This window comes from Psychromonas sp. Urea-02u-13 (assembly GCF_002835995.1).
Classification (GTDB): Bacteria; Pseudomonadota; Gammaproteobacteria; order Enterobacterales; family Psychromonadaceae; genus Psychromonas.
In genome coordinates this window covers 1-57,671 of sequence record NZ_PJBZ01000038.1, presented here as the reverse complement: position 1 = coordinate 57,671, position 57,671 = coordinate 1, and the positions used below count along the sequence as shown (strand labels likewise).

At 39.1% G+C, this 57,671-nt stretch carries 48 protein-coding genes and 5 tRNA genes; 21 read left to right on the top strand and 32 right to left on the bottom strand.

The features are described from left to right. Nucleotides 1-116 precede the first annotated feature (116 nt). On the top strand, nucleotides 117-1,403 hold the full coding sequence (gene purD, locus CXF74_RS02155) for a phosphoribosylamine--glycine ligase (protein ID WP_101080754.1): 1,287 nt from the start codon (nucleotides 117-119) through the stop codon (nucleotides 1,401-1,403). A 131-nt stretch (nucleotides 1,404-1,534) separates the two neighbouring features. Here purD and CXF74_RS02150 read toward each other — a convergent pair whose 3' ends face one another. The 6 genes from CXF74_RS02150 to prmA form a co-directional block, all read right to left on the bottom strand. After that, nucleotides 1,535-2,554: a hybrid-cluster NAD(P)-dependent oxidoreductase gene (locus CXF74_RS02150; protein WP_101080753.1), complete on the bottom strand. Its 1,020-nt coding sequence runs from the start codon at nucleotides 2,552-2,554 to the stop codon at nucleotides 1,535-1,537. Between the two features lie 363 nt (nucleotides 2,555-2,917). Next, complete coding sequence (locus tag CXF74_RS02145; RefSeq protein ID WP_269800756.1) at nucleotides 2,918-3,211, bottom strand: HU family DNA-binding protein; 294 nt, start codon at nucleotides 3,209-3,211, stop codon at nucleotides 2,918-2,920. 139 nt (nucleotides 3,212-3,350) lie between these two features. Then, nucleotides 3,351-3,932, bottom strand: a complete 582-nt coding sequence (locus tag CXF74_RS02140) for a YjaG family protein (RefSeq protein WP_101080751.1) — start codon at nucleotides 3,930-3,932, stop codon at nucleotides 3,351-3,353. Between the two features lie 402 nt (nucleotides 3,933-4,334). Next, a complete protein-coding gene (gene fis, locus CXF74_RS02135) occupies nucleotides 4,335-4,634 on the bottom strand; it encodes a DNA-binding transcriptional regulator Fis (protein ID WP_101080750.1) in 300 nt (99 codons plus the stop codon). 13 nt (nucleotides 4,635-4,647) lie between these two features. After that, nucleotides 4,648-5,607, bottom strand: a complete 960-nt coding sequence (gene dusB, locus CXF74_RS02130; protein WP_101080749.1) for a tRNA dihydrouridine synthase DusB — start codon at nucleotides 5,605-5,607, stop codon at nucleotides 4,648-4,650. 152 nt (nucleotides 5,608-5,759) lie between these two features. Beyond that, complete coding sequence (gene prmA / locus CXF74_RS02125; RefSeq protein WP_101080748.1) at nucleotides 5,760-6,644, bottom strand: 50S ribosomal protein L11 methyltransferase; 885 nt, start codon at nucleotides 6,642-6,644, stop codon at nucleotides 5,760-5,762. Nucleotides 6,645-6,834: 190 nt separating this feature from the next. Here prmA and CXF74_RS02120 point away from each other — a divergent pair, with 190 nt between their 5' ends. Next, nucleotides 6,835-7,473, top strand: coding sequence for a response regulator (locus CXF74_RS02120; RefSeq protein WP_101080747.1), 639 nt, complete (start codon nucleotides 6,835-6,837; stop codon nucleotides 7,471-7,473). 45 nt (nucleotides 7,474-7,518) lie between these two features. Here the strand turns inward: CXF74_RS02120 and CXF74_RS02115 are convergent, their stop codons facing one another. The 3 genes from CXF74_RS02115 to acs form a co-directional block, all read right to left on the bottom strand. Beyond that, a complete protein-coding gene (locus CXF74_RS02115; RefSeq protein ID WP_198552749.1) occupies nucleotides 7,519-9,174 on the bottom strand; it encodes a hybrid sensor histidine kinase/response regulator in 1,656 nt (551 codons plus the stop codon). A 351-nt stretch (nucleotides 9,175-9,525) separates the two neighbouring features. Further along, nucleotides 9,526-9,975 (bottom strand): type II 3-dehydroquinate dehydratase, encoded by a 450-nt coding sequence (gene aroQ, locus CXF74_RS02110; RefSeq protein WP_101080745.1) that lies wholly within the window; start codon nucleotides 9,973-9,975, stop codon nucleotides 9,526-9,528. A 125-nt stretch (nucleotides 9,976-10,100) separates the two neighbouring features. Next, nucleotides 10,101-12,047 (bottom strand): acetate--CoA ligase, encoded by a 1,947-nt coding sequence (gene acs / locus CXF74_RS02105; RefSeq protein ID WP_101080744.1) that lies wholly within the window; start codon nucleotides 12,045-12,047, stop codon nucleotides 10,101-10,103. A gap of 407 nt (nucleotides 12,048-12,454) precedes the next feature. Here acs and CXF74_RS02100 point away from each other — a divergent pair, with 407 nt between their 5' ends. The 4 genes from CXF74_RS02100 to CXF74_RS02085 all read left to right on the top strand — a co-directional run bounded on the left by CXF74_RS02100 (nucleotide 12,455) and on the right by CXF74_RS02085 (nucleotide 16,057). Further along, complete coding sequence (locus tag CXF74_RS02100) at nucleotides 12,455-14,002, top strand: pilus assembly PilX N-terminal domain-containing protein (protein WP_101080743.1); 1,548 nt, start codon at nucleotides 12,455-12,457, stop codon at nucleotides 14,000-14,002. After that, nucleotides 14,002-14,727 carry a type IV pilus modification PilV family protein gene (locus CXF74_RS02095; protein WP_101080742.1) on the top strand — a complete coding sequence of 242 codons (726 nt, stop codon included), beginning with the start codon at nucleotides 14,002-14,004 and terminating at the stop codon, nucleotides 14,725-14,727. The genes CXF74_RS02100 and CXF74_RS02095 overlap by 1 nt, the downstream gene beginning before the upstream one ends. Nucleotides 14,728-14,798: 71 nt before the next feature. Beyond that, a complete protein-coding gene (locus CXF74_RS02090) occupies nucleotides 14,799-15,368 on the top strand; it encodes a hypothetical protein (RefSeq protein ID WP_101080741.1) in 570 nt (189 codons plus the stop codon). Continuing rightward, nucleotides 15,356-16,057, top strand: coding sequence for an NRDE family protein (locus CXF74_RS02085; RefSeq protein WP_101080740.1), 702 nt, complete (start codon nucleotides 15,356-15,358; stop codon nucleotides 16,055-16,057). Before CXF74_RS02090 ends, CXF74_RS02085 begins: the two co-directional genes overlap by 13 nt. Before the next feature lie 12 nt (nucleotides 16,058-16,069). Here CXF74_RS02085 and CXF74_RS02080 read toward each other — a convergent pair whose 3' ends face one another. The 3 genes from CXF74_RS02080 to nagB all read right to left on the bottom strand — a co-directional run bounded on the left by CXF74_RS02080 (nucleotide 16,070) and on the right by nagB (nucleotide 19,468). Continuing rightward, nucleotides 16,070-17,302, bottom strand: coding sequence for an ROK family protein (locus tag CXF74_RS02080; protein WP_101080739.1), 1,233 nt, complete (start codon nucleotides 17,300-17,302; stop codon nucleotides 16,070-16,072). A gap of 134 nt (nucleotides 17,303-17,436) precedes the next feature. Continuing rightward, on the bottom strand, nucleotides 17,437-18,570 hold the full coding sequence (gene nagA, locus CXF74_RS02075) for an N-acetylglucosamine-6-phosphate deacetylase (RefSeq protein ID WP_101080738.1): 1,134 nt from the start codon (nucleotides 18,568-18,570) through the stop codon (nucleotides 17,437-17,439). Between the two features lie 97 nt (nucleotides 18,571-18,667). After that, nucleotides 18,668-19,468 carry a glucosamine-6-phosphate deaminase gene (gene nagB / locus CXF74_RS02070; RefSeq protein ID WP_101080737.1) on the bottom strand — a complete coding sequence of 267 codons (801 nt, stop codon included), beginning with the start codon at nucleotides 19,466-19,468 and terminating at the stop codon, nucleotides 18,668-18,670. A gap of 260 nt (nucleotides 19,469-19,728) precedes the next feature. Here nagB and nagE point away from each other — a divergent pair, with 260 nt between their 5' ends. Beyond that, complete coding sequence (gene nagE / locus CXF74_RS02065; RefSeq protein ID WP_101080736.1) at nucleotides 19,729-21,189, top strand: N-acetylglucosamine-specific PTS transporter subunit IIBC; 1,461 nt, start codon at nucleotides 19,729-19,731, stop codon at nucleotides 21,187-21,189. A 164-nt stretch (nucleotides 21,190-21,353) separates the two neighbouring features. Next, on the top strand, nucleotides 21,354-23,009 hold the full coding sequence (gene glnS, locus CXF74_RS02060) for a glutamine--tRNA ligase (protein ID WP_101080735.1): 1,656 nt from the start codon (nucleotides 21,354-21,356) through the stop codon (nucleotides 23,007-23,009). Between the two features lie 130 nt (nucleotides 23,010-23,139). Here glnS and CXF74_RS02055 read toward each other — a convergent pair whose 3' ends face one another. From CXF74_RS02055 to CXF74_RS02040, 4 genes are all read right to left on the bottom strand, one after another. Beyond that, a complete protein-coding gene (locus CXF74_RS02055) occupies nucleotides 23,140-23,802 on the bottom strand; it encodes an exonuclease domain-containing protein (protein WP_101080780.1) in 663 nt (220 codons plus the stop codon). A 17-nt stretch (nucleotides 23,803-23,819) separates the two neighbouring features. Continuing rightward, the gene (locus tag CXF74_RS02050; protein ID WP_101080734.1) at nucleotides 23,820-25,664 is read right to left on the bottom strand and encodes a DUF294 nucleotidyltransferase-like domain-containing protein; all 1,845 of its coding nucleotides are present in this window, start codon (nucleotides 25,662-25,664) and stop codon (nucleotides 23,820-23,822) included. 79 nt (nucleotides 25,665-25,743) lie between these two features. Then, on the bottom strand, nucleotides 25,744-27,462 hold the full coding sequence (locus tag CXF74_RS02045; RefSeq protein WP_101080733.1) for a sodium:solute symporter family protein: 1,719 nt from the start codon (nucleotides 27,460-27,462) through the stop codon (nucleotides 25,744-25,746). Between the two features lie 15 nt (nucleotides 27,463-27,477). Then, nucleotides 27,478-27,741: a DUF4212 domain-containing protein gene (locus tag CXF74_RS02040; RefSeq protein WP_101080732.1), complete on the bottom strand. Its 264-nt coding sequence runs from the start codon at nucleotides 27,739-27,741 to the stop codon at nucleotides 27,478-27,480. A 366-nt stretch (nucleotides 27,742-28,107) separates the two neighbouring features. Between CXF74_RS02040 and CXF74_RS02035 the strand changes: the two genes are divergently transcribed. Beyond that, on the top strand, nucleotides 28,108-28,911 hold the full coding sequence (locus CXF74_RS02035; RefSeq protein WP_157822311.1) for a substrate-binding periplasmic protein: 804 nt from the start codon (nucleotides 28,108-28,110) through the stop codon (nucleotides 28,909-28,911). 107 nt (nucleotides 28,912-29,018) lie between these two features. After that, nucleotides 29,019-30,173 (top strand): PilT/PilU family type 4a pilus ATPase, encoded by a 1,155-nt coding sequence (locus CXF74_RS02030; RefSeq protein ID WP_101080730.1) that lies wholly within the window; start codon nucleotides 29,019-29,021, stop codon nucleotides 30,171-30,173. Nucleotides 30,174-30,828: 655 nt separating this feature from the next. Here the strand turns inward: CXF74_RS02030 and CXF74_RS02025 are convergent. The 6 genes from CXF74_RS02025 to dnaQ all read right to left on the bottom strand — a co-directional run bounded on the left by CXF74_RS02025 (nucleotide 30,829) and on the right by dnaQ (nucleotide 33,494). After that, nucleotides 30,829-30,905 (bottom strand) — tRNA-Asp (locus CXF74_RS02025). A gap of 62 nt (nucleotides 30,906-30,967) precedes the next feature. After that, nucleotides 30,968-31,044: transfer RNA gene (locus CXF74_RS02020), tRNA-Asp, on the bottom strand. Between the two features lie 75 nt (nucleotides 31,045-31,119). Next, a tRNA-Asp gene (locus CXF74_RS02015) sits at nucleotides 31,120-31,196 on the bottom strand. 66 nt (nucleotides 31,197-31,262) lie between these two features. Beyond that, nucleotides 31,263-31,339, bottom strand: a tRNA-Asp gene (locus CXF74_RS02010). Between the two features lie 182 nt (nucleotides 31,340-31,521). Continuing rightward, nucleotides 31,522-32,796, bottom strand: a complete 1,275-nt coding sequence (locus CXF74_RS02005; protein ID WP_101080729.1) for a hypothetical protein — start codon at nucleotides 32,794-32,796, stop codon at nucleotides 31,522-31,524. Then, a complete protein-coding gene (dnaQ, locus tag CXF74_RS02000) occupies nucleotides 32,781-33,494 on the bottom strand; it encodes a DNA polymerase III subunit epsilon (RefSeq protein ID WP_101080728.1) in 714 nt (237 codons plus the stop codon). The genes CXF74_RS02005 and dnaQ overlap by 16 nt, the downstream gene beginning before the upstream one ends. A gap of 179 nt (nucleotides 33,495-33,673) precedes the next feature. Between dnaQ and rnhA the strand changes: the two genes are divergently transcribed. Beyond that, the gene (gene rnhA, locus CXF74_RS01995; RefSeq protein WP_101080727.1) at nucleotides 33,674-34,135 is read left to right on the top strand and encodes a ribonuclease HI; all 462 of its coding nucleotides are present in this window, start codon (nucleotides 33,674-33,676) and stop codon (nucleotides 34,133-34,135) included. A 136-nt stretch (nucleotides 34,136-34,271) separates the two neighbouring features. Here the strand turns inward: rnhA and CXF74_RS01990 are convergent, their stop codons facing one another. After that, complete coding sequence (locus CXF74_RS01990; RefSeq protein ID WP_101080726.1) at nucleotides 34,272-34,994, bottom strand: class I SAM-dependent methyltransferase; 723 nt, start codon at nucleotides 34,992-34,994, stop codon at nucleotides 34,272-34,274. Nucleotides 34,995-35,028: 34 nt separating this feature from the next. Here CXF74_RS01990 and gloB point away from each other — a divergent pair, with 34 nt between their 5' ends. The 3 genes from gloB (at nucleotide 35,029) to CXF74_RS01975 (ending at nucleotide 39,438) form a co-directional block, all read left to right on the top strand. Next, a complete protein-coding gene (gene gloB, locus CXF74_RS01985) occupies nucleotides 35,029-35,799 on the top strand; it encodes a hydroxyacylglutathione hydrolase (RefSeq protein WP_101080725.1) in 771 nt (256 codons plus the stop codon). 60 nt (nucleotides 35,800-35,859) lie between these two features. After that, nucleotides 35,860-37,461, top strand: a complete 1,602-nt coding sequence (locus CXF74_RS01980; RefSeq protein ID WP_101080724.1) for a lytic transglycosylase — start codon at nucleotides 35,860-35,862, stop codon at nucleotides 37,459-37,461. A 75-nt stretch (nucleotides 37,462-37,536) separates the two neighbouring features. Then, nucleotides 37,537-39,438, top strand: a complete 1,902-nt coding sequence (locus CXF74_RS01975) for a GGDEF domain-containing protein (RefSeq protein ID WP_101080723.1) — start codon at nucleotides 37,537-37,539, stop codon at nucleotides 39,436-39,438. On the opposite strand, the gene metE is transcribed toward CXF74_RS01975, so the two are convergent. Then, nucleotides 39,435-41,744 carry a 5-methyltetrahydropteroyltriglutamate--homocysteine S-methyltransferase gene (gene metE / locus CXF74_RS01970; protein ID WP_101080722.1) on the bottom strand — a complete coding sequence of 770 codons (2,310 nt, stop codon included), beginning with the start codon at nucleotides 41,742-41,744 and terminating at the stop codon, nucleotides 39,435-39,437. The two genes, CXF74_RS01975 and metE, sit on opposite strands and share 4 nt — an antisense overlap. Nucleotides 41,745-41,845: 101 nt before the next feature. On the opposite strand from metE, the gene CXF74_RS01965 reads away from it, so the two are divergent. Continuing rightward, nucleotides 41,846-42,763 carry a LysR family transcriptional regulator gene (locus tag CXF74_RS01965; RefSeq protein ID WP_101080721.1) on the top strand — a complete coding sequence of 306 codons (918 nt, stop codon included), beginning with the start codon at nucleotides 41,846-41,848 and terminating at the stop codon, nucleotides 42,761-42,763. Here CXF74_RS01965 and CXF74_RS01960 read toward each other — a convergent pair. The 4 genes from CXF74_RS01960 to CXF74_RS01945 form a co-directional block, all read right to left on the bottom strand. Beyond that, nucleotides 42,741-44,777: a bifunctional diguanylate cyclase/phosphodiesterase gene (locus CXF74_RS01960; RefSeq protein WP_198552748.1), complete on the bottom strand. Its 2,037-nt coding sequence runs from the start codon at nucleotides 44,775-44,777 to the stop codon at nucleotides 42,741-42,743. The two genes, CXF74_RS01965 and CXF74_RS01960, sit on opposite strands and share 23 nt — an antisense overlap. 211 nt (nucleotides 44,778-44,988) lie before the next feature. Then, nucleotides 44,989-45,450: an EAL domain-containing protein gene (locus CXF74_RS01955; RefSeq protein ID WP_101080719.1), complete on the bottom strand. Its 462-nt coding sequence runs from the start codon at nucleotides 45,448-45,450 to the stop codon at nucleotides 44,989-44,991. Next, entirely contained in the window at nucleotides 45,411-45,524 is a 114-nt protein-coding gene (locus CXF74_RS23055) for a diguanylate cyclase domain-containing protein (RefSeq protein WP_198552747.1), read from the bottom strand. The genes CXF74_RS01955 and CXF74_RS23055 overlap by 40 nt, the downstream gene beginning before the upstream one ends. A gap of 37 nt (nucleotides 45,525-45,561) precedes the next feature. Next, nucleotides 45,562-46,458 carry a PDC sensor domain-containing protein gene (locus tag CXF74_RS01945; protein WP_157822310.1) on the bottom strand — a complete coding sequence of 299 codons (897 nt, stop codon included), beginning with the start codon at nucleotides 46,456-46,458 and terminating at the stop codon, nucleotides 45,562-45,564. A gap of 617 nt (nucleotides 46,459-47,075) precedes the next feature. On the opposite strand from CXF74_RS01945, the gene CXF74_RS01940 reads away from it, so the two are divergent. Together CXF74_RS01940 and fbaA are read left to right on the top strand one after the other, a co-directional pair. Further along, entirely contained in the window at nucleotides 47,076-48,248 is a 1,173-nt protein-coding gene (locus CXF74_RS01940) for a phosphoglycerate kinase (protein WP_101080717.1), read from the top strand. 127 nt (nucleotides 48,249-48,375) lie between these two features. Beyond that, nucleotides 48,376-49,452, top strand: coding sequence for a class II fructose-bisphosphate aldolase (fbaA, locus tag CXF74_RS01935; protein WP_101080716.1), 1,077 nt, complete (start codon nucleotides 48,376-48,378; stop codon nucleotides 49,450-49,452). A 79-nt stretch (nucleotides 49,453-49,531) separates the two neighbouring features. Here the strand turns inward: fbaA and CXF74_RS01930 are convergent, their stop codons facing one another. Continuing rightward, nucleotides 49,532-50,425 (bottom strand): fructose bisphosphate aldolase, encoded by an 894-nt coding sequence (locus tag CXF74_RS01930; protein ID WP_101080715.1) that lies wholly within the window; start codon nucleotides 50,423-50,425, stop codon nucleotides 49,532-49,534. 211 nt (nucleotides 50,426-50,636) lie between these two features. Here CXF74_RS01930 and CXF74_RS01925 point away from each other — a divergent pair, with 211 nt between their 5' ends. After that, complete coding sequence (locus CXF74_RS01925; RefSeq protein ID WP_101080714.1) at nucleotides 50,637-51,320, top strand: SIMPL domain-containing protein; 684 nt, start codon at nucleotides 50,637-50,639, stop codon at nucleotides 51,318-51,320. Nucleotides 51,321-51,527: 207 nt separating this feature from the next. Here CXF74_RS01925 and CXF74_RS01920 read toward each other — a convergent pair whose 3' ends face one another. Both CXF74_RS01920 and CXF74_RS01915 read right to left on the bottom strand, forming a co-directional pair. Then, nucleotides 51,528-52,358 (bottom strand): S-adenosylmethionine decarboxylase, encoded by an 831-nt coding sequence (locus tag CXF74_RS01920; protein ID WP_101080713.1) that lies wholly within the window; start codon nucleotides 52,356-52,358, stop codon nucleotides 51,528-51,530. A gap of 2 nt (nucleotides 52,359-52,360) precedes the next feature. Beyond that, on the bottom strand, nucleotides 52,361-53,026 hold the full coding sequence (locus CXF74_RS01915; RefSeq protein WP_157822309.1) for a potassium channel family protein: 666 nt from the start codon (nucleotides 53,024-53,026) through the stop codon (nucleotides 52,361-52,363). Between the two features lie 280 nt (nucleotides 53,027-53,306). On the opposite strand from CXF74_RS01915, the gene CXF74_RS01910 reads away from it, so the two are divergent. Genes CXF74_RS01910 through CXF74_RS01900 form a run of 3 tightly spaced genes read left to right on the top strand, consistent with a single transcriptional unit; the run spans nucleotide 53,307 to nucleotide 56,593 of the window. After that, nucleotides 53,307-54,428, top strand: a complete 1,122-nt coding sequence (locus CXF74_RS01910) for an AI-2E family transporter (RefSeq protein WP_157822308.1) — start codon at nucleotides 53,307-53,309, stop codon at nucleotides 54,426-54,428. Continuing rightward, on the top strand, nucleotides 54,421-55,557 hold the full coding sequence (locus CXF74_RS01905; protein ID WP_101080710.1) for an HlyD family secretion protein: 1,137 nt from the start codon (nucleotides 54,421-54,423) through the stop codon (nucleotides 55,555-55,557). Before CXF74_RS01910 ends, CXF74_RS01905 begins: the two co-directional genes overlap by 8 nt. After that, a complete protein-coding gene (locus tag CXF74_RS01900; RefSeq protein WP_232772411.1) occupies nucleotides 55,547-56,593 on the top strand; it encodes a DUF2955 domain-containing protein in 1,047 nt (348 codons plus the stop codon). Before CXF74_RS01905 ends, CXF74_RS01900 begins: the two co-directional genes overlap by 11 nt. A 904-nt stretch (nucleotides 56,594-57,497) precedes the next feature. Here the strand turns inward: CXF74_RS01900 and CXF74_RS01895 are convergent. Further along, a tRNA-Phe gene (locus tag CXF74_RS01895) sits at nucleotides 57,498-57,573 on the bottom strand. Nucleotides 57,574-57,671 lie beyond the last annotated feature (98 nt).

Genomic DNA, 57,671 nt, shown 5'->3' with positions numbered 1-57,671 from the left:
TAAGCCATTTTAATTTAGTTCAAGAAGAAAGCGCGGAGTTTAGTCGTCTAAATGAGCACTTTCGACGCAGAAATTAATTATAAATGGCGACGAGCAGAGTTGCGTAAGGACATAAAATGAATGTATTGATTATTGGTAGTGGTGGTCGTGAGCATGCTTTGGCATGGAAAGTGGCACAAAACGAACAAGTAGAAAATATCTTTGTTGCACCTGGTAATGCCGGTAGTGCACTAGAGGCTAAAGTAACTAACGTAAATATCTGTGTTGAAGACATTGATGCATTAGTGGCTTTCGCAAAAGAAAATAACGTTGAGCTAACGATTGTTGGTCCTGAAGCACCGCTTGTTATTGGTGTGGTTGATGCATTCCAAGAAGCGGGTCTTGCTTGTTTTGGTCCTACTAAAGCGGCTGCACAGTTAGAAGGCTCTAAAGCTTTCACTAAAGATTTCTTAGACCGTCATGATATTCCAACAGCTTGGTACCAAAACTTCACTGAAGTTGAGCCTGCATTGGCTTACGTTCGTGAAAAAGGCGCACCTATTGTCATCAAGGCTGATGGTCTTGCTGCTGGTAAAGGCGTTATTGTAGCGATGACGTTACAAGAAGCTGAAGATGCAATTCAAGATATGTTGGCTGGCAACGCATTTGGCGAAGCGGGACATCGTGTTGTTATTGAAGAGTTCCTAGACGGTGAAGAAGCATCATTTATCGTAATGGTTGATGGTAAAAATATCGTAGCAATGGCAACAAGCCAAGATCACAAACGTGTTGGTGACGGCGATACAGGTCCAAACACGGGCGGTATGGGTGCTTATTCTCCTGCGCCTGTTGTGACTCCTGAAATGCATGATCGCATCATGGAATTAGTTATCAACCCAACCGTTGAAGGTATGGCTGCTGAAGGTAATACTTACACTGGTTTCCTTTACGCGGGTCTTATGATCATGGCTGACGGAACACCGAAAGTTATCGAGTATAACTGTCGTTTTGGTGACCCTGAAACACAACCAATCATGTTACGCATGAAGTCTGACATCGTTACTTTATGTCTTGCTGGTGTGAATGGCGAGCTTGAAGGCATGGTTGCTGAGTTTGATCCTCGTGCTGCCATTGGTGTTGTTTTGGCTGCTGGCGGTTACCCTGCTGATTACAAGAAAGGCTTGGTTATCTCTGATATCCCTGCTGAATCTGAAGGTCTGAAAGTATTCCACGGCGGTACTGCTGTCGTTGACGGTAAAGTCGTGACAAGCGGTGGTCGTGTTCTTTGTGCAACGGCACTAGGTAATACAGTGACTGAAGCGCAACAGAAAGCGTACGCGCTAACTAAACAGATTAGTTGGGATGGCATGTTCCATCGTAACGATATCGCTTACCGTGCTATTGCACGTGAAGCAGAGAAGTAGCTTTTAAGAAGCTGTCAGTTAGTAGCTGTCAGCTATCAGTTAGGTACTAAGAATAAAAAAGCCGACATACGAAGTATGTCGGCTTTTTTATTACCTGCTGATAACTGACAGCTGACGGCTAATAGCTCTCTTTACAGTTCTACAATTAAATCAGAGTTGGCTTTGGTACTGCAACTTAATACATAACCTAGTTCAATTTGCTCCGCTGTCAGCGCTTCACTGCTGCTACTCACTACATCGCCAGAGACTTTACACTTACACGCGCCACAGATACCTGATTTACACGAATAAGGCACTTTAATACCAGCTCCTTGCATAGCATCCAATAGGGTTTGCTGATCGTTTGCCATAAACTGCTTATCAAGCGCAGGAAATGTAATTTGATGGTTAATATCGGAAAAAACAGGCTCTCCTGCTTTTGCTTCAGGGACAAAGCTTTCTTTGTGGAAATATTCCATATTAAAGTCAGTTGCGGAGACAATCTCTTCTACTGATTTCATATATAACGAAGGACCACAAATAAAGATGGTTTGCTCGTTAGTATCAGGCACTAATTGAGTGAATAGGGGGCTATCTAAGCGACCTTCAAAATGCTCAGCGTTGTCGCTCTTTTCTAGAATAAGCGTTAAGCGGAAGTTATCATGTTTTATCGCTAATTCTGTTAATAGCGAAGCCATGATCACATCGTCACTTATACGTGCGCTATGAATGAAATGAATATTCACATCTAAGTTTTTATCTAAACTATCTTGAGCAATCGCTAAACAAGGCGTAATACCACTACCCGCACTCATCAATAATAGGTTTTTAGTGGTTTTATTAGCTTCTTGCGTAAATTGACCAGCAGGTGCCATTGCAGGAAGCGCATGGCCAGCTTTTAGGTTATCAAGCAAGTAATTAGACACTTTACCGCCTGGCACGCGTTTGATAGCCACTGTCACGCTGTTTGGTTTTTCAGGAGAAGAGCAAATAGAGTAAGCGCGGTATAACAAATTGTTGTAATGATTGATCTCAAACGTTAAAAATTGACCTGCTTGGAATTCAAAAGGGGTTTGTTCGAGGTGTTCAAATTCAAAGGTGCTGGCATCAGTGGTTTGGTCAATACGTTTAATACAACGTAGGCGTTCAAATTGATTGTTATTCGTAGGCATACTGCTCTCTCGTTCTATGCGGACATTTAGAGCAATATACCCGTTATCATTCAAGATGCAAAGCTCAGCAAGTATTGAGGTGAAGAGATTCTAGGCAGGAAGTGGAAGATCTAACTGGTTCAATCAACGCTTTCTAACAACGAAGATGTTTGCCTCAAAACTTGCCCTACGGGTCGTTAGCTCGTAAACCAATTCAGCGTTACAAAATTCGATAAGGGCTAGCAATTTTCATCATGTTGCGCCTTGCCTTGGTATACGAGCTAGCGACTGAGCAAAGCATATTGATTGATGACGGGTATGAGTAACAAAAAAAAAGGTGAAACCGAAGTTTCACCTTTTTATTGTTCTTTATTATTAACGAAATTAAACGTTAACTGATTCTTTCAGTGCTTTACCAGCAACAAAAGCGGGTACATTTGCCGCTTTAATTTGAATGTCTGCACCCGTTTGTGGGTTGCGACCTGTACGTGCAGCACGGTGATTTACTTTGAAAGTACCAAAACCGATTAGCTGTACTGGTTCGCCATCTTTAAGGCTATCAGTGATGCTTGAAAGAATTTGCTCTAAAGCCGCTTTTGCTTGTACTTTAGACAGTTCTGATTTTTCTGCGATTTCTGCAACAAGTTGAGTTTTGTTCATTTCTCGATTTCCATTTATATAAGTGTGGGTTGAATGTAACTTACCGAATCAATGTATTTCAAGTGCACTTGTTAAGTAAAGTCTTATGAGCGTAAAAGTATGATTTATCACTTTTAAATGTTCTTATTGTGTTAAAAATCACATAAAAGTTGTTAAATCAATCAGTCAGCGCAATGCCTAGGTTAGTGACTCCGTGGCTTCGTACAAAGGCGCGGATGGATTTTATTAATTCTGGGCTGCGTGCATTGTCTAACATTCGTAGTAGTTCTGTTTGAAATTCAAGCTGTTCAATAAATAATGGTTCAGCAATTAATGCCTCATCATCTATCTCAGTATCACTTTGTAATTCAATAAAACTCGCAATGGTTGAGAAGCTGGTTTGGCTTGCGTCGAGTGCTTCTTCATTTGATTTGATTAAAAAAGTGTTAAAAGCACAGCTTAAAATCACGCAATGATCGATAGCAGGATAAACACCATAAAAATCATGATCACGCATGTCAGGAATTATTTCATCGAACTGCTCTTGCTGTGTAGTGAAATTGATTTTTGCGCCTTTAACGGTCATTTTTTCCCAGAAAAGTTCATTGAGTTTATCAATGTCATCCCCTAAATCACTTTCAATCGCATCACAAAAAAGATGGAAATGTAAAACGGTATGCTCACTGAGCGCCATACAAAAAACACTTTGTTGCCAGCTTAATAAGTTCTTTAGTTGCTCGTTAATCGGTAGTGACAGCATAGTTTTCCTAATCGTTGAAAGTAATTACCTGAAAGAAGGGCAAGCATATATTGAATCAACAAAAAAGCCACCGGAAGGTGCCTTTAAATAGGATGATTCGATACTTTGTAACGAGGAATTATAAAGAACTAAGAGGTAATAATCAGGGTTAAGGCATTTATTGCGCGATCAATGCATAAAAAGGTGACGCTTGTGCATGACGAGCAGTTTATCGTAATCATAAAAGTGACAGAAATTTTTCAGTGTCTATTTCGATTACGGTAAGTAAGTTACGTTGAAGGGGGGTTATGCCGATTGGTATTATTTGAGGCGATTTTAGCCACTAAGTGTAAAGTTATTGATAAAATCAAGGCATAAAAAAAGCGACTAAAAAGTCGCTTTTTTAAATTGCTATTAGGTTAATTAACCCATGCCATATTTTTTCAATTTCTTACGTAGCGTACCACGGTTAATACCTAACATAGTTGCAGCACGAGTTTGGTTACCACGTGTGTACTGCATAATGATATCTAACATTGGTGCTTCAACTTCAGATAATACTAACTCGTATAATTCAGTCGTATCTTGACCGTTTAATTGCGCCACGTAACCTGAAACAGCTTGACGCACTGAATCACGAAGTGGTTTTTGAGTTATTTGCCCGGTAGCCGGAATACTAGTTGTCGTTGTAAGTGCTTCTTGAGGAATATTTTGTTCAAACATGGCTATTAACTCTTTAATTATTCAAATAAATTTCTAATGACTTTAACTGCTCGGTAGCGCAGTCAATGGCATTAAATTGTCGTTTAAAGCAACCTAATTGGTCTTGCGATTGTAAATACCAGCCTACATGCTTCCTAGCAATACGGGGTCCCATCACTTCGCCATAAAACCCATGCAATGCTTGCACGTGATTAAGTAGAATTGAGGTAACTTCCTGTTTTCCCAATGGTGTTCTATGTTCACCAGTGGTTAAGTAGTGGTTTATATCGTTGAATATCCAAGGTGCACCTTGTGCGCCTCGTCCAATCATAATGGCGTCTGCGCCAGTGTAGTCGAGCACATATTTGGCTTTTTCAACACTGGTGATATCACCATTCGCAATCACAGGTATAGTTACATTTTCTTTAATTATTTTTATTGTGTCGTACTCTGCTTCACCTTTATAAAGGCATTGGCGAGTTCGACCATGTACTGCAAGTGCTTGGATACCAGCATTTTGGGCAATTTGTGCTATTTCTAGACCGTTTCTACTTTCCGGGTCCCAGCCAGTGCGAATCTTCAAAGTAACAGGTATATCAACCGCATCTACGACACTTTCTAAAATTGCTTTCACAAGATCAGGGTGAGGCAGTAAAGCTGAGCCTGCTTTTTTCTTATTCACTTTTTTAGCGGGACAACCCATATTGATATCAACAATCTGCGCGCCTTGCTGTACACATAACTGTGCAGCAACGGCCATTGCAATTGGCTCTGCGCCTGCAATTTGCACGGAGCGAATACCCGATTCGCCATGGTAATCCATTCTTAATCTAGATTTTTTACTATTCCATACACGTGGATTAGATGACAGCATTTCAGAAACAGCCAGTCCAGCACCTTGGCTTCGACAAAGTTCACGAAAGGGGCGATCGGTCACCCCAGCCATTGGTGCTAAAATAATTTTGTTCTTTAATTGATGTTGTCCAATGTGCATATAAAACAGCCAATCTCTCTAACTCAAGGCGGCGTAGTGTACGCATTTTTGCAAACAGAATAAAGGTTAATAATTGACCATAGCGCAATTATTTTGCTTGCAAATCGCCCAATATTCAGATTGATCTCATTTTTGATGGCTTATTGTCTGTTTTATGAGCGCTTTTGGCCCGATAGACGTGCCCACTCTTCTTTTATTTCTGCTTTGTCCATCTCAAACCACTGACCGTAAGTTTCAAGTAACTCAGCCGCTTGTTGTTCTAGAATGCCTGAAAGAGCAAGTTTACCCGTTGGTTTGATCAATGCTTCGATACTTGTAGACAATTCACGTAGTGGTCCAGCAAGAATATTTGCCACTAAAACGTCCGCTAAAATGCCTTCTGGCATGTCGGCTGGTAAGTAAAGTTCAAGTTGGTCTGATACGTTATTACGTTGTGCGTTATCACGACTTGCAGTAATTGCTTGTGGATCGATATCAATACCGATAACACGTTTTGCACCGAGTTTAAGAGCTGCAATAGCTAAAATACCTGAGCCACAACCAAAGTCGATAATGACTTTATCTTGTAAGTCTTGCCCATCAAGCCATGCTAGGCAAAGTGCTGTTGTTGGGTGTGTACCTGTACCAAAAGCTAGGCCAGGATCAAGCATCACGTTAACTGCATTTTCATCAGGTACTGGCTTCCAGCTTGGGCAAATCCATAAACGTTTGCCAAACTGCATTGGGTGGAAGTTATCCATCCATTCACGTTCCCAATCTTTATCTTCTAATTGCTCAATTTTATAAGCAAAATCATCAGCTAATAGAGGGCTTTTTTTAAGCACTTCAATGATAGATGTCATATCGGCATCAGCTTCATAAAGACCGGTAATATCTGTATCACCCCAAAGTCGTGTTTCACCTGGTAGTGGTTCAAAAACAGGGGTGTCTTGTGCATCGGTAAAGGTTGCTGAAAGCGCATCGTTATTCATTAGTAATTCACCAATATCTTCTGCGTTAGCTGATGTTGCATTTAATTTAAGTTGTATCCAAGGCATAGTTTGCATCCTGTTTATTGAGTTTTGGGGGAGAATACAGGGGAAGTGAATAATATTCCAATGCAGTAAGGCGTTACTGAGTGGGATTAACTAGACAAAATACAAACATATTGCCGTTAATCAGTACAAGTTGATTGTAAATTCTACAAATTATTATAAAATCACGCGATATTTAACCACGAGTTCGCCAATGAATAAAATTGTGATTATCGACGATCACCAGCTATTTTTACATGGGTTAAAATTAACCCTCGAAAATAGTGAGAATGAGGTGTTAGTTTTTGATAACCCTATGATTGCTTTGATGCAGATCGAGCAGTTGCAACCAGATCTCATTCTGATGGATCTCTGCATGCCCGAGATGGACGGCATTTGTATGATTGATGAACTGGCCAAACGACAAATTTTATCACCGGTGATTGTGCTGTCTGCCTGCGAAGACTATAAAGAGGTTGTGACTGCCTTACAAAAAGGTGCGATGGGGTTTATTCCTAAATCTTATTCGCCACAGGACATGTTAATTGGTTTAGAAGCGGTATTGATGGGAGATGTTTTTATTCCAACAGAAATAAAAGCACAATTAGAACTGTTAATATTAGAAGAGAAAAAGAATAAAGAGCTGTATCACTTATCAGATCGCCAAACGGAAATTTTATCGCTGATACATAGCGGAAAAACGAATCGAGAAATTGCACTGTTATTATCGATTTCTCCTGATACGGTTAAGTTTCATCAAAAGGGCATCTATCAGGTGCTAGAAGTCTCGGGTGTTAATAGTCGTGCTAAAGCCATCGAAAAAGCAATACAAGTTGGCTTGTTAACCGCTTAACCTCTCTTCCTTTTTCAACTGACTACGCAGTTAGTGCAATAAGCCTTATTTAGGCGCTAATAGTTGTCGTAGTAATAATCGTAATGCTGCCGGCTTTATGGGTTTGTGTAATATTTTATAACTTCTGAATTCCCCCTCTTTCAGCTTATCAGGATCCACCTCACCGGTTAATAATACCGAAGGAATGCCTTGTTTCTGTTGCGCTATTTTTATGAGGTCAATACCATTTTTCGCACCGGGCAATCGGTAGTCTGAAATAATAAGGGCAAAGTTTCCGGTGGTTAATGCCTCTATTGCTTGCTCACTATTTTCCGCACAATCTACACTATATCCCCAGTTCTCTAATAACATGGAGAGTGCCGTCAGAATACTCGCATCATCATCAATCAATAAAATGTGCTCACTGTTTTCCTTGGTTAAACACACGGGAGCATAAACTTCAGGCGTTTCTATTCCTTTCGCTATTTTAAGCGAGAAGCAACAACCATTATCAGAGGTTTTTACCTGAATTTGAGTATTTAAAAGTAAAGCTTTTCGCTGTGATAGCGCGAGCCCTAATCCTAGCCCTTTGGCTTTATTATGATGAGGATTTTTAGGGTAATACAATTCATCGAATAGAGAATCAAGGTGATCAGCATTGATGCGTGGGCCTTTATTCCAAATTTGAATGTTTATGCCGGACTGTAATTGGCGAGCGCTTAATAACACAGTGGTACCTGGTGTTTGTAAACCATGTAAGAAAGCATTACTTAATAAATTGTCGATGACATCGCTGAGTAGTTTGCTGTCTGTATAAAGAACGGCTTTGGTTAAGCGAACCTTTAGACGCATATTTTTTTCAGTTGCTTGATCGTTGTATTTTTTGATGACTGTAAACAGAGAAGTCTTTAGCGGTGTGTTTTTTACATTCGCTTGTTGGCTTTTAGAATCAAGTGTGGCGAGTTCAAGTAGTGAAGATAACCAACGATCTAATTGTTTTGAGGCGCCTAATAGATTTTCGACAAGCAGTGATTGTTGATCGTCCTGAACTTGTTTTTCAAGTAAATGGCTATAGAGCGATAAGCTACTTAAAGGCTGTCTGATATCATGAATGATACTTTTTAAATAAAGTGAATGTTGTTTACTGAGTGTTGGTCCTCGATTGGCTTTCATTACGCTATTTTTTGAGGTGTAAGTATTGTTCTTTATATGCGAGTAAATAGTTAAAAAACCAAGTGTAAAGAGGAATGTTAAATTCAAAATAAATACCAGCGTACTGGTATCACCCACAACGGCTGTAAAACTATAACTAATGATGGCAATCGCGTTATTCGCGATCAGTAATTGAAAGTTATAAGAGAGCAGATAGGCGTAAAAAAGCGGTAATAACAGAGTGAAATAGAGAAAGCTATTCTGTGATGTTTCTGTTTCGAAGTGGCTATTAATAGTGATAAATAATGTGGTAAAGAGCGTGACTATTGGTATTAATAAAATGCTTTGTTGATCTTTCTTAGCGAGCAAACAATGAATAAGATAAGCACACAAAAAGATAGCAATAAGCGGTAATGAAATAGGTAAGTTAAAGGCGGCTGGAGGCGTGAAAACACTATAGCTTTGCAGTGTGCCTACCGCATAGAAAAGCAGGAAAGCGCTAAGGATAACGATGTTATAAAGGCGTAGTGACTGCCATCTTTTAAATAGAAACTCTTTGTTAGTCTGCATAGTACTCATAAGATTAAATTGGATATAACTTATTGATCATAATAACACTTTAGCTAATAACCTTAGCAAAAAAAAACCAAAAAAAAGCCTAACAAAGTTAGGCTTGCCTGTAATATGTCTCTTATTATTACAAATTTTTATAACAATCAAATCCATTTGTTGGGCATCAAAAGTGGGTTTACTACTATGCCTTAATTCCTTAATTCCTTAAGACAAGTTAAGAATGCCCTACCTTGATTGTTTACGTAACTACCTACCCGGGTAGTTTTTTGTTCCTCGAGGAGTAAACAATACATACAAGCGTATTTGTGTGAACAAAGTCACGTTTAATAACAGGCGATATTTAATTTCTTAGGCTATCGCTAATTGATCGCGAACAGACTGCAAAGCAAAAGAATAACCTTTAGCGCCTAATCCACAAATCACACCACGCGCAACATCAGACAGATAAGAGTGATGACGGAAACTTTCCCGTGCATGTACGTTTGAGAGATGCACTTCGATGAAAGGGATATTAACGCCAAGCAGTGCATCTCTTATCGCAACACTCGTATGGGTGAATGCTGCAGGGTTAATGATAATAAAATCAATATGATTAAACGCGTCATGAATTTTTTCTATTAACTCATATTCACGGTTACTTTGCAGATGGGTAAGCTCAATATCTAGCGCGTTCGCTTCTAGCGTCAGTCTATTAATAATATCGCTTAAAGTTTGTGTTCCGTAGACCTCGGGTTCACGTTGTCCGAGTAGGTTTAAATTGGGGCCATTTAAGACTAAAACATTTATTTTCTTGGGCATAAAAAAAAGACTCCTAAATCAATATATTTAGGAGTCTAACTGCTTGGCAATTAACTGGCTAGTATTCTCTGTTTATCAAAGAAACAAGGCGAGAGGCATCTCTCACTTCCAGTTAGTAGGGCTATTTATAGCTCTGCATTTTCTTTGATTAGCTGATCAACAACACTTGGATCAGCTAATGTGGATGTATCACCAAGCTGATCACTTTCGCCAGTCGCGATTTTACGTAAAATACGACGCATAATCTTACCTGAACGTGTTTTTGGTAACCCCTCTGCCCAATGCAAGATATCAGGTGTTGCGATTGGCCCAATCTCTTTACGAACCCACTGCTTCACTTCAGCATAAAGTTCAGGAGAAGAATATTCTCCGTCATTCAAGGTTACATAAGCATAAATACCTTGGCCTTTAATTTCATGCGGCACACCAACAACGGCTGCTTCTGCAATTTTAGGATGAGATACTAATGCACTTTCGATTTCAGCGGTACCCATACGATGACCAGAAACATTCAATACGTCATCAACACGACCGGTGATCCAGAAATAACCATCTTCATCGCGACGTGCGCCATCACCTGTTGTGTACATGTTTTTAAAGGTTGAGAAGTAAGTTTGCTCAAAACGATCATGGTTATTAAATAACGTACGCATTTGTCCTGGCCAGCTATCAAGAATAACTAAGTTACCTTCAACCGCGCCTTCTAAAATAACACCTTCATTATCAACTAATGCAGGTTGTACGCCAAAGAATGGGCGTGTTGCTGAACCGGGTTTAAGATCAGTTGCACCTGGGAGCGGTGTAATTAAAATACCACCTGTTTCTGTTTGCCACCACGTATCAACGATAGGGCAAGATTTATTACCAATCTTGTCGTAATACCATTCCCATGCTTCAGGGTTAATGGGCTCACCCACTGATCCTAAAAGACGTAATGACTTACGTGAAGTCCCTTTAATCGCGTCATCACCTTTAGCCATTAATGCTCGAATCGCAGTGGGTGCCGTATAAAGTAAAGTAACATTGTGTTTATCAACAACTTCACTCATACGAGCTGTTGTTGGGTAGTTTGGAACACCTTCAAATAACAGTGTTGTAGCACCATTTGCGAGTGGTCCGTATACCAAGTAACTGTGACCGGTGATCCAGCCTACATCAGCAGTACACCAGTAAATGTCACCCTCTTGGTAATCAAATACATATTTGAATGTCATTGTTGCGTAAACAAGGTAACCACCGGTTGTGTGTAAAACACCTTTTGGCGTACCTGTTGAACCTGATGTGTAAAGAATAAATAGAGGATCTTCTGCGTTCATTGCCGTTGGTGCACATTCTTCAGATTGGGGTTCAGTGATCGTTTCCCAATCTAAATCGCGCTGTTCATGCCAAGCGACATCGCCACCCGTGTTTTTAAATACAATTACTTTCTCAACGCAATCAGTGCCTTTTTTCTCTAGGGCTTCATCAACATTTGCTTTAAGAGGGACTACGCGACCACCACGGCGACCTTGGTCGGCAGTGATAACGATTTTTGATTTACTATCAATAATACGACCTGCAATCGCTTCTGGTGAAAAGCCACCAAATACAATTGAATGTACTGCGCCAATACGTGTACAAGCCAGCATTGCGACGGCAGCTTCTGGTGTCATTGGCATGTATAAGCAAACTACATCGCCTTTTTGTACGCCTTGTGCTTTTAATGCATTTGAGAACTTACAAACACGTTTATGTAGTTCGTTATAAGTGATGCTTTGGTCTTGGTCTGGTGAGTCGCCTTCCCAAAGAATAGCGACTTGGTCGCCTTTCGTTGCAAGGTGGCGATCAATACAGTTAGCAGAAACGTTAAGTTCGCCATCTTCAAACCATTTAATATCGATATTACCAGGCGCATAAGAGGTGTTTTTTACTTTAGTATAAGGTTTTATCCAATCTAAAATTTTACCTTTTTCACCCCAAAATGCGTCAGGATCACTTATGGATGATGCATAGTCTGCTAGATATTGCTCATTAGTTAGTAGGCTTTTTTCAGCTAATTCAGCTGATACAGGGTAAACGTGATTTCCACTCATTCTTAACTCCACATAATTAAAGAGACAAGCATTTGGTTTGCACATAAATACTTGAAATTGTCTGATATTTAGACGGACATTCTAAAACAGCAACAAAAAATAAATTGTGAGGTGGCTTGAGCTTGTTAAACAAATGTTAACCAGTTGAGTATGTAAAATTGTTTTTGGGATCAATATCAATAAAAACAGGGAGCTATAAACCGCCTTGGAAAGATCATTGTTTTATCTTATGTTGGTTAGTTTACTTTTAGGTTTTCTTTTCTAAACTTAGTGATGGATATTAGTCTTTTACGCGCTTTGAAAGTGAAAATTTAGATTTTTAACAGTGATTTTTAGACTAAAATTCTTCAGTAAATTCTGTTTTTTAAGTGTATTTACATACTTAAATGACTTTCCCGGAGTCTATTATGTTACCTAATACCTGCAATAAATTACCTTTTAAAAAACTAAAAACACAGCAAGGTTTTGCGGTGTTAACCTCTGCTATTTTACTTAGCGTCGCAGGTATTGTATTTACGGCTAATATGGCGTCCTCTCAATTAGTTGATAATCAGATCATTGGTAATTATTACCGTAATAATGAAGCCTTCGCAAATGCAGAGTCAGGCATGAATTTTGTACTGAGCATTTTAGATGATCCTGCTTTGGCTAAAAAATTACATGAAGACTTATATAACTCTAATAATGGGGAGGTGATATATCCCTCTACTGCGAATCACTACTCTGTCACTGTGAGTGGCTCTGCAAGTGGTGTTTCGATTGAATCTATAGGTAAGTCAATGGACGAGAGTGCTACGCGGGTTATAGCGTTAGATGTTGAGACATATGTAAACTTCACAATTCCTGAGTCGCCGATTGGTGTAAATGGGAAAATAAATTTTTATAAATTCAATAGTGGTAATAGCGGTTGTAATGGACTGGATCCGCAAGACTGCCTCGCGGATGGAAATATTGCAGAGACAATTATTGAGAGTAACCCTGGTATTTTGGGTAAAGCGACTGATGAGTGTTCGGGTATGGATACTAGCGCTACTACATATAATCAAAATAGTTTTGATATGAGTGGCAGTTCAGATGATAGTGATAATGCAGTCTTAGATAATGAAGGTATCTGGGAGTCAAGTGTGAAACCAGGCTCTACTATTTTTGGGATTCCAGTCAATAATTCAGTTATTGAAACACCAACATCTTTATTTGAAGCAACTTACGGAATTGAGTTTAGCGAAGAAAATATTGTAAAAATTAAAGAATACTCAGCAGAGGTTGGTGAATCTGGAGTGATATTAATAGATGGTGAGCGTTGCGATGAAGAATTACAGGATGTAGGGGAACAGGATGATGTTATTTTCATTACTGGTGATTGTGAAATTAGCAACTCCTATGCCGAACAAAGTGTTAGTTCAGAAAATAAAATATTAACGATTGGCTCTACAAAACACCCTAAATTAGTATTTGTTGAAGGTGGTAGTTTCGTCACTGCTCCCAATACGGGGGCGAAAGTGATGGGGATGTTGCACCTACTCCCAAGTGTTTTAGTGGATACAAATGTAGATGGCGTAGATATTTTAACAGATTTCAATGGCACCGTTATTGATGGTTTAGAGGGGGTCTATTTTAATGAAGATGAACAGCTTGTGAAACTTGTGGATGGTGTAGAGGAGTTTGTCGGGATAGATGGTGATTTTTCCCGTGACACGGTATTAAAAAGTGATCTGGTCACGGTTAATTTGAGTGGAGTAACGGTCGATGGCGCGTTATTAAGTGAATATAAATGTACTTATAGTGGTAGAACAACTGAAAGCCAAGATGAAAGTAGTACGGGGCAACAAGATACAAAAGAGCATTTTTCTGCTAATTATGACAAATTACTTCTAGGGGCGTTATATTCTGAAATGAATCAAGACTCCATTGGTAATGGTTATCGCCTAATATCTGGTACATGGAGGGACTTTTAATGCTAATAAAATATAACCATTTAGGTTTTTCGCTCGTTGAAATATTAGTTTCTCTATTTGTTGTGAGCATTGCCGCTGTTAATATATCCGGCTTGCAAAAGTTAGTGGGAGATCAAAATCGTGATAATTTTTCTCATACGGCAGTTGTTGAGTTAGCAACGGAAAAGTTTGCTGAGGTAATGGAATTACAAACGATTGCTGAGGTTGATAAACTCGATGATACAAACACCCCTGAGGCTATTACTATCGGGAATACTTCTTTTGGGTTGCTGTGGAGTGTTGAACCAGTTACTGGCGGAGGTGATGATATTCGTACGGTTGAGTTGAGTATTACTTGGAGTGATGCAATTGGAGCTGATCAGACCTTTATGTATTCTGAGCAAATCTCTCTTGCTATGTTACTGGATGCTTACGGGGAAAATACAGGTGACGGTTTTGAGAACACCATCGATAATTTATTAAAAACAAATAAAGTAGGGTATTTTGAAGCAAATATGGGTTATAAAAACGATGCCTATGTTATTTATAACAGTCAGATTTTTCATTCAACAGCAGTGCATTCGGTAGGTAATGGGGGAGATGATGCAAGATCTATTGACCCTCCGATTTTTTATGCAAATGGTTCTGGTCAACAATCTGGGGAGCGTATTTCTACCGTTTCCGATGGTTGGGAAAATCTCGGTCGCATCGATAATGCTGAATTAGCTTCTCTATTCACAGATTAGATAAAAGAGTAAAGTGCTTTGTATTGATATGTTATGGTTATTAACACTATGAATACAAAGAGTCCCTTTCTATGATTAAGAGCCAAATAAATATATTAGCGCAAGCCAAAGTTTATCTGCAAACCGTTACTCCTTTATTATATTCTCAAATTGTAAGCCCACTGTTTATTAGCTCCGCTGGCGCGCATATCCGTCATATCTTGGACCACTATCTAGCAATTATTGATGGCTTAAAAGTAGGTTGTATCGATTATGATAAACGTAGCCGTGGTGGGGTAGTTGAAAGTGAAACTTCTGCTGCTCTGTCGTTAATCTCTGAAATAGAGTCCTTCCTCAATTCGCTTTCTCCACAACAGTTGCAACAAACAATAAAGCTTTCAACAGAAGTTTGTGTTGTAAAAAAACAGATTGAAGTGGTTGAGACTACACTCGCAAGAGAGCTTATTTTTGTAGGGGCTCATGCAATACATCACTTTGCAATGATTCAGCAAATATCTAAAGCACAACAAATTTCCACGCCGGATAAATTTGGTATTGCACCAGCAACCGCGACGTTTCTGCGTAGCAATGAAAATTTAAAGACTAATAAAATTGAGAATATAAGTAACAAAAAAATAAGTGATAAAAAATGTGTACGTTAACCTACCGTTTAACTAAAACAGGTTATGAGTTGTTCTTTAATCGAGATGAACAGCGTAGTCGGGCTCAAGCATTACCTCCTCAAATTAACCGAAATCTTAATGCAATTTATCCTATTGATCCTGCTGGTAAAGGTACTTGGCTGGCAGTACATAAGAGTGGATTATCCCTCGCATTACTTAATTATTACCAAGCGGAAAAAAAGACGTCTACCGACCACTTTAATAGTCGAGGTGAAATAATACTGACGTTATTGAAAAAACCAGACAAGGTAATTGAAGTATTAAGGGGCATGATATTAAATTGTTATCAAGCATTTCAGTTATGTGTTTTTGCACCTGATTTAACGCTTGAAAATAACAAGCTACATTGTTTCCAATGGAATGGTGAGTGTTTAACTGAGCTTGTGCAAACATTACCGATTACTTCATCGGGTGTGGATTATGATCAAGTTTATCTGGCGCGGAAAATAGCATTCAACAAAATAGTTACTTCTGTAAACCCTACTGCGAAGCAACTATTAAGTTACCACCAGTCACAGCAACAGGAAGGTAAGTTGTCGGTAAAAATGTCGCGTGTAGATGCAAAAACGGTTAGTTTTAGTCGTATTAGTATCGCTAAAGAAATTGAATTTGAGTATGTTGACTACTTGGATAATCAACAAAGCTTCTCGGTACTCTCTCGGGTTTAAGCAATAGTGGCTTTAAATTTTAATGCGCATCTTCTGCAGAAGATCACCTTCGTAAATTGCTTGTTTGATTAAAGAAAATGAAGCGATAGTTGAGTCTGCATGTAATTCTGAAGTAGAAATAACGACTCTTTTTTGAAAGTCTGGTAAAGATTGGTGCACGATACATTGTTGAATGGCATTAAATAGTGTGTTTTGTGCGGCTGTTATTTTTCCTGCGATGACTATTTTTTCAGGGTTAAGCATATTGATCAGTATCGCGATAGTTTTACCTAAGTAGCTTGCTGCTTTTGCGACTACTTGCTCGCACAGAGGATCACCTGTGGCTGCCGCTTGATAGATACTGTCTATGGTTAATATTTCGCTGTCAAGAGAGGTACTTGCTCCTTGTGCGATTGCCTGTTGCACTTTTTCAACAATAACCGTATCGCCAACTTCCGTTTCAAGGCATCCAAAGTTACCACAATGGCATTGTTTGCCTATCGGATTAACTTGAATATGGCCAATTTCCCCGATATTGCAGTTAACACCTAATAACACTTTTCCTTGAATGATAATGCCTGAACCTACACCATGATGAATACTGATCACAATCGAGTCTTGGTTTTCTTGTGTCGTACCAAAGTAGTGTTCAGCTAATGCTAATGCGCGGGTATGGTTACCGATAAAAGTGGGGATATTGAATTTTTCTTCTAAAATATCCACCAGTGCGACATTGTTGAGCTTATTCAGGGCGGTATAAATTACCTTCCCTTGTTTAGGGTCGATCAATCCAGAAAGCGTAACAGAGAGGGCTGATACCTGATTACCTTGCTGTTGTTCATCATCGATTAATGTTTGAATTTCTGTCTGTAATAAAGTGATGAGCTGAGCGCCGGTTTTATCTTCAACATTAATACGTCTATCAACGGACTTGTGGCCCGTTAAATTGTAGATACTGAGAGAAAGAAGCTTACGACCTATTTTGATCGCGATAACGTTGATGTTTTTAGCGTTGGGTGCAAGAGAGATAGCGCAACGGCCACCTGTCGATGCTTGGCGTTCGGTTTCCGTGACAATGCCGCTTTCGATGAGATAACGTGTTATTTTAGTCACACTCGCAGGAGCAAGCTTGCTCACTTTTGCTATTTTTACACGAGAAATGGGCGCATGTTGCTCGATGACTTTGTAAATGATGGCGCAATTAACCTGTTTAATCAGATCGATATTAGCAACACTTGAAGTGGGTTTTGAATTTAATTGTTGCATATAATACCTATGTTGAGGTTTTAATTATTGGCCAAAGAATTTAATTGATTCAGCCCACCTATGAAGGCTCGTAGGTGGGCTGAATCATCGTCATACTAATGTAATGAACACTTATTTAGTATCGTTCATTATAATTATGATGCTTTATAAACACCATTAACAACCGTTGCGTTTACTTTGTAATCGTTGTTAAAGATAGCAAGGTTAGCAATTTTACCTGCTTCGATGCTACCAAGTTTGTCTTCTACTGAGATTGCTTTTGCAGGGTACAGCGTTGCCATGCGAATAGCTTCTTCTAGTTCGATGCCTACAAATTTAACTGTTTGTTCAACAGATTCGATCATCGTTACTGCAGAACCGCCTAATGTGCCGTCTGCACCAAAGCATTTACCGTCTTTGTAATAAACCGTGGTGCCAACAAAATCAAACGACTCAATATTTGCGCCAGCGGGTGCTGTTGCATCAGTCACTAAAAATAGTTTTTCACCCATGATCTTTTTAGAAATGCGTACATTTTCGTAAGCAACATGGAAACCATCAACAATCACACCAGCGTAAATATTAGTATCATAGATAGCGCCAACAACACCAGGTTCACGACCTGTAATTGCGCTCATTGCGTTAAATAGATGAGTGGCACAGCTTGCACCGTTATCAATAGCAACTTTTGCTTGTGCATACGTGGCATTGGTATGACCCAATGAAACAACAATATTGCTCTCGCTTAATTGTCTAACTACTTCAGCAGGACTGTTTTCTGGAGCAAGTGTTAGCATGCTAACAATGTCGCTGTTTTTACAGATAAGGTCAATCATGTCTGCGTCAGGTTTACGAATAAACTCAGGGCGGTGAATACCTTTTTTCTCAATACAGAGGTAAGGACCTTCTAAATGCAGACCTAATACTTCATTCGGTGTTTTATCAATGTAGCTACGTGCGACTTTTAAAACACGTTTAATGCCTTCATCAGCATCAGTAATAAAAGTAGGTAGGTAACTTGTTGTACCCGATTTTAGATTGGCAGCTTGCATTATTTCAAGTGTTTCTTGGGTTTCTGCGCCATTTAGCATTACGCCACCACAACCATTAAGTTGCAAGTCGATAAAACCAGGGCTTAGGTTTGCGCCATTTAAATCAATTTTTTCAATGCTTGAATCAAGCTCTGTATTGCTAACGATGTTTTTGATTAAGTCGTTTTCAATAATAACGGCGTGGTCTGTTAATACAGACTGTGTTGTGTAGATTGTGCAATTGGTTAATGCGTACATGGGAACCCCTAAGAGAAATAAAGGGGACGGGGTTTTAACCCCGCGATTGTCAAGCAATTTGCAAGGCTAAAGCCTTGTCCCCGTTAGTTGGTAGCCTTTATAGGTTACCGATGTTGTCAGCTTCTAGCTCAGTGAAGTACTTAAGTGTTTTCACTTTAAGCTCCATTGTTGCGCCTTCATCACAAGCGATAATCGCTTTAGGGTGAAGTTGTAGTGCTGAAACCGTCCACATGTGATTTACAGAACCTTCAACAGCCGCTTGAAGCGCTAATGCTTTGTTATGGCCAGTTACAAGAATAAGAATTTCTTGTGCGTCAAGCAATGTACCAACACCAATCGTTAATGCTACTTTTGGTACTTGGTTGATATCGTTATCGAAGAAACGAGAGTTAGCGATACGTGTATCTGGCGTTAATGTTTTGATACGTGTACGAGAAGCTAATGATGAAGCTGGTTCATTAAATGCGATATGACCATCAGTGCCAATGCCACCCATAAATAGGTTAATTTGACCGTAGCTTTTAATTTTATCTTCGTAACGTTGGCATTCAGCTTCTAGATCAGCAGCAAGACCATCTAATAGGTTGATGTTTTTTGCTTGGATATCAATATGTCTGAAAAAGTTACTGTGCATAAAGTTGTAGTAGCTTTCTGGATGTGATGGTTCGATACCTACATATTCATCCATATTGAAGGTAACTACGTTAGCAAAACTTACTTCGCCAGCTTTATGTAATTCAATCAAACGCTTGTAAGTAGATAGTGGCGTTCCACCTGTTGGTAGGCCTAAAACAAATGGGCGTTCCGCTGTAGGTGCAAATTTGTTAATTACATTAACAATGTAACGAGCTGACCAAAGGCCAACATCAGGTGCCGAGTTAAGAGGGATTAAACGCATTTTCTTCTCCAAAGTTTGAGTTAACTATATAGTTAATGCGTAGCGTAAATTAAGTTTGTTTAACTTACCACCACATTTGCAATAAAAACGCCATTATAGTTGATTATTATCACAAAAGAGCTTGTTTTGATTTGCGTAGGGTAAGAAAGTCTTTAGAGTCATCAATAGATTTTTTAACCGCATGCTCTTTAGGACTGTTAAATAAATCCATAATAAAAATTTAAAATCACCCGAATAATCAAACTTTAGGAGAGTTAATAGTGAATATTCTTGGTTACATGCAAAAAGTAGGTAGAGCCTTAATGGTTCCTGTTGCTGTTTTACCAGCAGCTGCAATTTTAATGGGTATTGGTTACTGGATCGATCCAAATGGCTGGGGTGGTGGTTCACCGATGGCTGCATTTTTAATTAAAGCAGGTGCTGCTGTAATTGATAACATGTCTGTATTGTTTGCAGTAGGTGTTGCTTACGGTATGTCTAAAGATAAAGACGGTGCAGCTGCACTTTCTGGCTTAGTGGGTTTCTTAGTAGTTACTACACTTCTTTCTCCTGGTGCTGTTGCGCAAATTCAGGGCATTCCAGCCGCTGATGTGCCATTCGCATTCAACAAAATTAACAACCAATTCGTTGGTATCTTAGTAGGTATTATTTCTGCTGAGCTATACAACAAGTTCTCTGGTGTTGAATTACATAAAGCGCTAGCGTTCTTCTCTGGTCGTCGTTTAGTACCAATCGTTGTTTCAGTTGTAATGATTGTTGTTTCGTTTGTACTAATGGCAGTATGGCCTGTTATCTTCTCTGGTCTACAGCATTTCGGTGAAACGATTGCAGGACTTGGTGAAGTTGGTGCTGGTATCTACGCATTCTTTAACCGTCTATTAATTCCTGTTGGTCTTCACCATGCACTTAACTCTGTGTTCTGGTTTGACGTTGCTGGTATTAACGATATTCCAAACTTCCTAAGTGGTCAGTCTGGTATCGATGCAGGTACGGCTATCATTGGTAAAACTGGTATGTATCAAGCTGGTTTCTTCCCAATCATGATGTTTGGTCTTCCTGGTGCTGCACTTGCTATTTACAGCGCTGCAAAAGTTGAAAACAAAGAAAAAGTAGCATCTATCATGCTTGCTGCTTCTTTATCTTCATTCTTTACAGGTGTTACAGAACCTCTTGAATTCTCATTCATGTTCGCTGCTCCTTTGCTTTACGTAATTCACGCATTGCTAACAGGTGTTTCAGTATACTTCGCTGCAAGCATGGAATGGATGGCTGGTTTTGGTTTCTCAGCTGGTCTTGTGGATATGGTTCTTTCTTCACAAAATCCTCTTGCTAAACAATGGTACATGCTAATTGTTCAAGGTATTGCATTCTTCGCAATCTACTACTTCATATTCCTAGCGCTAATTAAAGGCATGGATCTTAAGACTCCTGGTCGTGAAGAAGAAGAAGCTGATGCTCCGAAAGTAGCTGCTGGCAAAGAAGATGCTAACGAATTAGCTAATCAATATGTTGCTGCACTTGGTGGCATTGATAACCTTGAAGTAATTGACGCTTGTATTACACGTCTACGTCTTACATTAAAAGACCGTAGCGTAGTAAGCGAAGCTGAACTTAAAGGTCTTGGTGCGATGGGTGTTGTTAAGCTTGGCGAAAATAACCTACAGGTTATCATCGGTCCACAAGCAGAAAGCATTGCTAACCGCATGAAAGCTGTAAAATAATCTCATTATCTTGACAGCTAATCGCTGTTAATCGATAACGTTATAAAGACACTCTTCGGAGTGTCTTTTTTTTTGCCCTCTATTTGCCTTTTCTCTTGAGCTTAGTTACAGAATATAAGATGATTGCTCTCTGTTTTTTTATAAGTTAATTTTAGAGGTAGACAATGACTCAGGTAGACACTAGCCCAAGCAATTTTATTCGTAATATTCTCGATGAAGATCTACAAACGGGCAAACATCAGTCTATCCAGACACGCTTTCCGCCTGAGCCAAATGGCTATTTACATATAGGTCATGCAAAATCTATCTGCCTAAATTTTGGTATTGCTAACGATTATGCAAATGCAGCTTGTAACTTACGTTTTGATGATACAAACCCGGTTAAAGAAGATGTTGATTTTGTTCATGCAATTCAAAAAGACGTGTCTTGGTTAGGTTTTAAATGGCAAGGTGAAGTCCGTTATTCTTCAAACTACTTTGATCAATTATACGCGTTTGCTGTTGAACTAATTGAAACTGGCAAAGCTTATGTCTGTGAATTAAATGCAGAGCAAACACGTGAATATCGCGGTAATTTAACCTCTCCGGGTAAAGATAGCCCATTCAGAAATCGCTCAATTGCTGACAATCTAGATTTGTTTACACGTATGCGTGCGGGGGAGTTTGAAGAAGGTTCGATGATGCTTCGCGCTAAAATCGATATGGCATCGCCTAATATGAAGATGCGTGATCCGGTTATTTACCGTATTCGTTTTGCACACCATCATCAAACAGCTGATAAATGGTGCATCTACCCAATGTACGACTTTACGCACTGTATTTCGGATGCGATTGAAGGCATAACACACAGCTTATGTACCTTAGAATTTGAAGATCATCGTCCACTGTACAACTGGGTATTAGAAAACATCAGTATTGAAGCGAAGCCGCGTCAAATTGAGTTTTCTCGTTTAAACCTGCAATACACACTAACGTCTAAGCGTAAGTTGAAAGCATTAATCGATGAAAATATCGTAACTGGTTGGGATGACCCACGTATGCCTACGATTTCTGGGATGCGTCGCCGTGGTTACCCTGCTGCGTCATTACGTGAATTCTCAAAACGTATTGGTGTCACTAAACAAGAAAATACAGTTGAACTTGCTTCATTAGAAGCTTGTGTACGTGAAGATCTTGAAGCAAATGGACCTCGCGCAATGGCGGTATTAGATCCGATTAAAGTGATCATTACTAACTACGATGAAGACAAAAGTGAGCAACTGATTGCACCGTGTCATCCTAAAGATGAAAGCATGGGCACACGTACGTTACCTTTCTCTCGCGAGTTATACATTGACCGTGCTGACTTTAAAGAAGTCGGTAATAAGCAATACAAGCGCCTTAAATTGAACAAAGAAGTACGTTTACGTAATGCTTATGTTATTCGTGCTGATGATTTTAAAACTGATGAAGCGGGTAATATTACAGAAGTTCACTGTACTTATGATGCAGACACCTTAGGTAAAAATCCTGAAGATGGCCGTAAAGTAAAAGGTGTTATTCATTGGGTTGATGCAAAAATCAATAAACCTGCTGAGTTCCGTATTTATGACCGTCTATTTTTAGTGGATAACCCAGCTGCTGAAGAAAACATTCACACTGCGTTAAACCCTGAATCATTAGTGGTACAGAAAGGTTTTGTTGAAATAAACTTAGTTGAAGCGGTTGCTGAAAAAGCGTATCAGTTTGAGCGTGAAGGGTATTTCTGCACAGACAGTAAAGATTCAACGGTAGATAACTTAGTATTCAACCGTACTGCCGCATTACGCGCGACTTTTTAATTACGCATTTAGCAATGTGTATTGCTAGGGCATAATTGTCTGTTTAAACGCCAATCTATCACTTATAGATTGGCGTTTTTTTAGCTGTTATATCTGCAATTATTACCTTTTCTATTTACGCCTTTATTTACTAGCGTAATAACTCTGATACTTTAATCTTATTTAATCCCCCCATTTTACTCACTTGCGCAAGTAATAACTCTGCACAGGCTAATGCATCAATAAGTGCATTGTGGCCTTCGTAATAGGGCAGGTTGTAGCGTCTACGGCAGTTAGTTAATCTTAGTTCGCCTTCTTTTATCATGAGTTGTTTGCGTAATAATCGTTGGTGCTCAATATGCAGGGTATCAATGGCAAATAAGCGACACTTTTTAAAATTTTCTTTTAACAAGGCCTGCTCTAGAAAACTGAGATCTAATGGCGCATGGTGTGCGACTAACAAGCTACCCGTGGCTTCTCTAAATAACCACTCTAATGCATCACTTAATGACAGCGCTTGCGCTAGGTCGTTGTCTACAACGCCATGTATCGTGGCACTTTGCCCGACACTGCCGGCAATTTTTATTAGTTTATGTTGGCCTTTACTGAGTTCTATCCGACCCTTGATAACCGGGATAATACCAATACTAATGATTTGATCTTTTTTGGCATCCAGCCCTGTCATTTCAAGGTCTAAAGCGAGCAGGGGCGCTTCACTAATCGGTAGGGCTAATAATCCTAAACAAGCTTGCTGGTAGGCGCGCAAGCGCTTATCTGGGCATCGATAAGATTGATAACCTAAAGAAGCCCTCATAAAATATTGGCGTAACACTAAAACTGCCTTAAGAATTTAAGCTTTATACCCGCTTGGCTATCATGCACAACTTTAAATGCATCTTTTAAATGGTGCCTTGCTAATGGGCTGAGGTTGTTGGGTAATAGATAGTTTGATAAATCACTGCCTTGCTCATATTGAAGGCCCTGATTCATAAGGCGTTTATGCGCGATAAACTCACTCGCATCGATTAAGTTATGCATATCTTGCTGGTTAAGGCCTGTATTACCGATGAGGGCGATTAAGCGTTGTTGGCTATTAACGGCTTTAATGCCGTTTGCTAATGCATAAATACGTGCAATATCATTAATCAGTGCCAGTCCTTTGTGCTTAAGATCAATGCCTTTCACTTCGCTTCCATCTCGTTCTATCACAAAGTTTTTAAAGAAACCTAATGGTGCGACACGTTGCACTGCATTCCGTGTTAAAGCTGCGATAAAAATATCATTGTTTTTTGTTTGTTGTAATACGCCATTTTGTAATTGTTCAAAGAGGGCTGTTTGCCCATAAATAGGGCGCATATCAAAAAATATGCTGGCATTAAGCAATGCACGTGGTTGTGGCATGCTTATCCAGTCGCGAAAGTAGGTTTGCCATTGAGCAAGTGAGCATCGCCATTTAGGGGTTGTCGCCATGATGTCACCAGGGCAATAAGGGAAGCCACATTTATCGAGACCCGCGCAGACTATTGTTGCGAGTTTTTTAAAATAAAGTTCACTACTTTCATCTGTTTCTTGTTCAAGCAGTAAGGCGTTATCTTGGTCAGCGCCTGCGGCTTGGTCTTGGCGTGCTTGTGAGCCAAAGGCTAACCAGCAAAATTGCATTGGCGCCTCACCGAGTTGCTCCTGAGCAATAAAAATTAAACGTTTTGTTAATGCGTCGGTCACTAAGGTGAGTATGCGCCCAATTTCTTGCGCTTTGGCTTCGCCTGCAATCAGGTTTTGCAATAAAGAGGGCAGTTGTTTACTGACGTTAACAATATTTTCTATGCTGTTTTGACGGTCTATTTGTCCGATTAATAGTAGAGGCTGTGAACTTTGACTGCGCATGATGTCGGTACTGGTTAGCATCGATATCGGTAAGTTATTCTCAACCACGGGTAAGTGGTGAATGTTTTTTTCACTCATTAATAACATGGCTTCGAAGACAAGTGCGTTTTTAGGAATGGTGACCGGATTGGTGGTCATAACCTGTTTTATTAAGGTATCACCGGTTAAGCCTTTCGCGAGAACACGATTGCGTAAATCTCTGTCGGTTAAAATGCCTGTTAGCTGGTTATTATCAATAATGATTAACGATGAAACGCGTTTTTCGGACATTAAACTGGCTGCGTTTTGGATCGATGAGTCGCTATTAATGCTAATCATTTTTTCTGAAATGAGCGAATGAATACGACTGCTATTAATCTTACTACTTTTAATTTCGCCTTGATGGCGTAAACGTTTAGCAAAAGCTTGATTAAAGAAATGATCAAATACTTGGCTTGAAGCGCGCAGATGATTAAAGATTTTTAAAGGCAGTTGATAGATTAATCCGTCTTCTAAAATGTGTACTTTATTAACCACTTTTTCACCTGATAACATGCCACTAAAGCCAAAAAACTGGCCATCACTGATACGGTCAATCAAGGCGCCTTTCTCGGTGGTTACTTCAAAGGCCCCACTGCGCACGATATAGAGTTGTGGTTGGTTATTATCAACATGCACTAATAGCTCATTTTTACTGTAATAAACCACAGATAATGCGCTACAGCATTGGTTAATAAGTCGGTCGGTTAATTGGTCGAAGGGGGGAAGTGTTTTGATGAAATTACTAACGGGTTGAAGTTCGGTTGTGTCCATTACAAGGTAACCTATAGAATTGTCTATGAAAGAGCGAACAACTACTTTGAGAGTAGTTGTTCGCTATAACAGTTAGCGATTAATGATCTTGTGCTTCACCCGCTCCTTTAGGGAAACGGATAGACTCGACCATATCAACAACCGATTGAGGTGTTGCTGCGGTAACTTTACACACAGCGGCTGCTACGGCAAAGTTAATACACATACCTAGCATACCGATACCTTCAGGCGAAATACCGAATAACCAGTTGTCAGCGTTATTAGCGCTTGGGTTTATAAACTTGAAGTAAGCAATATAAACAGTGGTAAATAATAGACCAGCAAGCATACCTGCGATTGCGCCTTCTTTATTCATTTTCTTAGAGAAAATACCCATCGTAATTGCAGGGAATAATGAAGAAGCTGCTAAACCAAAGGCTATTGCGACCACGGCTGCCACAAAACCCGGTGGATTAATACCAAAGTAACCGGCCATGACAACACCTGCGCCTGATGCGATACGTGCATACATTAACTCCTTTTTATCGGAGATATTTGGCATAAGGTTCTTTTTCAGTAAATCATGTGAAACGGATGTTGAAATAACTAACAATAAACCTGCGGAAGTAGATAACGCTGCAGCTAAACCACCGGCTGCCATTAACGCAATAACCCATGCTGGTAAATTAGCCATCTCTGGTGTTGCTAATACGATGATATCTCGGTCGATTTTCATCTCATTTTCAGCACCTTTAGTGTACTGCATTTTGCCATCGCTATTTTTATCTTCCCATTGAATCAAGCCTGTTTTTTCCCAGCTATTAACCCAGTTAGGTGCTTGCTCATGTGGAATGCCTTTACCATCTGCACCATTGATAGATTCAATCATATTCACACGAGAGAAAGCAGCAAGTGCTGGAATAGTTGTGTACATAATTGCGATAAACAGTAATGTCCAACCAGCAGAACTACGTGACGCTTTCACACTTGGCACAGTGAAGAAACGAACAATTACGTGGGGTAAACCGGCAGTACCAAACATCAACGCACCACAGATAAAGAACACATCAATCATGCTCTTAGCACCTTCAGTATATTGCGCAAAACCGAGTTCTGTAGAAAGTCCATCTAGCTTATCAAGTAGATAAACACCGGAGCTATTACCCGTTGCATCTAATACTTCAGCACCAAACCCAAGTTGCGGGAACACATGACCAGTCATCATCACAGAAAGGAAGATAGCCGGTACCATGAAAGCAAAAATCATCACGACGTATTGCGCTACTTGTGTATAAGTAATACCTTTCATGCCACCTAAAACAGCGTAGAAAAATACCACACACATACCGATATAAACGCCCGTATCTACTTCTACTTCAAGGAAACGAGAGAATACAACACCTACTCCACGCATCTGACCAGCAATATAAGTAAAGCTGATAAAGATGGCACAAATGACGGCCACAGTACGCGCAGTTTGCGAGTAATAGCGATCACCAATGAAATCTGGCACTGTAAATTTACCAAACTTACGTAGGTAAGGCACCATCAACAGAGCAAGTAGTACGTAACCACCTGTCCAGCCCATCAGGTAAACACTACCGTCATAACCAACAAAGGAAACGATCCCAGCCAGTGATATAAATGAAGCCGCAGACATCCAGTCAGCCGCTGTTGCCATACCGTTTAAAATTGGTGGAACACCACCGCCAGCTACGTAAAATTCTTTTGTTGAGCCTGCACGTGTTTTGATTGCGATACCGATATATACCGCAAAGGTAATACCAATAACCAGATAAGTTAATGTTTGAACATCCATTTTTATTACTTCCTATTATTCGTCAACGCCATATTTTTCATCAAGTTTATTTGCTTTGTGTACGTACACAGCAATCAGCACTAAAAACACGTATATCGCGCCTTGCTGAGCAAACCAGAATCCTAGTTTAAAACCCATAAACTGTATTTCGTTTAAATAATCAACGAATAAGATGCCACATCCAAATGAAACGACCGCCCAAATACTTAATAGGGATATAACGAGTTTTATATTCTCGTCCCAATATTTTTTAGCTGTATCTTTACTTTCAAAACTCATTTTATTTCCCTTTTAATCAGTTATGTATCACTTCACATCAATATTTTGTCCATATCTGAAAAGACGCTGTTAATACTATGTTAAATCCGTTTAATTGTTAGCCATTTAGCGAGGGTTTGATCATGTTTTCATGATGTTTATTTGTGATAGAAGTCGTAAATATTAATCTATGCTTAATTTATGTGATGCAGATAGCTTTGGTTTTTTCTATTTAAAGTGACACAATTTTTATTATGCAGATAAATTTAGGGCTAGATACTATATTTAAGATAATAAAGGGGAGAGGGAAATGAATTTATTTAGAATATCTTTGATCATGTTATTAGCTGTGTTTTCAACTGTGAGTAACAGTCAGCCTATTGTTGTGTGGGATCAGTTATAACGCATCCCAATTCGATGGTGCCTGAGCTATTAAAGCGGGCTTTGCAGGTAACCAGTGACGAATATGGTGAATACCAACTTATCCCCTCAGAAGCAATGGAACAGGGAAGGGTCATCAAGCAATTACAATCAAAAAGGATTGATATTGCCGTTTTTGCACCTAATGAAAAAAGAGAAAAACTCGCGATTCCAATTCGCATCCCCGTCACCGGGTCATTGCTGAGTTATCGGATTTGCCTTATTCAGGCCGATAGCCAAGATAAATTTAACCATATTTATAGTTTAGAGGACTTGAGAAGCAGTAAGTTAAAAATTGGGCTGCACCAGAATTGGCCTGATACTGAGATTATGGAAGCCAATGGCTTGAAATTATGGAAGGCAAAAAAATACAGTTTATTGTTCGATTTACTGGCCGCTGGGCGTTTTGATTGTTTTTCTCGTGGTGCCAATGAAGTGGTGAAAGAGTTTTATACTCACGGATATAAAGGCTTAGTGATAGAAAATAGTCTTATTATTTATTATCCGTTACCACTCTATTATTTTGTTAATCAGGATAAACCTGAACTTGCTGAGCGTATCAGTAAAGGGCTCGCTATTTTGCAAAATAATGACGAATATGAAGCGATGTTTAGCAGTAATTTTGGGAAAACATTACGGTTTCTGAATATGCATAATAGAACTATTGTTGAGCTGAATAATCCATTATTGAGTGAGTCGACAAAGATTAAAATGCAGGCGGATAAAATTTATTATGATGAGCTAATACGTAAAGTCGCTATTCAGCCGTAATATCTTTAAAGCGTAATTAAAAATATGATTAAAGTGATAAAAATCACTGTGTTGGGCAAGTGTGTTGATGTCATACTTTAGCTTAATTTGAATTAAGGGAGTTAACGATGGAATTTGAACAGATGCTGAATATCTTGTCGAGTAAAGATGGTTCTGATCTTTATTTAGCGACAGGCGCGCCACCTTCAGCGAAGTTTGAAGGTAGCTTAAAAACCTTAAGTGATGATGTTTTACAGCCGGGTGAGGTGGCTATCATCGCTAATTCAATTATGGATAGTGAGCAAAAGGCCACATTTGAGCATGAATTAGAAATGAATCTCGCTATCTCTATCTCGAACGTAGGTCGCTTTCGTGTCAATATATTCAAGCAACGTAATGAAGTTTCCATTGTTGCACGTAATATTAAAGTAGAAATTCCTAAGTTTTCTGATTTGCGTTTACCTGAGATTCTAAAAGATGTGATCATGACAAAACGTGGTTTAGTCTTATTTATTGGTGCAACAGGCTCGGGTAAATCAACCTCATTGGCTGCATTAATTGATTACCGTAACGAAAATGCATCGGGTCATATTATTACCATTGAAGATCCCGTTGAATTTGTACATAAACATAAAAAAAGTATTATTAATCAACGCGAAGTAGGGGTTGATACCCGTAGTTTTCACGCTGCTTTAAAAAATACACTTCGCCAGGCGCCAGACGTTATTCTGATTGGTGAAATACGTGACCGAGAAACCATGGATCATGCGTTAGCATTTGCAGAAACAGGGCATTTAGCTATCTCAACTTTACATGCCAATAATGCCAACCAAGCCTTAGACCGTATTATTAACTTTTTCCCTGAGGAGCGTCGTCCGCAATTATTAAACGATCTGGGTAATAATCTTAAATCCTTCATTTCTCAGCGTTTAGTGCCTACCTTAGATGGTAAGCGTTGTGCCGCTATCGAAGTGATGATGGGCACATTAACCGTGCGCGACATGATTAAGAAAGGTGATTTTGGTTTGTTAAAAGATGTCATGGAGAAATCTAAGTCATTAGGTATGCAGACTTTTGATGGAGCATTGTTTGAACTTGCCATTGAAGGGCGTATTAGTGAAGAGGAAGCGACAAAAAACTCGGATTCACCGACTAATATTGCACTTAAGTTTAAATTGCATAAAGGTGGCGTTGCAGAACAAATGGAAGAAAATGCTAAAAAAGAGGGAGGCGGTTTAACGCTTGAACCTAAAATGAGTTTTGATGATTTAGATTTTTCTTAATAAATTATAATAAATTCGGTTAGCATTAATGAGTAGGGCGGTATTTATACCGTCTTTTTTATGTCTGAAATTTATATGAGTATTAATTTTAGAGGGGGTAAAGGCATTGTTAATTTGGAAGGGATAATTAAATTTTAGAGTCGATGATTTATGTGCAATTAATTGACTGAGAATTACTTATAAGTATTTTATTGTTTAGATAGGGCAGTTAATAGATAGGAGATTAATGTTTTTCTGAGGTGGTTTTGTAGCGCTATAACTTTCTATGCAGAATTTATCGAATTCTAAAAACAGAAAAACCGCAATTAAGCGGTTATTTTCATGTTTACTATTTCACACTGTTGGCGGACATTAGCGTGGGACTCGAATATTTCGAGTATAACTGTATAACACTGCTTTGAGTATGTAAGTATTTTTTCTATGGTGGGAATTTATCGAATTCTAAAAACAGAAAAACCACAATTAAGTGGTTATTTTCTTATTTACTCTTTCACACTGTTGGTGGACATTAGCGTGGGACTCGAATATTTCGAGTATAACTGTATAACACTGCTTTGAGTATGTAAGTGTTTTTCTACGGTGAGGATTTGTCGAATTACAAAAACAGAAAAACCGCAATTAAGCGGTTATTTTCATGTTTACTATTTCACACTGTTGGCGGAGTGGACGGGACTCGAACCCGCGACCCCCGGCGTGACAGGCCGGTATTCTAACCAACTGAACTACCACTCCTTAGAGTGTGTAACAGTTTAATCTTTTTTAATGGAGATAAACCATTTTCATCCACAGTACGTTGGCGGAGTGGACGGGACTCGAACCCGCGACCCCCGGCGTGACAGGCCGGTATTCTAACCAACTGAACTACCACTCCATAACGAAGTACTGATTCAGAACTCTCATTTTACCTTTACATGTCGGCATGAAAAACCGTTTTGTTTATATATGTTGGCGGAGTGGACGGGACTCGAACCCGCGACCCCCGGCGTGACAGGCCGGTATTCTAACCAACTGAACTACCACTCCAGCTTGGACATATAAACTATTCAACATTCGATTTAACAGAATCTACTCAACAACTATCAAAGATAGTGGCGGAGTGGACGGGACTCGAACCCGCGACCCCCGGCGTGACAGGCCGGTATTCTAACCAACTGAACTACCACTCCAATTATCTTAAACCTAGGTCTAAAGTAACTGATATTCAGTTAAATCAACAACACGTTTTGCTGTGTCTCTGTTGAGGCGCTGATAATACGTAGTTGCCATTGCTGAGTCAACACTGAAGAGCAAAAAAATGCATTATTATTGCTTTAATTTAGCAAACGTCTAATTTGCGTTCAGGTCTTGCTTATTTACTATCCGTTAGGTCAATCGGCATAGGTTGCAACTCATCTAAACTAAGCTCTCCACTGTCTCCATCATCACTATTTATTTGTTTTTGCTTTCTTTTGAAAAGAAAAAACGCAATTCCAGCAATAAATAATAAAAGTGAGATCGAAATTGCAATGATGATCCATAAATTATCAAACAGTGAAGGTGAATCTAAACTTTCTAATGTTGTCTCTTCAATTAATGTTTGCTCTGTTTGTGTTGCTAGCGCTTCACTTGCCGTTTGTTCTGGCATTTCGAATTTTGGTGTTAATTCAAAGACGCTCTCTCGCAGTTGCAATTCTACTTCTCGTCCAGTGCGAGTCGTCGCATAGGCTTTTCCTGAAAAAGTATAAATATCGTAACCAAGCTTAAAGGGCGCATTAAACTCCCCTGACTCTGAAACAGTATCAAGACTATGCATAAGTACCTGTTGCACAACTTTATTATTGGTATCTTTAAGCACGCCATTAATGCTGACTGAGCTAGGGTCTATTTCACTACCGTCAACCGTAAACGTAATGTTTGCTTGGTCACTACCGGTCTCGAGCGCTTTTATTTTATATTTTAGGGGAGAAAGAAAAACCACCGCATCTTTATTGACATTACGAATGAAAATGTCGTTCTTAGTGCGAATATGCAATAAGTAACGGCCTGGCTGTAAATCCACGTATAAACGCGCGGTTAACTTGCCATCAAAGGGGAGCTCATCGTAATGTTTCCCATCATCTTGATATAGCGCCATTTTATTGCTCGCGCCACCGAGTAAAGAAATGGATAACTTAGCCCCTTTAATATAGTTGGGATTGATCATCAGCTTTTTATCTGAATAGAGTGCCGCATGAGTGGTAATGTATTCTTGTGCATAAAGCTTGAGTGGTAAACGATTAACGGATAACTGTACTTCGCTGATAATTTTTATGCGATTGTTATCATCAAGCTCAGCAATGGCTTGCCATGGCCCTGCCATTGGGTTTTGTATGGTAACAATATCTTGTTTTTTATTGCTCACCCAAGCAACACTTTCCGGATGACGTTGCTGATAAAGCTTACTGCCATCGGGTTTTACTAATACGACTTGTTGATAACCTTTTTTATGATGAAAGATAAAGGTCGCTTGTTCTGTTTTGGGATCAATGCGAAAACGATTATCTAAAAGAGGGATATCATTGGGCGCATAAATAGTGTGCGCCACAGAAGTAAGGGAAAAGAGTATTACAATAGAAGCAAATAACGTTTTTATGAAGATGGCCACAAATTATCCTTTATTAGTTTTAAACGCTCAGTATGTGCAAGTTCCTCCGCATCGGTCGCGCGGATAACGGTAAAGGGCGTGAGTGTTGTCCGCGCTATTCTTCCCGTTGATTCTGTACCTGATTCGTTACTTGTTAGATTTAGCTTAGCTTGCCCGCCACTCATTAGCAGGTAAACATCTGCTAAAATTTCTGCATCGAGAAGTGCGCCATGTAAAACACGATGTTTAGTATTGATGCCAAAACGATCAGATAACGCATCAAGATTGTTTCGTTTTCCCGGAAACATCTTCTTAGCCAGTACTAAGGTATCGGTCACTGTCGAAATATCTTCAGTGGGTTGCGTCTTTTTATTTAAAAAACGAAACTCTTGATCCATAAACCCGACATCGAAGGGTGCATTATGGATGACTAGATCAGCACCACGAATAAAATCTATAAACTCATCGGCTATTTGTTCAAAAGTCGGTTTATCTTGCAAAAACTCATCGGTAATACCATGAACGGCTATCGCTTCGGGATCACTATATTGCCCAGGGTTAACGTAAACGTGGAAGTGTCGTCCTGTTAAGCGACGATTGATAACTTCAACACAACCAATTTCGATAATTCGGTGGCCTAAATAAATAGTGCCATCTTTATTCATACCCGTTGTTTCAGTATCTAAAACAACTTGTCTGATCTCTTTGCTTGTGTTCATAGGGTTCTCTAATTATAGTTTGCAGAAATGTCACACTCAGTTCATCGTCTTTACGCTTTTTTTTGTTTTTATAAAGCATTTAGTGTCTGTTTTTATATCGAAATAGGCACTTTAATTGATACTGAGTTGTTGTAAATAAATTAAGTCTAACAAAATGTGCGCAAGGTTATGAGGCTACAATGAAAAAAATAGAAATTTATACGGATGGGTCGTGTTTAGGCAACCCTGGACCAGGCGGTTACGGTACGGTGCTTATTTTTAATAAACATCGTAAAGAGATGGCTGAAGGATATAAACGTACCACTAATAATCGCATGGAAATGCTCGCTTGTATTAAAGGGTTAGAACAATTAACCGAACCTTGCGAAGTTGATTTAACGACAGATAGCCAGTATGTACGCCAAGGTATCACACAGTGGATACATAACTGGAAGAAACGTGGTTGGAAAACAGCGGCTAAAGCACCAGTTAAAAATGTGGATCTGTGGAAAGCATTAGATGCCGCGCAAGAAAAACATACAGTGCAATGGCATTGGGTAAAAGGACATTCAGGGCATCCTGAAAATGAACGTTGTGATGATTTAGCACGCGAAGCCGCTGAAGCAAAACCGACACAAGAAGATACAGGTTATGACGGTTAAAAGAAGCTGTCTGCTTTTAGCTATCAGCTTTCAGTAAAGTCAAAATCAAACACGAAAAACGATAGTTTTGCATTCTAGCGGTGTATTTTTCGTGTTCTCTGTATAACGAAGTGGTTTTATGATCGTATTTTGTTATTTATTGTCTATGATGGCGGGTAGCAAGAGGCTGGCGATTAATCATCGGTTTACTGAATTTAAAAGGTGATTTAATGGTGGTCATCGGAATGCTTTGTTTTTTAGCCACGATAAAATAGGTGCTACAAAGGTAAGGCAAATAACGTTGGCCAATGCTTTCAACAAAATTTGAGAACTTACTATTAAATTGGCAAGAGAGAAAATCGAAATGTTGTTTTTGCTGTACTTCAAATCCCAGCAGGTGCAACCAATCAATCACTCGATTTGGTAAAAACAAACGCGCCGTGTGTGGGTTTTTAGGGGTTAGCAAGGATCGTAAACCAAATAAGCTAATGGGATTGTAACCGCTAATAATTAACGTCCCATCTCGTGTTAAAACACGATCTAATTCACGTAATAGTTGGTGCGGATCACTCGAAAAATCGAGTTCATGCGCTAAAATACAAAGATCAATAGAAGAGTCTTGCACGGGTAATAGATGCAAGTCTGCAAACAAACCAATATCTTCACCGCTCGCTGCGCAGTTTATCTGATGAATAATCGGTGATTTTGCGGTACTTAATTGGCTGCTAAGCTGGCCTAATTTTAATAAGTGATAGCCAAAGCAACGTGTGATCGTGTGATCAATACGCTGTTGGGTGTGTTTTAACAAACATTGCCCGTGCGGAAGTTGCGACCATGATTCAATGGGCGTTAAAATTCGCGACGTTTTAGCTATCTTCATATGTATTCACTTATTCACTATTTAGAGAATTATCATGGTTAATTTAATAACAATTCCATCATTTAACGATAACTATATTTGGCTTATCAAAGATAGTCAAAGCCAACACTGTATTGTGGTTGATCCCGGTGATGCGACGCCGGTGCTTGAAATGCTTGAATCACAAGATTTAATCCTTGATGCGATTGTTATTACACATAAGCATTATGATCATATTGATGGTGTTATGCCTCTTTTATCAGCCCTTAATAAAGAGATTAAAATTTATAGTAAAAATAAGCTTTTCCCGCAATCTATCGAAGTATTAGAAGGGCAAACGCTTCATTTTTTTAAAGGTAGGTTTTCATTAAAAGTAATGGAAGTAGCAGGGCATACACTAGATCATGTTGTTTATTATAATGAACAAATGCTTTTCTGTGGTGATACATTATTTTCAGGTGGATGTGGGCGTGTATTTGAAGGTACTCATCAACAGATGTTTGATGCCCTTTCTCTGCTAGCGAACTTACCTGACGAGACTAAGGTCTACTGCGCACATGAGTACACTGAAAATAATTTAGCGTTTGCTTATGCGCTTGAACCTAAAAACAGCGCGCTGTTAGCTTATATGCAACAGGTTGCTAAGAAACGTCAACTTGGATTACCGACCATTCCGAGTAATATTGGTCTCGAAAAAACAATTAATCCTTTTTTACGTTGTGAGGAAGCGGTGCTAGTTGATCACTTACAAAATAGATTAGCAATGCCTCTTAACGCAGGTGTTGATACCTTTAGTGCGCTACGAACCTACAAAGATAACTTTTAAAGAGGAAATATTCGCTTCTTTTTGCTAAAATATGTGACCGGTTTTTTTAGAGTGTTTTTTATGAAGTTATTTTTTCCTTTTTTATTATTATTTTTAGTCTCTGCATGTCAGATAACACCTACAGAAGAGCTGAGTGAATCAGAAACAACATCTGTTGCAGAGCAAGAAGCCATTGAAATGTTGTCAGAAGACGATGAGGAAGGTTTATCTAATCTGGTTAAAGATAAAACAATCACCGAAGGGCAACCTGAAGAAGCTGTTACTGAGCTGAAACATAAAAACATTTGGCTTAAATTGGCAGAAGGCTTTGAATTTGAAGTGCCCGATAATAGTCGAGTCGCAAAGCAACGTGACTATTATCTACGTCATCCTAAATATCTAAAACAAGTCTCTAAACGCGCAGAACCTTTTTTATACCTTATTGTTGAACAAATAGAAGCGAAAGGCCTACCGCTTGAATTGGCTTTATTACCTGTTGTTGAAAGTACCTTTGACCCCTTTGCCTATTCACCTGCAAGCGCCTCTGGATTATGGCAATTTATGCCAGTCACAGGTGAACGTTTCGGTTTACAACAAGATTGGTGGTATGACGGTCGCCGTGATGTTTATGCCTCGACAACGGCCGCACTGCGTTACATGGAAATATTGCACAATTATTTAGGTGATGATTGGTTATATGCTTTTGCTGCTTACAACTCGGGTGAAGGGCGTGTTAAGCGCGCTGTTCAAAAGAATAAAAAACAAAATAAACCGGTAGATTATTGGAATTTGTCACTGCCGACTGAAACTGAAAACTACGTTCCTAAGTTATTAGCGCTTGTTGATGTTTTACGTAATCATAAGAAGTACGGTGTTGAATTGCCGTTCATAGAGAATGAGCAAGTACTTACTTATGTTGATACAGGATCGCAGTTAGACTTAGCCTATGCTGCACAATTAGCTGAGTTAACGGTTGCAGAAATTCAGCTGTTGAATCCGGCGTTTAATCACTGGGCAACCTCCCCTGATGGACCACACAAACTGCTTATTCCTACGGTTGTTGCCAAAGAATTTGTCGAAAAATTGGATGCAACGGGTAAGAATGAACGTATTCGTTGGGCGCGTTATAAAGTGCGTTCGGGTGATAGTTTAAGTGTGATTGCTCATAATCATGACACCACAACCAGCGTGTTAAAACAGAACAATAATATTAGTGGTTCGTTTATTAAAATCGGCCAGCCGTTATTAATTCCGCTAGCCAGTGAATCTCAGCAAGATTATCTGTATAGCCAAGCGCAGCGCTTTGAACGTTTTGAAGCGAAGAATAGTAAAGGTAAGCGCAAAATAACCCATACCGTGGTTGAAGGAGATACGCTTTGGGATATCAGTCGTTTATATAAAGTGACCTCGAAAGAAATTGCAAAATGGAACAAGACAACCACCAAGAAAACATTACGCTTGGGTGAAAATCTAACTATTTGGAAGCCTGCAAAATCAACGAATAACAAAACACGTCGATTAACTTACAAAGTGCGTTCGGGTGATTCGTTAGGGGGGATAGCACAGAAGTTTAATGTTAAAACCACTGATTTAGTGCGCTGGAACAAATTGCAAAAACAAAAGTATATTCAGCCTGGTCAAAAATTATTGGTACATGTGGGTATCCGTAAGTCACGCGGCTAATATTTTTCTGCCTTCATCAAACGGTCATGTAAGTTTCTTATTATTGCCTTAAATGATTAATAATAAGAAACTACTATGTCCGATATGACTTCTATCTCGCTTGATTCGATTATTAAAGAACGACTATTAACTGTTTATTTTCAGCCTATTGTTAATAATAAACAGGCACATATTTTTGCCTACGAAGCGCTCATTCGTGGCCCTATTAATACCCCGTTACATTCCCCCGTCGTACTCTTTAGTGAAGCCACAAAACAAGGTCGACTTGTGGAGTTGGAGTTATTGTGTCGAGAGTTATCTATTGAGCAGTTCCAACACTTACAGTTAGCGGGAAAGCTATTTTTAAACGCTAGCCCGGAAACGCTTTTCCAACCCGACTTTCGCGCGGGACAAACGCTAAAAATGTTAAAGAAAGCCAATTTATCACCAAGCCGAGTGGTTATTGAGTTAACCGAGCATAGCCCCTTAGAAAATTATCAAGTGGTGCGTGAAGCGCTAAAACATTATAAAGAAATGGGCTTCGAAATTGCGATGGACGATTTAGGATCAGGCTATTCAGGCTTGCGTATGTGGTACGAGTTACGTCCTGATTACGTGAAGATAGATCGCCACTTTATGTGTAACCTAGGCGCCGATAAGGTTAAGCAAAAGTTTGTTTTATCGATTAAAAATATTGCTAAGGAACTCAACTGTAAAGTGATTGCAGAAGGGGTGGAAACGGAAGCTGAGTTTAAGTTTATAGAGAAAATTGGTTTGCAATATTGCCAAGGATTTTATATCGCTAAACCCGCTGCTTTGCCATTAAGAAAAGTGGATAAACAATTATTTCAATCTCAAATTGAAAAAAGCATTCATTTTTCAGATAACCAAGCGCCCATTGTGGCTGAACTACTACAGAAAATACCGGCGATTAGTGAATTAGAAACCGTTGAATATAGCGCCAAACTCTTTGAGCTGAACCCTGATTGGGAAAGCATTCCGGTTGTTGAATTAGCGCCATCTGGGAAGCAAAGACCGCTGGGTCTTATTCGACGCAATTGTTTGACGCAGTTACTTTTTTCAAAGTATGGGCGAGAGCTATCCGGTAAAAATACCATTAGTACATTAGTTGATAGGAATGTATTAGTCATTGAGGGCTGTCTGCTGACAGAGCAAGCAAGTCATGCCATTAATAACCAATCACAAGCGCAAAAAGCACTTGAGTTTATTATTACTGAGCAGGGCTATTACGCGGGTGTTGGTTCAATTATGGACCTTATAAAGGTCATTACTCAGCTACAAATCAGCAATGCACGCCATGCGAATCCTCTGACGTTACTACCCGGAAATGTCCCTATTAATAAAAAGTTAGACCAGTTTATTCGCTCACAATCTCCCTTTGTGATTGCTTATTTAGACCTCGATAATTTTAAACCTTACAACGATTATTATGGCTATGAAAAAGGCGACCAAATTATTACTGGGCTCGCGGATATTTTACGCAGTGTTATTGAAGATAAAATGGATTTTATCGGCCATATTGGTGGCGATGACTTTATTGTTGTTACCACGAGTCAGGACTGGGAAATACTTTGTAATGAAATATTAACGCAGTTTAGTGAATGGGTAAGGCATCGTTATTTACCTGAAGATCAAATGATGGGGGGGATCTCTGCTTCAGATCGATTTGGGCAAAAGCAATTTTATCCAATGTTAAGCTTATCAATTGGTTGTGTTGCGTTATCGCCACCTTCTTGTAAAAGTTATCATGACGTTGCTGTGTTAGCCAGCCACGCTAAATCGATGGCTAAAAAGTGCAAAGGTAATTCTCTGTATATTGCCGGTAACCCTGCTGTAAAAGAGTCGGCGCTCAAAGTGGCTACAATAAAAGCCACTGAGCACCCTGTAAAAGTACAGCGAGTAAAAAATAGTGTATTAACTAACAATGAAACGAATAATCAACAATCGCTTAAGCTTGATTATTCATTAACTGCTTAGCTTGCGCGTAATTGTTTTGCTGCTTTTACCATGTTAATTAAAGCAGGCTTGACCTCATGCCATTGCCTTGTTTTTAAACCACAATCTGGATTAATCCATAGGTGTTCGCTGGGAATATGTTGAGCCGCTTTGTGCATTAAAGAAACCATTTGTTGTACATTTGGTGTATTGGGAGAATGAATGTCATATACGCCGGGTCCAATGGCATTTGGGTAGTTAAAGGCTTCAAATACTTCTAATAATTGCATATCAGATCGTGATGTTTCGATGGTAATAACATCGGCGTCCATCGAGGCGATAGCTTCGATAATATCGTTGAACTCTGAATAACACATATGGGTATGAATTTGGGTTTTATCAGCAACGCCGTTGGCACTAATACGAAATGCTTCAATGGCCCAGGCTAAATATTCATTCCACTTAGAGCGATGTAGAGGTAGTTTTTCACGTAATGCGGCTTCATCAATTTGAATAATATCAATGCCTGCTTTTTCAAGATCTAATACTTCTTCACGGATCGCTAGAGCAATTTGGTTGCAGGTTGTTTTTAAGGGTTGATCATCACGTACAAATGACCAATTAAGAATGGTCACCGGCCCTGTTAACATGCCTTTTACTTTTTTATCAGTTAATGACTGTGCGTATTTAGCCCATGCAACTGTCATCGCATCTGGGCGTGAAACATCACCAAACAAAATAGGCGGTTTAACACAGCGTGAGCCATAGGATTGCACCCAAGCAAACTGCGTAAAAACAAAACCCTCTAACAATTCACCGAAGTACTCGACCATATCATTACGCTCAGCTTCGCCATGAACAAGTACATCCAAACCAATATTGTGCTGCTCTTCGATGCAGTATTTAATCGATTTTTGCATCTCTTGTTGATATTGGTGTGCATTTATTTCGCCTAAGCGTTTTGCTTTACGTGTGGCACGAATTTCATTGGTTTGTGGGAATGAACCTATGGTGGTGGTTGGGAAAGCAGGTAAGTTTAAGTGTGTTTTTTGTCGTGTTTTACGCAGGTTAAAGTGTTGCTGTCGTTTACCCAAATGAGGAGTGATATTAGCGACTGCCTTTTTAACTGTGGGGTTATGGATACGTGCACTATTTTTACGTGATTCAATCGCTAATTTGTTTTCTGTTAATTGTTCAAAGACGCTTTCAATATTAGTGTTCAGCGCATGACCTAATAAACTTAACTCATCTAATTTTTGTATCGCAAATGCGAGCCAATTTTTAACTTCGCTATCTAGCGTTTGTTCATTGTTTAAATCAACCGGTACATGTAATAGCGATGAACTTGGCGCTAACCAAAGGCGATCTTGAAGCTGTTCATGGATAGGTGTTAACCATCGTAAGCTTGCATTAAGATCTGTTTTCCAGATATTGCAGCCGTTAATAACACCTAAGGAGAGTACTTTATCTTCGCCTAATAAGGCTAATACTTGTGCAACTTCATGTTTGGCGTTAATCGCATCGATATGTAATCCGGCAACCGGTAACTGACAAGCGAGGTTTAAATTATCTTTTAATTCACCAAAGTAGGTGGTTAATAGCAGCTTAATGTCTAATTGAGCGAGTGTTTTATAAGTGAGGCTAATGGCATCTTGCCAACTTTTATCTATTTCTAGGGTTAAAATGGGCTCATCTATTTGCACCCATTCAATACCATTCTCTCGTAATTCATGCAGTAGCTTCTGATAGGTGACTAACAGCGCGGGTAATAAAGCCAACTTGTTGCTTTGGTCTTTTTCTTTGCCTAACCACAGGTAGGTAACAGGGCCAATAATGACAGGTTTTACGTTGTTGTTAATACCCTGAAGCTCTTTAATCTGGGCGAGTAGATTTTCTGAATTAAGATTGAAAGTCGTCTGTTGATCAAATTCTGGCACGATGTAATGGTAATTTGTATTAAACCATTTTGTCATTTCACCCGCATCCGTTTCGCCGTCATTTTTATTATTATGGGCATGTACGCTAGCACAACAGCTTTTTTTCTGTGAACGCCCACGAGCAACACGAAAGTAGTTATCTAGCTGATTATCACTCTGCAAAGCGCGCTTGGGTAAATTACCTAATAATACGCTGCTGTCGAGCACCTGATCATAGAGTGAAAAATCACCTACCGTATGAAAGTCAAAGCCTAATGCTTGTTGGGAAGACCAATTATCTAAACGTAACTTGCTTGCTGTTTGTTGAAGTTCAGCCTGTGAAAGTGAACCTGACCAAAATTTTTCTAATGCAAATTTTAATTGGCGTTTGCTGCCTATACGCGGAAAACCGAGGTGGTGTAGTTTTGCCATCTGCTTATCTCATCTGTTAGTTGAAGTGAATGGCGATTATATTTACAATGAAACATGAATAATAATGATGATTAATAGGTTAACCATGAGAGGTGCTCATAATGATTGAACCACTACATCTTAAAATAATGATTGCCCTCGATGAAAAAGGCACATTAACGCAGGCTGCTGATGCCCTTTTTTTAACACAATCTGCGCTGTCGCATCAAATACGTCATCTTGAAAAAAAGTTGAACGTGAAATTATGGCAACGCTGTGGACGACGGTTACGGTTAACACCCGCAGGCCAGTTGTTATTAAAAACAGCACATCAGGTCATACCAACATTATTACAAACAGAACAGTCGCTCAAGGCGATGGGGGAGGGACAGCAAGGATTATTACGCATTGGTGTTGAGTGTTTCCCTTGCCATGAATGGCTCACTAATGTGGTGGCGCATTTTCTAACTGACAGGCCAAACATTGATGTTGATATCATCCGACAGTTTCAATTTTCTGGTTTAGAGGGGCTTGTACATCATCATGTTGATCTATTGATCACCCCGGATGTAAGTGAGCATGAACGTTTATTAAATGTGCCATTATTTGAATATGAACAAGTATTATTAGTGGCTAATGAGCATCCCTTAGCGGCGCAATCAGAGGTATTTGCCACGCAGTTACAGAACCAAGTGTTATTTACATTTCCGATTGAAAAACAGCGTTTAGATATTTTTAATCAGTTTTTATGGCCTGAGAATATAGAGCCTAAGATGCACAAACAGATAGAGTCTGTCGCTATCATGTTGCAAATGGTTGCTCATCAACGTGGTGTGTGTGTCTTACCTGAGTGGTTGGCGGACAGTTATGCTGCGCAATATAAGGTCAGTAAATTACGACTGGGCAAGCAGGGGGTATTTAAAACCTTATATGCGGTGCTTAAAAAAGAAGATCAAAATGTTGCTTATATCGAACATTTTATTGAGTTAGGTAATAAAGTGAATGCAAATACTCAGGCTAATGTTGCTTGGCAAATGTGATTAACGCATCGAGTGAAAGGGGTTTGGAGAAATAATAACCCTGATAAAGGTCACAGCCGGCATCAGATAAAATACTCGCTTGTTCTTTTGTTTCAACCCCTTCGGCTAAGACCGTCATACCTAAGTTTTTACCCATGCTAATAATGCTATTGACCATCGCTTTATCATTTTTATCAATACTAATATTATCCACAAAACTTTTGTCGATTTTTAGCTCATCAATAGGGATTTTTCGCAGCATACTTAACGAAGAATAACCGGTGCCAAAATCATCCAATGAGATACTAATATGATGCGCTTTCATTTTATAGAATAGCGGGAGCAGGCTGTCCACGCTTTCAATAAACAGGCTTTCGGTTATCTCGATAGTGATATCTATCTGGCCACTGGTGAAGTTTTTACAGGCATCCATTAGCTTTTCTATAAAATCTATTTGAATAAATTGACGCACGGAAACATTAATCGATAGTTTAAATGAAAGGTTGTTTTGTTGTTGTAAGTCATCTATTTCCTGCATCGCTTTATGCATGATATATAACCCCAACTTAGGCATTAAACCTGTCTCTTCTGCAACGGGGATAAATTGATCCGGTGCGATAAAACCCAGTTTTTTACTATGCCAACGTACTAAGGCTTCAACGCCAAAGAGTTTATTATCTCTATCCATTTGTGGTTGATAAACCAAGTTGATTTCATCATTTTCAATGGCATGATGCAGTGCTTGTTCTATCTCGATATTGCGCATTAATTGATGATGGACATGCTTAGAAAAAAACAGGTATTGGTTACGTTTCTTTTTTGCCATGGTCATGCTGTTATCGGCATAACTCAGTAACGTTTCAATATGTGAGGCATCATCGGGAAAACAGGCGATACCAATTGATGAGCTGATGCGAAATGCATTTTGGTTAATCAAATAGGGTAGGGCAATGCTTTCTAATAGGCGTTTAGCATAATTTTCAACGCTCTCACGATCCGCGACGTCTAAAAATATAACAAATTCATCGCCACTATAACGAGCGACCAAACCACTATGAAGTGCCAAACTGTTCGTGATACGTTGGCTGGCCTCAATCAAAATGGCATCACCGTAACTGTGGCCAAAGGTATCGTTAATATTCTTAAAGTTATCTAAATCGACATATAAAAGCGAAAAATGGGCCCCTTCTTTAGCCTGAAGGCGTTTAAAGTGACTTTTGATTACGGTGCGATTAGGCAGGCCAGTTAAGGTATCGTGCTCTGCTTTGTAGGTTAATTCATTAATCTTAGAATTTTCGACTTTGACTATCCAACGAAACAGAATATAACCAATGCTGATCAGTAATAGATAAAAAATAGAATAGAAAAAGGAGTGCGAGTATAAACGTTGTTTTACGTGTTCAAAGGGCAGTGAGGCACTCACCCAAAAGTGATAATTTTCATTGTAAGTCAGCGTATAAAGATGTTCATCTTGGCCTTGTGAAAAAAAGGTTTGCAGAAAATTAGTCTTGTCTTGTTGACTGTTATATTGATTTTTTAATAATTCATTTTCAGGTGGCGCATGGTTATAAAAGCGTTCAAATTGCGACATAGTTAAATTGTTACGCAAAATGCGATAGTTACCATTTTCTAATGTTGCTTCAATAGTGTGCGGGTTGTTTTTTTGCCACTCACTTTGTAGTACCGCTAAATCAAGCCCAGTAGAGATAACGGCAATGATTTCCCCCTCGCTATTAACGATTTTTTTACGCAGAGGTAATATCCAACGATTCAAACTTGTTAGGAAATAGGCACGTCCAATGACCATTTTTGAGCTATTAATGGTTTCTCGAAACCAAGTTCGTGTATTACGGTGATTAAGCAGGTTGGTGATTTGTTGCCCTTTAAGATTAGAGCTGGTGACTAATAGATCGCCTTGGGGAGAGAATATCCAGATACCCGCAGAAAGGTGATTTTGTTTAAGGGCGACATCAAGGGAGTTACTGGCAAAATGTTGTTGATGCAGGTATTCATCGGCAATTAAATTTTGAATCACCTCTTGCTGAGCAAACAGCGAATCTAACGTATTGTAAAATACATGGTTAAGATAGATTTGATCGTTTTTTGTTTCGTTTAATATCTCATTATATTTATTGTAAACAGCGGCCGCTAAAAGCCCGCTTCCAATGATGATAATAAGATAAAAAAGAGCCCATATGTTTTTATTCAGGGGATACATGAGCGAGCGTCAACAATCTTGAGTCCATTTAAAGAGTATCTATATATTTTTCTAAGTCTGTTAAGTTTAACGGTTTTGAGAAATAATATCCTTGGTAGAGGTCACACCCTGCCTCTTGTAATATCGTTGCTTGCTCCTTATTCTCAACGCCTTCGGCTAATACCGTCATGCCTAAGTTTTTACCCATAGTAATAATGCTTGAAACCATCGCACAATCATTTTTATTATTGGCGATATGATCCACAAAACTTTTATCTATTTTTAATTCATCAATAGGCACGTTTCTTAACATGCTTAATGAAGAGTAGCCGGTGCCAAAATCATCTAAAGAAAGCGAAATTTTTTCATCTTTCATTTTTTGAAAAATAGGCAATAAGCGTTCAATATTTTCTATAAACAAGCTTTCTGTTATCTCAATGGTAATCTCTAAATAAGGTGATTTATAACAGGCTAAGCAATCAACCAATGCTTCAAAGAAATTGAGCTGCACAAACTGGCGTCGCCGTGACTGTAACCGTAACTATCATTGATGCCTTTAAAGTGATCTAAATCGATATAGAGCAAAGAAAATGAGCAATTTTTTTGATGATATTTTAATTTTTTATATTTTTAATATACTGCGATTATACAAGCCGGTTAATAAATCGTGTTCTGCTCGGTAGGTGAGTACTGCAATTTTTGTTTTTTCAATGCGTACTATCCATTTAAAGAGAAAGAAAATAATCACTAAAAAGAGTAAGTAAAAAGTGCCATAGATAATGGTTTGTGAAATCATTTTTTCTTTTAGCGTAGAGTTGGCTTCAGTGGCGCTAATCCAGACATCCAATTTCCTATTAAATAATATTGAGGCATACCTACCACGTTCTTGTCCGGTGCGTAATTGTATTATGCCACCTGATTTTCGTAACTCTTCCAGGGTGATTTTTTGTAGCGCAAGTTGTATTTTTAAGTCTTTTATTAATTCAGGTGTTATTGCTGTGCTATAGGTTTCTCTATAGTCTATTTGTGGTGTCATAGTACGTAAAACAGGGTAAAAACTACGATCTAATGTGGCCTGTAAAATACGCTTACTATTTTTGCTTCCGTCCCATTGCACTAGCAAGGTCTTTAGATCTAATCCAGAAGTAATAACACCAACAACTTGTCCTTGGATATTGGTGACTCGTTTTCGAACCGGAATCACCCATTTTTTTAATGCTGGAAGATAGTAGGGACGACCAATGGTCATTTGTGCTTGATTTAAGGTTTTTTCAAACCACTGACCTGTTTTTTTATTGGTTCGTAAATTAGGAAAATTGATGGAATTAAGGTTACGACTTGAGTGTTTAAGGCTGCCATCGACATTAAATAACGCGACACCTAACAATAATGGGTTACTCAATAAAATTTTACCAATCACGTCTATTTTTAAGTCGTCCTTAAAAAAATATTCGTAACTGATTAAACCCAACATAGTATCGAACTGGAAGAAAGCGGAGGAGATATGAGAATTAAACAACTGAGTCACATAGCGCTGTTCGTTTTTTAAACTGTTCTCTAGTTCGTTATATTTTAAATAGGTCGCGCTACTGAAAGTGATCAAGCCAGTAAAGGCGATAATATAGAAGAGTAACCAGTTTTTTTTTAATAAGGAATTCGTAAAGCCGAATATTTTCTCGAATCTGAGGGGTTTATATTGGGTAATAATAGGCTAATTGACTGAAATTGTTTTTAAATAACGAACTTTTTAGTTCACCTTTTACTTTTTATTGAGAATCACTATCAAATAAATTTATTCTATTTTAACCATTTATCACCTTAAGCCTCGTATTTTCTAGCCTCATTGGTTCTTTTTTATGTTATTCGCTTTTTTTTAATAAATATATATATGTTCTTTTTTTACTCATTTTGAAAAAAAGTTACAGAAAATGATGTAAATCAAACCCTCCCCCCCTATTAAAAAGGTAAATTAGTACCCATTGTGATCGATGTAACAAAAACTTTCGTCTATAATGCTCGCTGAAACACAAATGCAACGAGGAAATGTTGTAGTTGGAAGCATTAATGGCAAGCCCAGGTAAAGTAAACTGGCGCAAATCAGAATTTTATAGTTTTAAATTTAAATAAGGACACATCATGTCAGTAAAGAAAATGGTTGATCTAGATTTAGCAGGCAAACGCGTATTTATCCGTCAAGATTTAAACGTGCCAATCAAAAATGGTAAAGTAACTTCTGATGCGCGTATCCGTGCTTCTATCCCAACAATTAAATTAGCCCTAGAAAAAGGCGCTAAATTAATGATTACTTCTCACTTAGGTCGTCCTACTGAAGGTGCTTCTGCTGAAGAAAACGCAGCATTCTCTCTACAACCTGTTGTTGATTACCTTAACGAAGCATTAGACGTACCAGTACGTTTAGCAACTGATTACCTAAACGGTTTAGAATTAAACGCCGGTGAAGTTGTTGTTCTTGAGAACGTTCGTTTTAATAAAGGCGAAAAGAAAAACGAAGAAGGTCTTTCTAAGCAACTAGCAGCATTATGTGACGTTTACGTAATGGATGCATTTGGTACAGCTCATCGTGCACAATCTTCTACAAACGGTGCTGGTGTTTATGCTCCTGTTGCATGTGCGGGTCCTTTACTTGCTGCTGAACTTGAAGCGCTAGGTAAAGCAATGGATAACCCTGCTCGACCTTTAGTTGCTATCGTTGGTGGTTCTAAAGTATCTACTAAATTAACAGTTTTAGAATCTCTTTCTAAAATTGCAGACCAATTAGTTGTTGGTGGTGGTATTGCAAACACATTCATCGCGGCACAAGGTCATAACGTAGGTAAATCACTCTACGAAAAAGACTTAGTTGAAACAGCTAAAAAATTAATGGTTGAATGTGCAATTCCAGTAGCAACTGATGTTGCTTGTGCAAAAGCATTTGATGAAAACGCAGAAGCAGTCATCAAAAATGTTGCTGACGTTCAAGATGACGACATGATCTTCGATTTAGGTCCTGATTCAACTAAAGTATTGGCTGATATCATCAAAGGTGCAAAAACAATCCTTTGGAATGGTCCTGTTGGCGTATTTGAGTTTAAAAACTTCCAAGCAGGTACTGAAGGTATCTCTAAAGCAATCGCTGAATCAGCTGGCTTCTCTGTTGCGGGTGGTGGTGATACACTGGCTGCAATCGATAAATTCAACATTGCTGCTGATGTTTCTTACATCTCTACTGGTGGCGGCGCATTCCTTGAGTTTGTTGAAGGCAAAGCGTTACCTGCAGTGACAATGTTAGAGTCACGTGCAAACGATTAATCAATCATTTTAAAAGCGAGTTAACCCCTCGCTTTTTTTATGCGTGTTTTTTGTCGCACTTTTGTGTAAAATAGCGCGCGAAATTAAACAGATTTTTAATTTAACTAAAATAGATAGGAAATATATCATGACTAAGATTTTAGACGTTGTAAAACCTGGTGTTATCACTGGCGATGATCTACAAAAAGTATTTGCAGTTGCAAAAGAACATAAATTTGCACTTCCAGCGGTAAACGTTGTAGGTTCTGATTCAATCAATGCTGTACTTGAAGCTGCTGCGAAAGCACAAGCTCCAGTTGTCATTCAGTTCTCTAACGGTGGCGCGGCATTTAACGCAGGTAAAGGTCTTAAACTTGAAGGTCACGAAGCTGCTATTCTTGGTGCTGTTTCTGGTGCTAAGCACGTTCATGCTATGGCTGCTGCTTACGGTGTTCCAGTAATTCTACATACTGACCACGCTGCTAAGAAACTACTTCCTTGGATTGACGGACTACTAACTGCATCTGAAGCTCACTTTGCAGAAACTGGCGCACCTCTTTTCTCTTCACACATGATCGATCTTTCTGAAGAGCCTTTAGAAGAGAACATCGAAATCTGTGGTAAATATCTAGCACGCATGGCTAAAATGGGCATGACACTAGAAATCGAACTAGGTTGTACTGGTGGCGAAGAAGACGGCGTTGATAACTCTGATATGGATGAGTCTTTACTTTACACTCAACCGTCTGAAGTTGATTACGCATACATTGAATTATCAAAAATCAGCCCTCGTTTCACTATCGCTGCTTCTTTTGGTAACGTACACGGTGTATACAAGCCTGGTAACGTTAAACTTACTCCTACAATTTTACGTGATTCTCAAAAATTCGTTTCTGAAAAGCACGGTATTGCTGCTAACGCACTAGACTTCGTATTCCACGGTGGTTCTGGTTCTTCAGAAGCTGAAATTCAAGAGTCTATCGGTTACGGTGTTATCAAAATGAACATCGATACAGATACACAGTGGGCTTGTTGGGACGGTATCCGTACTTATGAAGCTGCTAACCGTGATTTCTTACAAGGTCAAATCGGTAACCCAACGGGTACTGACGCTCCAAACAAGAAATACTACGATCCACGTGTATGGTTACGTGCTGGTCAAACGTCTATGGTTGAACGTCTTGAGAAAGCATTTGCTGACTTAAACGCAATCAACGTACTATAATTTAACCCCTTATTGGGTTACGTTATAAGTAAATAGAGCCAGCTTAATTGCTGGCTTTTTTTTGCCTGTTTTTTACGTATTAAGTTTTCGAAGCGATATAAATTGGCTCGATTGTCGCTGATAATGCGGCATCAAAGTCATTGTCTGCTTGCTCAGCAAATAAGTTATCGGTCAAAACACGCGAGAAACTAGCAATAATTCCGTTATTTTCACGTAATCGGCGGTTAGCTTCATCAATAGGGAAACCTCCTGATAGAGCAACTACTTTAACCACATTAGCGTGACCAATACATTGCTGATAGAAGTTAGCCACTTCTGGTAATGACAGCTTCAGCATAACCAATTCATCGCTGCTTAATAGCGCTAACTGTTTTAATATCTCTGCTTTCAATAAGACTTCTGCCGCTGCTTTTTCTGGGCTATTAATATCGACTTCTGGCTCGATAATAGGGACTAGACCCGCTGCACAAATTTGTTTTGCTACTTCAAATTGCTGATCTACTAATTGTGCGATACCCGCAGCGTTTGCTAGTTTAACGACTGAACGCATTTTTGTGCCAAACACATCCTTGGCTTTGGCTTTTTTAAGCAAAACATCTAAACCAGGAATTGCCTTCATGAGTTGCACGCCATTAACTTCATCTTCTAAGCCTTTATCTACTTTTAGTAATGGCACAACATTTTTTTCTTGCCATAAATATTGAGAAGAGGGCTTTCCTTCGATTTCACGGTCTAAGGTGTTTTCAAATAAAATCGCACCTAATACACGTTCGCCATCAAACGCTGAGCTAGTGATAATGCGAGAGCGCATCTTATGTACTAAATCAAACATCTCTTCGTCAGTATTGTAAGCGTCTTCATTTACACCGTAGGTTTTAAGTGCAGTTGGTGTGCTGCCACCACTTTGATCCAGTGCGGCGATAAAGCCGACTTCCGTTTTAAATCGATTAAGTTGTTTTTCAAATGTTTGCATTATTAAGACTCAGTGGGTGAATGAATTTAGTGATAATATACATTGATATTTTTCAAATGCAAATGGTTATCATTTGCTTCTGTTGTTTTTATTTAAACTAAATTTTTAATAAGCAGGAAATTAAATGATTGAAATACTATTTTTTTATTGAGAATATGAACTGTTTATTACCCTGTTGGTCTTACCGTCACTACTTTATTAAGGAAAGCATATGCGTTATTTATTATTGGCACTATTTTCAATCTCTTCATTTTCGGCGATGGCAGGTTCTTTTCCAGATGACCCTTACATCTCAGTGACGGGCAGTGCTTCAATGGAAGTAAAAGCAGATCAAGTTATTATTCAATTTCAGCCAAGTGCCACTAATAAACATGCTGAGATGGCTAAGCAAGAGGTTGATAAAAAGGTCGCTGATTTATTAAAGAATTTAAAAAAAGCAGGGTTTGATACTGAGAAAGTAGAGAGCATTAGCCAATCAACACGCCCTGAATATGATTACCAAAAGAATAAACGTATTTTGTTAGGTGTGCGTGTAACGCACGAGTTAAGTTATCGTTTAACGGATGTTAACGAAGCGAATCAGTTCATCGATGCTTTGTTAAACGCTAAGGTAGAATCAATTTCACCATTACAATACGGTTTACAAACACCTGAGCAATGGCAGGGGAAAGTACGTGAAATGGCCGTATTAGACAGTAAACAAAAAGCGGGTGATTTGGCTAAACTATATGATGCGAAGTTAGGTAAGGTTTATTCAATTAACTATCAAAATAGTCAGGCTAGACCCGTTATGATGCGCGCAATGGCAATGGACAGTAATGAGTCATTAACAGTACAGCCTAAAGCAATAACGATTAACGACCGCGTTGAAACTGTATTTATACTGAAACCGTAATTGGTTTATTAGTTAGTTGTAGGGGGGGGAAGCTTCAATAACTCCCTTTATGACTTGTGTTGGTAACTACTCAGCACTCCTTCGAATTTGAGTTGTTTTTATAAAAATAAACTGTAAATGCTCAGGGATAAGCCATTTATGCCTAGTTCAAGGCAAAAAAGCGCAGTTTAATGGTTTAAATGAGTATTTTTCAACGATGAACTAGGCTTAAATGGCAACGGCCTGAGTAGTTACTTGTCTTGTTTCAATATTTAACTTTTGTTTTGTCGCATTAAATAACATCAGGTAAGCGCGTTGGGGCTGAAATAGAACACTAAGATGCTGCTGAAATACACTCACCTCATGGGCCGATAAGTTAGATTCAAAGCTAATGTAACTACTGAGTTTTTCTGGGGTAATATGTAGCGTGAAATAGCGCTCTCCATCGATCGCATTCAGGGAATACCCTTTAGGCTCAAAACTGTATTGGTCGATGCTAAAACCGTTAAAATAGCTTGTCAGCTTTAATTGCTTGGCGACTCTCGATGTATCTACTTTACCTTTCTGCAACTCTTCAAAAAATACACTACCTAGCTCATGTAACATAAATATGTTTTTGGTCGGGTTAGCTTGTTGGTTATTACCAAACAGAAAAATATCACCGCAATAACCCTTAGACCAATGCTGGCTATTACCCTTTAATTTATTTTGTAGCTGTAAACTGTCTTGCTGAAAACTGCTTTTTTGACGTTCTGGATAATGCGCTTGATGGCGTTGAAATAACAAAGAGGTTATTTCCTGACGTTGTACGGCCTTTTGAAAAAATAGCGCAGCCTGCAATAAATGTGTTTCACCACAGGTGATCAGCAATAAGCGATTTTTCCACACAAATAGGCTGGACTCAGACAGTAAGAATGCTTTGATCTGTTCATTTTCAATTTTAGAAATAATAAAAGCACCTGCTTGCTTAACCATTTCTTGCCAAAAATCCTCATCAAATTCAAGTAAGTTTAATGTTGATGTTATCTCTAAGCGTTTTTCACTACCTTCATAAAACATAATTAACTATTTTTTTCTTGTGCATTGGCCAAGCCGGCGCTGACTAAACTTGAAACAACAATCGCCATATAAAACACGCCAACGATTGCTTCAATATAAACAAGAAAACGTGCCAAGGGACTAATTGGAAGTAAGTCTCCGAAGCCTAATGTCGTTAGGGTTACAAAGCTGAAGTAGATAAAATCGGGGAAATTTTGTTGCCATGAGCCTGCTTCAAGCCCTGCAAATGCATTGGGAGTAAACTCGGTAAGTAAGATATATAACATTACCCAAATAAGGCCGAGTAATAAAAAGATACAGATAGAGCCCACAATGCTATTACGCGTGACTTTACCTGCAAATAATACCTGTTGAGAGGCTAGCCTGAGGGTGATGATAAAAAAGTAGAGCATTAATAACAGATGGATAAATTCGAGTTCTGCTTTGTCTAATAATATCACTATTGCGCTGATAACAATCGTAGCGACGACTAAACCTAATGCGGTATTAAATGCATAACGGCTGGATCGTAAACTCCACACACCAATTGACATGCTAATGACAGTAAGTGCAATAACCAAGGATTGTCCGATTAAAGAGTGCGCCAAAAATTGGTCAACCAATGCGCTCGATAATAATAAAAAAAACAGGCTAAATAAAAGATACGAAAAGTTATCCTTTTCAGTCACATTTTTCCTTGAAAGTAACGCGTGCATCTTTTACCTCACTGATAATAATTGAGCATCTAGTTTACTGTTTTTTAATCTGTTTCGATAACCATTTTTAATGGGCTGTCACTGTGAACGCCATTGAGAAGCCATTAATCAAGGATTTTTCCTCAGCAGACTGCTCATAGAGCAGCAGTGCATTGTTAGCAAGAAGGGCTAAGTCAGTTAAATACAGTGTTAGGTTATCGCTTTTGAGTTAATCATGTAAATAGAATATCAATTCAATATGTTAGTAACTAGAATGAAAATCATTACATCATCAATATGGACATTTATCATGGAAAGTCATCAGTTTACAAAAAACACAATTGAAGCAACTATTCGCCTCAGTTTAGTCGCGGTCGTTATTTATTTTTGTGCGAAAATATTATCTCCCTTTGTAATGCCTGTACTGTGGGGCGCAATTATTGCTGTGGCAATTTACCCTATGTTCACCCGCTTTAAAAAAGTGTTAGGCGGTAAAGCTAAATTAGCCGCATCGTTATATGCAATTATTGCAATTTCTGCGTTAATTACACCAACGGCAATGATCTCAAATTCATTGATTGATACGTCAGTCGCACTGAACGAGCAATATCAGAGTGGTGCATTAAAAATACCACCACCAAGTAAGAATGTAGCTGAATGGCCATTAATTGGTGAAAAAGCCTATGCATTTTGGAATGGCGCTTCAAAGAACCTTGAAAACACATTAAACGCACATTTACCTCAAATGAAAAGTCTTGCTGGAGGCGCCTTTTCGGCTATTGCGGGTGTCGGCGGGACGGTATTACAGTTTGTGCTTTCTATCATCATCTCGGCTGTTTTTGTCGCCAGTGCTGAGAGTGCTTATGCGGTTTTGATTAAAGTATTCTCTCGTTTAACGGACTCAAAAACAGGTAAAGAATATACCGATCTTGCGCGCGATACGATTCGCAGTGTGGCACAAGGTGTATTAGGTGTGGCATTGATTCAAGCGACGCTGGCAGCATTAGGTATGTATATAATGGATGTGCCTGCATGGGGTTTATGGTCTTTAGTTATTCTGGTCATGGCGATTGCACAACTTCCGCCTATTTTAGTATTAGGTTTTGTTATTTCCTATGTGTTTTCAGTCGCAGATACAACACCTGCGGTTATCTTCATGATTTACTCTCTGGTTGTTAGCGCAAGTGATGGTTTCCTCAAGCCAATATTTTTAGGTCGTGGTATGGAAACGCCTATGCTGGTTATTTTATTGGGCGCTATTGGCGGCATGATGATGTCGGGCATTATCGGACTTTTTGTTGGCGCGATCATACTGGCATTAGGTTATGAGCTGTTTATGAAGTGGTTAAATACCAGCACTGAAGAGCTGGTTAAAAACGAGAATAGTAATGACTAAAGAGAATGAAAAAACAGAACAATCTTCCGTTGCTGACGTAGCGGAAGAGGTTGTGGCCGTGCAGAAGGATCCGGTGCGCCGCATTACTAAAATAGTCTTAATAGCGGTCGCCTTTGTCTTTGTTTGGTATGTGATTGCAGATAGGCATGCACCGTGGTCTGATCAAGCGCGCATACATAGCTATGTTATTCCTGTTGTTCCTCAAGTTTCTGGGCGTATTGTTGATGTTGATGTCGAAAAAGACCAAGTCGTTGACGCGGGAAAAATGTTGTTTCGCATTGATGCTAGTGATTATGAGTTAGCCGTTGAAACGGCTGAGTCATCATTAGAACTTGCTGGTCAAGAGATTGGTGCGGGTGTTGCCACTGTGGTGACCGCACAAGCACAATTGGTGGTTGCTGAAACAAACCTAGAACATATTCAAGCACAAAGTGCACGTGTATTTGAGATGGAAAAAAAACAAGTTTTCTCAAAGTCTGAAGGTGATAAAGCCCGTGCTGCGATTAAACAAGGTAAAGCACAAGTGCGAAGTGCTGAAGCAGGGTTAGATAAAGCGAAACAAGCGTTAGGCGCAGAAGGGGATAAAAACCCACGTATTCGTAGCGCGATGGCTAACCTTAAACAGGCTCAGTTAAACTTAAGCCGTACCACAGTGTTAGCCCCTTCATTTGGTGGCATTACTAACCTACAAGTTGATGAAGGTTTCTATGCGAATGCAGGACAGCCGGTAATGACTTTTGTTGAATTTGGTAATATCTGGTTACAAGTAAACCTGCGTGAAAACAACTTAGCTAATTTAAAAATTGGCAATCCGGTTGAGATATCCCTTGATGTGCAGCCTGGCACTATTTATAGCGGAAAAATAAGCAGTATTGGTTTTGCTGTTAATTCATCTACGCCAGATGCTATTGGTGGGTTAAATACGGTTGAAGGGACAACAGGGTGGTTACGTGATGCGCAACGTTTCCCTGTGATGATCTCTTTTGATGATATCGCTAGCATGCCTAAAGGGTCGTTACGTGCAGGCGGACAAGCGGACGTGCAAGTGTATACGGGAGACAACTGGTTCGTAAATAGTATGGGCTGGTTATGGATAAGGGCGCTTAGCTGGTTATCCTATGTCTACTAAGGTTGTAAAAATAGGTTTTTGGCAAAGCATCAAACAAGATGTTACTTGTATGCGCCAAATGCGTTTTGCATTTGGTGTTACATTGTCTGCTGCTCTTGCGTATGGTATTAACTGGCCACTTGCATTTTTACTGCCTATTTTTAGCTGCATGTTATTAGCATTACCTTTCCCTAAACCTAGTTTGCAAGCGAGCCTTAAAAACATGCTTAATACCCTAAAGGCGTTTGCTTTAGGGTTAGTGTTTTCGTTGTTCTTTTTACAGTATCCGATCGCTTATATTCTGATGCTAGGCTTGGCATTATTCCATATCTATTATTACCTCAATCGAGGTGGATCATTCTGGTTAACCCTGATGAGCCTGATTGCTATTTTAATATTACCGATGATAGCGAATACCAGTGAAGGCTTGGCCATTGGGTTTTCTGCAGGATTTGTTTACTCAAGTTGGTTAACCATTGCGATGATCTGGCTAATGCACTTTATTTTCCCTGACCCTCAATTTAGCGCCTTTCCAACACCCCCTGGTTTTCAAAAAAAATATGCCAAGGTTGCAGCTCAACTTGCCCTAAAAAGTACTTTGGTTACTTTTCCCGTGGCGGCTGTTTTTATTAGTTATGGTTTGATTGATTATTTATTAGTGATGGTTTTTGCCGCACTATTTATCTTAAAACCTGAATTAAGTGCTGGCATCGACGCAGGTAAAAATTCGATGATATCAACACTATTAGGAGGTGCTTACGCATGGGTTTTTTACTGGTTGATGGTTGCCGTACCGCAGTATCACTTTTTTCTTATGTTATTGCTCGCCACCTCGTTGTATTTTGCACGTAATATATTCTCGAGTAAGAGTACGGCTAAATATTACAGTTCTGCCTTAATCGCAATGCTAGTTGTCTTTAATAGCAGTATGGTCGCGGGCGCGGATTTTAATGCCATTTTGATTAATCGCATCGTTCTTATCTCTGGTGCTATTGCTTATATCGTTACGATGTTAAAAGTGTTGGATCATTTTGGTATTGCGAATAGCAAAGGCTAATCTCGGTTTATTAGATAAAACAATGTCGATTCAATGAATAAAGCCCTCAGTATGAAAGTACTTAGGGCTTTTTTATTTGGTGAAATTAACTATGCCACTTCAGACCGTGGAATTGGTTATGCTTATTGATAGCCCTAATTCGCTCTCGCGGGTGTAGAGGCTAACTCATTGCAACAATGAGTGGAGTGGCTTAGTTTTGTTGCCATCTTCGCTTTGAGGGGCTTAATGAGACTATCAAAACCAAATTCGACCACGAAGCCACTACGTTACACAGAGAACCCGAAGGAAATCTTTAACCTTCATTTTCGTCGTGTCTTCGTGGTGAATTGCTTTTGAACTTGTTTAAGCTTGCTGTGCAAATAAAAAAGAAACAAAGATAAAAACAAAGATAACCACGAAGCCACTGCGTTACACAGAGAACACGAAGGAAATCTTTAACCTTCTTTTTCTTCGTGCTTTCGTGGTGAATTGCTTTGAGCTTTTGAACTGTTTAAGCCGCTTCGTCTCTTGGGTTTTAATCAAAATCTGAACCAAGGATGAGTCCGTTGTAGAAACAAAAAAGCCACAACTAAATGAATAGTTGTGGCTTGAATGATGGCGCTTCGTCTCTTGGGTTTTAATAAAAGTTGAACCAAGGACGCAGTCCGTTATAGAAACAAAAAAGCCACAACTAAATGAATAGTTGTGGCTTGAATGATGGCGCTTCGTCTCTGGGCTTCAAATTAAAAGTGAACCAAGGACGGAGTCCGATTTTAAATACAAAAAAGCCCTAAGTAATAAATTACTTAGGGCTTGAATGGTGGTACTTCGTCTCTGGGCTTCAAATTAAAAGTTGAACCAAGGACGCAGTCCGAATCTAGAAACAAAAAAGCCCAGATAAATTTCTTTATCTGGGCTTAAATGATGGTGCTTCGTCTCGGAATTGAACCAAGGACACGAGGATTTTCAATCCTCTGCTCTACCGACTGAGCTAACGAAGCATAACTTTTGTTAAACTTTCAACTCTGTCTTAAATAAACTGAGCTAACTAAGTCTAACTTTATCATCTTGCGATGAGTTGTAACTGGTGCCGACTACC

Excerpts from the sequence above, each read along its gene's own strand:
- purD (WP_101080754.1), top strand. The coding sequence starts at position 117 with ATGAATGTATTGATTATTGGTAGTGGTGGTCGTGAGCATGCTTTGGCA.
- CXF74_RS02150 (WP_101080753.1), bottom strand. The coding sequence starts at position 2,554 with ATGCCTACGAATAACAATCAATTTGAACGCCTACGTTGTATTAAACGT.
- CXF74_RS02140 (WP_101080751.1), bottom strand. The coding sequence starts at position 3,932 with ATGCTGTCACTACCGATTAACGAGCAACTAAAGAACTTATTAAGCTGG.
- fis (WP_101080750.1), bottom strand. The coding sequence starts at position 4,634 with ATGTTTGAACAAAATATTCCTCAAGAAGCACTTACAACGACAACTAGT.
- dusB (WP_101080749.1), bottom strand. The coding sequence starts at position 5,607 with ATGCACATTGGACAACATCAATTAAAGAACAAAATTATTTTAGCACCA.
- prmA (WP_101080748.1), bottom strand. The coding sequence starts at position 6,644 with ATGCCTTGGATACAACTTAAATTAAATGCAACATCAGCTAACGCAGAA.
- CXF74_RS02120 (WP_101080747.1), top strand. The coding sequence starts at position 6,835 with ATGAATAAAATTGTGATTATCGACGATCACCAGCTATTTTTACATGGG.
- CXF74_RS02115 (WP_198552749.1), bottom strand. The coding sequence starts at position 9,174 with ATGCAGACTAACAAAGAGTTTCTATTTAAAAGATGGCAGTCACTACGC.
- aroQ (WP_101080745.1), bottom strand. The coding sequence starts at position 9,975 with ATGCCCAAGAAAATAAATGTTTTAGTCTTAAATGGCCCCAATTTAAAC.
- acs (WP_101080744.1), bottom strand. The coding sequence starts at position 12,047 with ATGAGTGGAAATCACGTTTACCCTGTATCAGCTGAATTAGCTGAAAAA.
- CXF74_RS02100 (WP_101080743.1), top strand. The coding sequence starts at position 12,455 with ATGTTACCTAATACCTGCAATAAATTACCTTTTAAAAAACTAAAAACA.
- CXF74_RS02095 (WP_101080742.1), top strand. The coding sequence starts at position 14,002 with ATGCTAATAAAATATAACCATTTAGGTTTTTCGCTCGTTGAAATATTA.
- CXF74_RS02090 (WP_101080741.1), top strand. The coding sequence starts at position 14,799 with ATGATTAAGAGCCAAATAAATATATTAGCGCAAGCCAAAGTTTATCTG.
- CXF74_RS02085 (WP_101080740.1), top strand. The coding sequence starts at position 15,356 with ATGTGTACGTTAACCTACCGTTTAACTAAAACAGGTTATGAGTTGTTC.
- CXF74_RS02080 (WP_101080739.1), bottom strand. The coding sequence starts at position 17,302 with ATGCAACAATTAAATTCAAAACCCACTTCAAGTGTTGCTAATATCGAT.
- nagA (WP_101080738.1), bottom strand. The coding sequence starts at position 18,570 with ATGTACGCATTAACCAATTGCACAATCTACACAACACAGTCTGTATTA.
- nagB (WP_101080737.1), bottom strand. The coding sequence starts at position 19,468 with ATGCGTTTAATCCCTCTTAACTCGGCACCTGATGTTGGCCTTTGGTCA.
- glnS (WP_101080735.1), top strand. The coding sequence starts at position 21,354 with ATGACTCAGGTAGACACTAGCCCAAGCAATTTTATTCGTAATATTCTC.
- CXF74_RS02055 (WP_101080780.1), bottom strand. The coding sequence starts at position 23,802 with ATGAGGGCTTCTTTAGGTTATCAATCTTATCGATGCCCAGATAAGCGC.
- CXF74_RS02050 (WP_101080734.1), bottom strand. The coding sequence starts at position 25,664 with ATGGACACAACCGAACTTCAACCCGTTAGTAATTTCATCAAAACACTT.
- CXF74_RS02045 (WP_101080733.1), bottom strand. The coding sequence starts at position 27,462 with ATGGATGTTCAAACATTAACTTATCTGGTTATTGGTATTACCTTTGCG.
- CXF74_RS02040 (WP_101080732.1), bottom strand. The coding sequence starts at position 27,741 with ATGAGTTTTGAAAGTAAAGATACAGCTAAAAAATATTGGGACGAGAAT.
- CXF74_RS02030 (WP_101080730.1), top strand. The coding sequence starts at position 29,019 with ATGGAATTTGAACAGATGCTGAATATCTTGTCGAGTAAAGATGGTTCT.
- dnaQ (WP_101080728.1), bottom strand. The coding sequence starts at position 33,494 with ATGAACACAAGCAAAGAGATCAGACAAGTTGTTTTAGATACTGAAACA.
- rnhA (WP_101080727.1), top strand. The coding sequence starts at position 33,674 with ATGAAAAAAATAGAAATTTATACGGATGGGTCGTGTTTAGGCAACCCT.
- CXF74_RS01990 (WP_101080726.1), bottom strand. The coding sequence starts at position 34,994 with ATGAAGATAGCTAAAACGTCGCGAATTTTAACGCCCATTGAATCATGG.
- gloB (WP_101080725.1), top strand. The coding sequence starts at position 35,029 with ATGGTTAATTTAATAACAATTCCATCATTTAACGATAACTATATTTGG.
- CXF74_RS01980 (WP_101080724.1), top strand. The coding sequence starts at position 35,860 with ATGAAGTTATTTTTTCCTTTTTTATTATTATTTTTAGTCTCTGCATGT.
- CXF74_RS01975 (WP_101080723.1), top strand. The coding sequence starts at position 37,537 with ATGTCCGATATGACTTCTATCTCGCTTGATTCGATTATTAAAGAACGA.
- metE (WP_101080722.1), bottom strand. The coding sequence starts at position 41,744 with ATGGCAAAACTACACCACCTCGGTTTTCCGCGTATAGGCAGCAAACGC.
- CXF74_RS01965 (WP_101080721.1), top strand. The coding sequence starts at position 41,846 with ATGATTGAACCACTACATCTTAAAATAATGATTGCCCTCGATGAAAAA.
- CXF74_RS01940 (WP_101080717.1), top strand. The coding sequence starts at position 47,076 with ATGTCAGTAAAGAAAATGGTTGATCTAGATTTAGCAGGCAAACGCGTA.
- fbaA (WP_101080716.1), top strand. The coding sequence starts at position 48,376 with ATGACTAAGATTTTAGACGTTGTAAAACCTGGTGTTATCACTGGCGAT.
- CXF74_RS01930 (WP_101080715.1), bottom strand. The coding sequence starts at position 50,425 with ATGCAAACATTTGAAAAACAACTTAATCGATTTAAAACGGAAGTCGGC.
- CXF74_RS01925 (WP_101080714.1), top strand. The coding sequence starts at position 50,637 with ATGCGTTATTTATTATTGGCACTATTTTCAATCTCTTCATTTTCGGCG.
- CXF74_RS01920 (WP_101080713.1), bottom strand. The coding sequence starts at position 52,358 with ATGTTTTATGAAGGTAGTGAAAAACGCTTAGAGATAACATCAACATTA.
- CXF74_RS01910 (WP_157822308.1), top strand. The coding sequence starts at position 53,307 with ATGAAAATCATTACATCATCAATATGGACATTTATCATGGAAAGTCAT.
- CXF74_RS01905 (WP_101080710.1), top strand. The coding sequence starts at position 54,421 with ATGACTAAAGAGAATGAAAAAACAGAACAATCTTCCGTTGCTGACGTA.
- CXF74_RS01900 (WP_232772411.1), top strand. The coding sequence starts at position 55,547 with ATGTCTACTAAGGTTGTAAAAATAGGTTTTTGGCAAAGCATCAAACAA.